Source organism: Sphingobacterium sp. JB170 (assembly GCF_900163865.1).
Classification (GTDB): Bacteria; Bacteroidota; Bacteroidia; order Sphingobacteriales; family Sphingobacteriaceae; genus Sphingobacterium.
On sequence record NZ_FUKU01000027.1, the window covers coordinates 1 to 57,671 of the forward strand.

The following is a 57,671-nucleotide window of genomic DNA, read 5'->3' on the forward strand; positions in this document are numbered from 1 at the left end:
TGTGGGGAATATGGAAAATAAAGGTGTAGAGCTAGCGATCAATGCAAAAGCTATAGACACCGACGACCTTGCATTAGATTTCGGATTTAATTTCACGTACAACAATAGTAAAGTTACGAATCTAACGGACGTTTCCGATCCTGATTATATGATTGAAACAGGCGGGATTTCTGGCAGTACAGGAAATAATATTCAGGCCCACATTATCAATCGGGCACCTAATAGTTTCCGTGTCCACAAACAGGTATACAACGAAGAAGGTCTACCTATTGAGGGTGTATACGAGGATTTGAATAAGGACGGTATAATCAACGACAACGACCGTTATTTTTACAAATCTCCTGTACCGGATTATATGCTGGGCTTCACAACACAGGTTCGCTATAAAAAATGGTCATTATCGACGGTGTTACGCGCGAACATTGGAAATTACATCTACGATAATATTTCATCCAACTTTGGTAGCCAATACAATGTGCTAGACCCCAACGGTCCGATTAACAATGCACCAGTATCCTTTTTAGATACTAAATTCTTACAAAAACAGTATACGAGTGACTATTACATTCATAATGCTTCATTTTTAAAGATGGATAACTTGTCGTTGAGTTATGCGGCTGGTAGCATATTCCCAAATGGAATCGGTCAGCTTACTGTATCAGCGAACGTTCAAAACGTGTTCACCGTATCCAAATACAAAGGAGTTGATCCGGAGATAAGTAACGGAATTGACAATCGCTTCTATCCAAGACCACGGACATTCGTTCTTGGACTAAATCTAGGTTTTTAATATTTAAAGAAAAAAGAAATGAAACGGAACATATTTGCAGCAATTATTTTAGCTATAGCTTGTAGTTGTAGCCAAGACCTGAATTTAACGCCAACTAATGATATTACAGCCGACGTGGCCTACAGCACGCCGGAAGGATATAAGAAGGCATTGGCGAAAGTGTATGGAAGTTTTGCAGTAACAAGTGGGAAAGGCCCTGGCGATAGTGATCTTGGTGGGATTGATGCGGGCACTTCGGACTTTTTACGTTTGTATTGGAACGCTCAGGAGCTCGCTAGTGATGAAGGTATTTGCACATGGCTGGGTGATCCAGGGGTAGCGGATCTGAATTACATGACATGGAATTCCAGTCACATTATGCTACGCGGGCTATATACGCGTAGTTTATACCATATAACCGTAATCAATGAGTTTCTGCGCGAGAGCACCGATGAGAAATTAGCGGCGCGGGGTATTACCGGAAACGATGCCGAGCAAGTTGCAGAATACCGTGCGGAAGCCCGGTTCTTACGCGCTTATCAATATTGGGTGCTGATGGATCTTTTTGGAAACCCTCCCTTTATTACCGAAGACAATGAGATTGGAAAAACGCCTCCTAATCAAATTATGAGGAAGGACTTATTTACTTTCGTAGAAAGTGAGTTAAAGGATGTAGAAAACGTACTTCCTGAGGCCCGACAAAATGAATACGCAAGAGCAGATAAAGGGGCTGCGTGGGCGCTTCTGTCCCGTCTGTATCTAAACGCAGAGGTTTATACTGGGGAGGCCAAATATACTGAAGCAATAGCTTACGCAAGCAAAGTTATCGATGCTGGATATAGCTTAAAGGCAAACTACGCACATTTATTTACTGCAGATAATAATATCAATAATCCTGAAATGATTATGCCCATTGCATATGACGGTCAACAAACACAAAATAACGGAGGTACTACTTTTCTTATAAACTCTTCTGTACATTCATCAATGACCCCTTCGGATTTTGGTATACCTAGTGGTGGTTGGGGAGGAAATAGAAGCCGCGCAACTCTTCCTGCTGTTTTTGATGACGCATCGGGAGCGACAGACAAAAGGGCGATGTTCTTTGGGAGTAATCCAAACATCGAAGATCCCTCTGTTTTTACGGAAGGGTTAGCCATCACAAAATTCACAAATTTAACTTCCACGGGCGAAAACGGGCGATCCGTAAACGGAACATTTTGCTCAACAGATTTTCCACTATTTCGCTTGGCAGAACAATACCTAAACTATGCAGAGGCGGTAGTAAGAGGCGGAACTGGAGGTTCAAATACACAAGCGTTAACTTATCTAAATTTGCTCCGAGAGAGAGCATACGGAAACAGTTCTGGAAACTTGTCATCCTTATCCCTCGATGGCGTTCTAGAAGAACGTAGCAAAGAATTGTATTGGGAAGCATTTCGTAGAACGGATCTTATTCGTTTTGGCAAATATACAAGTGGAAGTTATTTGTGGCCTTTCAAAGGAGGCATAGCTATGGGTAAAGCGGTAGAAGACTATAGAACGCTATTTCCTTTACCAGCAGCCGACCTGATTTCAAATCCTAATCTAGTACAAAACACTGGATACTAACACCAATTAAATTGAAAATTATGAAACTTATAGGTATTAATATTATGGCGGCCGTCCTGATTCTTATCATAGGGGGGTGCCAAAAGGACGAAACAAAGCTTATTGCTTCCCCTGTTAGCGCGGCAGTACTTAACGCATCTGAATCCTCCGTCGTCCTCGCCAAAGAACAAGAGGATGAACAGGCAATATCTTTTCATTGGACACCAGCAGATTTTGGATATTCTGCAGCGGTTACCAACGTGCTCCAAATAGCACCTAAAGGTGTCAATTTCCTGGGAGCCAAAGAAGTTACCCTCGCAGCGGGTGCTAGCGAAATTAATTATACGACCCTCGAACTTAATGGAGTATTACTCGCTCTTGAGCTTCCAGTGAACACCCAGAGCGAGCTTGAAGTACGCGTAAAATCCACTATTGCGCCCGCTGTGGCAGCACAATATTCGAATGTATTAGCTTTAAATGCCACTCCATATGCTGCCATAAGTTACTTATATGTACCCGGCGCATACCAAGGATGGATGCCAGAAACAGCCGAAAGCCTAATCTCGCCTACAAGCAATGGTATATATACAGGAATTATTCAGTTTCCTGAGGTAGGTTCTATGTTCAAAATTACTCTAGAAAGAAACTGGGATAATTCCTATGGTGAGACTCAAAACGGTGTTTTGGCTCTAAACGGTGGATCAGATATTAAAGCAGCCTTGGCGGGGAATGTCGAAGTAACAGTAAATACCAATGCACTTTCAATAACCTATAAGCTTCATACTTGGGGACTAATTGGTGATGCTACTGCGGGTGGCTGGGCGACAGATTCTCCGATGAAATACGATAATACTACGCAGACATGGAAGGCGACCGTTGACTTGAAGAAAGGAAACTTTAAATTTCGTAAGAATAATGATTGGGGAACTAGTTACGGGGTTACCGATGGTATTTTAACACTGGGGGGTGGCGATATAGCAATTGCCGAGGCAGGAACCTACAATATTACCCTTGACGTAACAAATGAAAAATATACGCTCGTTAAAAATTAATTACAAATGGAAATTAACAAGAAATTTATCGGTATAATTTTATCCCTATTTACATTCGTATGTACAGATTCTACTCAGGCACAGACCGTACAGCGCGTAGAACCCCTTAACTGGTGGGTCGATATGAAAAACCCGGAACTACAGGTGATCCTGTACGGTCAAAATATCGGTGGATGCCAGGTAAAGATTGATGCACAGGGTGTACAATTAAAGGGTAGTACAAGTGTTGAGAATCCGAATTACCTATTTTTAGATCTACAAATAGCTGCAAACCGCGAGGCAGGAAGCTTTCCTATAATCTTGTACCGTGGTAACCAGAAAGTGGCAACGATAAACTATGAGCTAAAAGCTAGAAATACAGGGATAAAAGCGCAAGGTGTTAATGCTTCGGATTTTATTTACCTACTAATGCCTGATCGATTTGCTAACGGCGATACGTCCAATGACATTATTCAGGGACTCTCAGAGACTGCATTAAACAGAGATTCTATGTATTACCGTCATGGTGGTGATCTCAAAGGAGTGATCAGTAAACTCAATTATTTGCAAGATTTAGGGGTTACAGCGTTATGGATGACACCAGTGTTAACCAATGATATGCCGCAAGCATCGTACCATGGATACGCTAATACAGAGAACTATCAGATCGACCCGCGCTTCGGAAATCTTGAAACCTATCAACAGCTGGCAAAAGAACTTCATAAAAGGGAAATGAAGCTCGTGCACGATGTCGTTCCGAATCATGTAGGGTTAAACCATTGGACTGTCCTGGACAAACCCTTCGCCGACTGGGTACATGTCTGGCCTGAATTTACGCAAACCACCTATAAGGATCAGACAATATTTGATCCTTACGGCACAAACCAAGATAAAGAATTGATGGAGAAGGGTTGGTTTGTATCCACTATGCCTGATATGAATCAGCAGAACGAATTGGTTGCAAAATATATCACCCAAAGTCATATCTGGTGGATCGAGCAAATTGGCATTGACGGTTTTCGAATTGATACGTATCCTTACAATGACCTTAAATTTATGGCCGCTTGGACCGATGCTATACGAACGGAATTTCCCAATTTTAGCTTCTTTGGTGAAACGTGGGTGCAATCTTCAGCCAGTCAAGCTTTTTACCTGGGTGGCCAAAAAGTAAATCAACAGGTCGATACAAAACTAGAGGGTGTGACCGATTTTCAACTAAATTATGCAATTGGAGATGCACTAAATAAAGAGAACGGTGGCGCAGACCGTTTATATTCAACTTTGGGATTTGATTTTCTATACCCAAAACCACTAGCAAATGTAATATTTTTAGACAATCATGATAAAGATCGGTTTTTCTCCGTGGTAGGCGAAGATATAGAAAAATATAAATCGGCAATGAGTTGGCTTCTTACATCCAGGGGTATACCCCAAATATACTACGGAGCAGAAATTTTAATGAAAAACTTTAGCGCTCCTGATGGTAAAGTTCGTGACGATTTCAAAGGAGGATTTCCCAATGATAAAATAAACAAGTTTGCCAGCCAGGGCCGCAGTACGCAAGAGAACGAGATGTTCAATCATATACGCAACCTAGCACAATATCGTAAATCCAATCCTGTTCTTCAAACGGGCAAAACGAAACATTATGTACCGCAACAAGATGTTTACGTCTATTTCCGATACACTGACGACGCGAAAGTGATGGTCCTGATGAACTGCAGTACTCAGGAAAGGGAGGTTCATCTTAATCGCTTTTCCAAAATGATTGGGCAATCAACCGGGATGCGTAATATTCAAGAGAAAAACACTCAAAAGATTCCAAATTCTATATCTATTAAACCTAAGCAAACATTGGTATTTGAGCTAAAATAACTATGAGTACTACATCTTTAATTAAACAGGCAGACGCAGTAATTTTTGATTTAGATGGTGTTCTTGTTGACACCGCAGTATTTCATTTTAAGGCATGGCAAAGACTAGCCAAAAGCTTTGGATTTAATTTTACTACCGCTGATAACGAACAGCTTAAAGGGATTAGCCGAATGGACTCTTTAGACCTCATTATTAATTGGGCGAAACTCCAGCCGACATCACTAGAGCGACTTGCATACGCAGAGCAAAAAAATATCTGGTATTTAGAACTCGTAGAACAAATGACAAAAGGAGAGGTGCTGCCCGGGTGTATCGAGCTATTGGATTATCTACGGCGATCCGGTAAGAAGGTCGCACTTGGTTCGGCCAGTAAAAATGCAAAACTAATCTTGAACAAAACAGGCATTATCGACTACTTCGATGCGATCGTTGATGGAAATGCAGTCACGCACTCCAAACCTGATCCCGAGGTTTTTCTACTTGGTGCAAGACAGCTTGGAGTCGTTCCAGAGAAATGTTTAGTTTTTGAAGATGCACAGGCAGGAATTCAAGCAGCAAAAAGTGCGGGTATGAATGTAATCGCGGTGGATAGAGAGCGAACGCTTACCTCGTATGACGCGCGGTTAGACGAGTTAACAGAAATAGAATACAGCTAGACGACAAATGAAAAACAATATAAAATTGGATCCTTGGCATATCATTGAAGAGGAATTTCCCGGCGCACATAACGAGTTATCGGAAAGTATATTTTCGATTGGAAATGGGAGGATGGGACAACGCGCTAATTTTGAAGAGGGGTTTTCCGGAAATACACTTCAAGGTTCCTACATTGCCGGTGTATATTACCCCGATAAAACGCGGGTCGGATGGTGGAAAAATGGATATCCAGAGTACTTTGCGAAAGTCATCAACTCTATTCACTGGATTGGGTTAGATATCGTTGTCAATGGACAGCAACTAGATCTAGAAAATTGTCATATAAAAAAATTCTCTCGTCGGTTAGATATGCAAAAAGGTGTATTACACCGCTCATTTGTTGCACAAATGCCGAATGGAATAGAGATTCAGGTTAATGCAATTCGTCTATTTCACATGTTTAAAACACAGACAGCGTCTTTGCAATATAACCTTACAGTCCTTAACAGCAATATTGATATACAAGTTTCTTCAATCCTTAACGGAGACGTAGCGAACAGAGACAGCAATTATGATGAAAAATTTTGGATAGAACTTGATCGATCTTTAGAACCCGATATGCGGCTTCGAATGGAGACCAAAAAGACAAATTTTCAAGTGGAGACACTATTACACACCAGCTTTTTCATCGATAATGAACCCCTGAGTAAAATTAAAAAGCAGGAAAGCCGCCATCTACTTCAGCATGTGTATGAGGGTGTCCTAAATAAGGACGCCACATTAACTATCGAAAAACGTGTAGCAATTTTAGCAACGACCAATAATCCACAGTCTATACTCCATGAAACTGCTTATCAAGAATTGGAGAGCATAAAAGCTCTCTCGTTTGAGATGCTACTAAGCCAACAGGCCGACGCGTGGCAAAAAATTTGGTCAGAAAGTGACATCCAGATAAAAGGAGACGTGGGGGCCCAACAGGCGATACGTTTTAACATCTTCCATTTGATGCAAACCTACACCGGAGAAGATCCGCGATTAAATATTGGTCCTAAAGGGTTTACTGGAGAAAAATACGGTGGCGTGACTTATTGGGATACAGAAGCATACTGTCTTCCTTTTTATATGGCAACACAAGATAGTGAAGTAGCGAAAAATTTGTTACTATACCGTTACCAACACCTTCAAAAGGCAATTGAGAATGGTAAGAAGTTAGGATTTAAGGGAGGTGCAGCATTATATCCGATGGTAACAATAAACGGAGAGGAGTGCCATAATGAATGGGAAATAACTTTCGAAGAGATTCATAGAAACGGCGCAATCGCTTTTGCGATCTACAACTATGTCCGTTATACTGGTGACACCAATTATTTAGCCTCGCACGGTTTAGAGGTTCTTATAGCTATCTCGCGTTTCTGGTCCCAGCGCGTAAACTGGAGTAGGGATAGGAATAACTACGTGATGCTTGGTGTGACTGGTCCGAACGAATACGAGAATAATGTCAACAACAATTGGTATACCAATACCATGGCTACCTGGTGCATGGAATATACGCTTGAGGTCCTTGCATTGCTACAGCGTGAATACAACGCGGAATATCTATCGGTATTGAGCAAAGTACAGTTTGAAAATCAAGAATCAAAACAATGGCGGCACATCATTGATAATATGTACTATCCTGAAGATACCGATCGAGGGATCTTCTTGCAACAGGACGGTTTTTTGGACAAAGATCTTTCGCCAGTATCGACCATTGATGAACAGCAACGACCTTTAAATCAGCATTGGAGCTGGGATCGTATTTTGCGTTCGTGTTATATTAAACAGGCCGATGTACTGCAGGGGCTTTATTTTTTGGAAGATAGATATACGACTGATACAATCCGTTCTAATTTTGAATTCTATGAACCACTAACGGTACATGAAAGCTCCTTATCTCCCTGCGTACATGCTATCTTAGCCGCTAGACTCGGAAAGCACGAAGAAGCCTATGCATTCTACCTACGTACCGCTAGACTGGACCTTGACAATTATAATAACGATACCGAAGACGGGTTACATATTACCTCAATGGCTGGAACCTGGCTTTCTATCGTGGAAGGTTTCGCAGGTATGCGTGTCAAAGATGGTATTTTACATTTCAATACTTTTATTCCTAAGCAATGGGAAAGCTATAGCTTCAATGTTCAATTTAGAGGCTCGAAACTTAGGATCCGCATCACGCAGTATGATTTTCAGGTAACTAGTAATTCAGATCAGCGAATTAATCTTATATTTAATGGTAAGCCTCTTGTAGTTGAACCATTGTTAACACGATAAATTATCCATGTTAAAAAACATCGAAAAGCCGATATTAACGACGTCCCAAATCATAAATATGAGTATGGGATTCTTAGGAATTCAAATGGGGTTTGCATTGCAAAATAGTAATGCCTCACGCATATTACAGATATTTGGCGCAGACGTAGAGCATCTTTCTCTATTCTGGCTGGCTGCGCCGATAACAGGGATGCTCGTGCAGCCGATTGTTGGTCACTATAGTGATAGAACATGGACGAGATTGGGGCGGCGGCGGCCATTTTTTTTAGTCGGAGCAGTTCTAACGGCTATCGCTTTGACGTTTATGCCCAATATCGCTTTATTTACGACATTATTACCCCCCTTGCTAGTAGGAGCGGGCATGTTAATGATTATGGATGCCTCCATAAATATCACCATGGAACCATTCCGTGCGCTGATAGGTGATAATTTGCCCAGTTCGCAACGCAGTTTAGGATTTTCAGTTCAAACGGTGCTTATCGGTATCGGAGCAGTTATAGGGTCTGCATTGCCTTATTTATTCGGGAAATATTTTGAGATCTCGACCCACAGCGGAACAGGAATCGTTCCCCAAAATGTCTTGTACTCGTTCTATTTCGGAGCAATTATACTTTTAATTTCTGTTCTATGGACCGTCTTCACCACGAAGGAATATAAGCCCAGCGAATTAGAAGCTTTCGAGCGAGCGAGTACAGAGCAGGCATCCGTAGAAAAGAAAAGTGGATTACTTACTATTATAGAGGATTTTAAAAAGATGCCTGCTACCATGCGTAAGCTGGGGTGGGTACAATTCTTTTCTTGGTTCGCTTTGTTTATGATGTGGGTATATATGACGCCGGCTGTTGCAGACCACGTTTTTTATAAACAACAGGGCGACAGGGATCAATTGTATTCACAAGCTGCCGACTGGGTAGGGATACTGTTTGGTGTCTACAATGGGATATCTGCTGTTTACGCTATTTTTCTTCCCCGTTTGGTTCACCAATGGGGAAGGGTCAAATGCCATAGTTTTGCACTTTTGGTTGGGGGCATTTCTTTGTTATCCCTGTTTCTTATTGATTCTCCAACACTATTGATTTTACCTATGATCGGTATCGGTATTGCTTGGGGAAGCATATTGACAATGCCTTATGCTATTCTCAGCGATAGTCTTCCTGGGTCAAAAATGGGGGTTTATATGGGGATATTTAATTTCTTTATAACCTTCCCACAAATTGTATGCGGTTTTTTTGGCGGGCTTATTATTAAAACATTTTTCAATAATGTAGCCATTTACGGGATAATGCTTGGCGGATTATTTATGTTATTAGGGGCGATCGCTATGCGCCGGATTCCAGAGAAGTAGAGGTCAGTACAAAGGAACGAGCGCTGAAATAGAATATCTCTTCAGCGCTCGATTTTATTAAAGCTTGTCGCCTTTATTCAGAAAGACAAACTGTCCATCAAAAACATCGAGCTCAATTATAGAATCGCCGGATATCTTTCCGGAAAGTATCTCTTTAGAAAGTTCGTTGAGAATTCTTTTTTGTATAACTCGTTTTAGAGGTCTAGCTCCATATATAGGATCGTAGCCCAATTGACTCAACCAGTCCAGGGCTTCATCAGATGCTGTAATGATAATGTCCTGTTCTGCAAGCTGCGCTTGTACCTTTGAAAACTGCATACGTACGATGTCGCCGATCTCAGAACGACTTAATGGTGTAAACATAATCACCTCATCAATTCGATTTAAGAACTCTGGGCGAATCGATTTCTGCAATAAAGAAAACACTTCGTCTTTAGTTTTTGCTACAATCCCCTCGCGATTATCTTCATTTAATTCTGAAAAATTCTCCTGTATCAGATGAGAACCAGTATTTGAAGTCATGATAATGATCGTATTTTTGAAATTGACGACTCGTCCTTTATTATCTGTTAAATGCCCGTCATCTAATACCTGTAAGAGAATATTAAATACGTCAGGATGTGCTTTCTCTATCTCATCAAGTAAAACAACTGTGTAAGGCCGACGCCGTACGGCTTCGGTAAGTTGCCCACCTTCGTCATAACCAACATATCCCGGAGGCGCACCGATCAGGCGAGAAACCGCATGACGCTCTTGATACTCTGACATATCAATACGAACCATCGCTTGTTCATCATCAAAAAGGTATTCTGCAAGCGCTTTAGCAAGTTCGGTCTTACCAACTCCAGTGGTTCCTAAAAAGATGAACGATCCGATGGGGCGTTTAGCATCACTAAGTCCAGCACGTGATCTACGTATTGCATCTGATATTGCCTCGATAGCCTCGTCTTGTCCTGCCACACGTTTGTGTAATTCTGTTTCTAGGGAAAGTAATTTATCACGCTCGGACTGAATCATTTTGTTTACCGGAATCCCCGTCCAGCGCGAAACAACATCTGCGATGTCCTCGGAGGTGACTTCTTCTTTCAACATACGACTCGTCTGTTGTTTCTGAGCAAGCTCCGATTTGAGCGTTTCGACTTTTTCTTGTGCCTCTTTGATCTTCCCATACCGTAATTCAGCGACTTTACCATAATCGCCGGACCGCTCCGCTTGATCGGCCTCGAGCTTATAATCTTCAATGTTTTGTATCTCTTGGTTGACTTGATCGACTAATTCTTTCTCGGACTGCCAAGCAGCTTTTAACGAATCTCGTTCGTTGGATAAATTCGCAATCGTCTCTGATAGTTCAGATACTTTTCTATGGTCATTTTCTCGCTTGATAGCTTCACGTTCAATTTCAAGCTGCATAATACGCCTGTCAAGTTCGTCGACCGCTTGCGGAACGGAGTCCATCTCTAAACGCAGTTTCGATGCTGCCTCGTCAATTAAGTCGATTGCTTTATCGGGCAAGAATCTATCGGTAATGTATCGTTCCGAAAGCTCGACCGCCGCAATGATTGATTCATCTAGAATACGTACTTTATGATGTGTTTCGTACCGTTCTTTTAATCCGCGGAGAATCGAAATAGCATCTTGGGTATTAGGCTCATCGACCATTACTTTTTGAAAACGGCGCTCCAACGCTTTATCTTTCTCAAAATACTTCTGGTATTCGTTCAGCGTTGTTGCACCGATAGCACGAAGCTCACCTCGAGCTAGTGCTGGTTTAAGGATATTAGCAGCATCCATTGCTCCTTCGCCACCGCCTGCACCAACAAGCGTATGTATCTCGTCAATAAAAAGGATGATCTCCCCGTCACTGTCGGAAACCTCTTTTACAACTGCCTTCAAACGTTCCTCGAACTCGCCTTTGTATTTCGCTCCGGCAATAAGAGCCCCCATATCTAACGAGAATACCGTTTTGTTTTTTAAATTTTCCGGCGCATCACCTTTTATTATTCGATGCGCGATACCCTCGGCAATGGCTGTCTTACCAACCCCTGGTTCGCCTACAAGTATAGGATTGTTTTTGGTACGTCTAGAGAGAATCTGCATCACGCGTCGTATTTCCTCGTCACGACCAATCACCGGATCCAGTTTACCCGAAGCAGCATAATCGTTCAAGTTACGCGCATACTTAGCTAATGCATTAAAAGTAGCCTCGGCATTTTGATCCGTTACACGATTATTACCACGAAGCTCTTTTATTGCTAATTTAAGGTCTTTCTCGTTTACTCCTTGGTTCTTTAATAACGTGGCCGTCTTATCTCCAGAGGCTAACAGCCCTAACAATATATGCTCTATCGAAACAAACTCATCGTTGAATTCTTTTAGATAACTCTGTGCTTTTTGCAATACCGTGGACGAAGCATTTGCAAAGTATAATTGACTTCCTGTAACTTTCGGTAGGGATTCAACAGTTTGTTCGACCTCGGTGGTTAACTGGGGTATGTTGACGTTTAGTTTTTTTAATAGATGCCCGATAACGTTTTCATCGACTGTTAACAAGGCTTTTAATATATGCGCAGGTTCAATCGCCTGCTGTTGATTGCCGGTAGCAATCTCTGAAGCCTTCTGTATAGCTTCTTGTGCTTTGATTGTATAATTATTGAAATTCATATTTGATTTTTTTAATTCTGTTTACCCTTCAGCTCTGTTAAAACAAATTGAATGCCTTTTTGATTTACCTAAAATCAATAAGTCGTTTTGACAGAAAGTTTTGAATTATTCTGCCATTATGTCTTGATAGTTTATTTTTTTAATTTGATTTTCAGCATTTTGGCGTTGAATAGTCTGTTTTTAAACAAAACTATTTGCAAAATACGACCAGACTTTAGATATTTGCATCATCGAAAATGTAAACATTTTTGAAAAAAGCCTCCTTAGCTCAGCTGGTAGAGCAACTGACTTGTAATCAGTAGGTCATTGGTTCGATCCCGATAGGAGGCTCAAAAAAGGAAAAGCAGTTGTTGATTATCAAGCTGCTTTTCTTTATCCCGAATCAATTCCAGTCAATAATTAGTTCAGATTTTCCGGTCTAGTATTTTTTATGCTTCTAATTGTCTTTGAAGCGAATACCAGCGCTTGGATGATAATTGCGATGATAATTAGAATCGCTAGTTCTAAATAGGAGAACAAGTTTGAGAAATAGGTCATATTCAGCACTTCGTCTAATTTATTTTTCCCTTCTTTTACTTGGATTGAAGATAAGCTTTGCAACGTGTCTCCAGCTGCACGTGCCGTTACCAAAAGGGTGGTTCGGTCACCACTCATACTGTTTTCTGCTATGTTCTGACACAGTTTTTTGAAACGCTCAAAATTAACTCGTTCCATTTCCGTAAGCCTCGTTTTTTCATATAATGCGTTTAACCGTTGCACTTCGGAAAGATAATCGTCTATTGCAGCAGGGACATCTGGATTTCCCTGCTCTATATCGGAAATCATACGGTCAAGTTGCGTGGACAATTGGAGAATATATTGCGCAACCACAAGTCTATCTTCATAGAGAGAAGTGACAGCCGTACTTATTCGTGCTGCTGCGCGCTGCTCACGCATATTGGTTAACATGACTAGAACAATTACAGCGAATAATAGTGCCGCAGCTGTCATCTTTTGTTTAATAGCAAATGTCCACATATCCCTCAATTTATCGGTTTATAATCTAGACAATTTAAAGAAAAAAATCATATAATTTGTGTATCGGCGAAAAATGAAGCATTATCAGATGGACTTGGTATAAATATTTAGGCGAGCCTTAAAAATTCACTTCTAAACAAATCTTACACTTGGAGATCCACTTGTTGAATTGGAGCATCACGTTTTGAAGAAACACAAAAAATGATGCTTACCACTTATTTATCATTCTTTTGAAATTACATGCAGCAGTAGCAAGCATAATATTAATATTGTCACCAGCAATCTCCTTATAGAAGTTTCTTCCCAATTGAATATACCGGAGCATGTTGACCCCTCTCTGCTATGTTTTTTGTTTATTAGCGATCATCCATTAAAACGATCCCATTGTTCGACCGCGCTCTCATCGGAAACATTGCGAATATGCTTCATAATCAATAAACTCACCATCAATCGGATCGGTTTGACAGGACATCCATTATCCAAACAATACATGGGGCTGACTGCAATCTCAAAGAGCCTCCAGTCAACACGGTTATTCAAAATATATAGAGAATACCTAGCGCTCAAGGTATCTTCTAAGGAGAAGAAGAAACTGGATTGATTTGATATCTTTTTCTTCGCTTGCATACGGTTCAATTTACAAGGTTTATACCCTATAAAGTACAGAATCTGGTAGATGAAAATAGAAAAATAAGGAATAATTTTCTGATTAATAGATTTTTAGTGCTCGACTATTTAGTGACATTAAAACCAGTGTTGGAATTAGCCTACCCTGTAAGGGAGTAGATTTTAGGCTGTGGAACACAGGAACGGAGTCAAAATAGTACGTAGCTATTCCGAAGTGCATAGGTCCCAAAAAGTAATGTTTAAAGCAAAAAAGATCTATTCATGATGAATAGATCCTTTTTTACAATATTACTTTTTAATAATTCCTCCTTTTTAGTCCAACAATTCTTTATACCGTATCAATGCTTCAACATAATAGTAATCGGCATAGGTCAGGGGAACATCCACCTCGGAATTAGCTGTTAAATGACCAACCGAGTGTTCGAGGATGAATCCTCCATTTGCACCGGGTTTAGCTTTGTAGCTTGATGAACTGAGACTCTTTATCATTTGTTCAGCGGCAACAAGGTACCGTTTTTTTTGCGCGGGATCGCCGTATGCCTGCAATTCTAACAGAGCCGAAGCGATTATTGCGCCGGCCGATGCGTCGCGTTTCGCATTTGGAATAGTAGAGGCATCAAAGTCCCAGTATGGAATCTTGTCGTCAGGTAGGTTTGGATGATTCAGTATGAAATCCGCAATATGGATCGCCTGCCTTAAATAGGCCGAATCTTTCGTGTCTCGGAACATCATCGTAAAGCCGTATAGACCCCATGCCTGACCTCGTGCCCAAGCTGTTTCATCACCCTCACCTTGAGCAGTTTGCTTATGACGCACTGCGCCCGAGACGGTATCATAGTCAATAACGTGATACGAGCTGTAATCATCTCTGAAATGGTTTTTCATAGTCGTGTTCGCATGTTTTTTTGCGACCTCGCCGAACTTGTTGTCACCACTTTCCCGGGTAGCCCAATTTAAAAACTCCAAGTTCATCATATTATCAATTATCACGGGAAATTGCCATTTTTCACCATTATGGTCCCATGAACGAATTGATTGTACTGTTGGATTGTATCGTGTTAGTAAAGACTCAGCACCCGTAAGCATTATTTCTTTATAATGTGGATTTTCCGATAACCTATTCGCATTTCCAAAGCTACAATACAACATAAAGCCCAGATCATGTGTATGTGTATTGTCTTTTTCTTTCTCGAGTAATACCAATTTTTCTTGTGCCTCTGTTAGTAACTCCTTGTCTGACGAATACGAATAGAGGTAGAGTAATGTACCTGGATAGAATCCTGAGGTCCACCAACTCGTCTTACTTGTCTCTAACGAGTCACTGTCTTTATAATACGATTTGGGCACTAACGAGTCATTTAAGTTTTCTGCAAGTAACTTGTATTGACTAACCGCGTCGTGAAGCTGTGAATCTATAAATTCACTTTTTAAAGTTAAATGCTCAGCATACTTGGTCGTCATGTTATTACAAGCGACCGCAGTCAGTAGTATAACAATATTAAAGACGTATATTTCAATTTTTTTCATAATCAAATGTATTAAAATCCGGGGTTTTGTGGTAAAAGATTTGCGTTGCGTCCGATTTCCTCTTGTGGAATGGGCAACAAAGTGTGATATTCTTGTACATTCGGATGACTTTCATAGCCATCTGATTGTTTAAATGCGTCCGATACTATCTTCCAACGTTTCAAATCATACCATCGCTTCCATTCAAAAGCAAGTTCTAGCCGACGTTCCTCCCGAACCGCATCTCTAAAATCTTGTTGCGAGATTCCCGTTTGAAGATCGGTGGGGTACGTTTGGGGACCTTGCGGAGTTTTTCGGGCACGCCCACGCACTTCATTGATGTACTTGTACGCGTCCGCGGTGGGGCCTCCATTGGCTTCGTTGATAGCCTCGGCGGCAATCAACAACACTTCGGCATAGCGGAAGATGACGTGTTTAATATCTGAATTGGAGCCCTCAGAAGAAGCATTGGATCCTGGGTATAAACACCACTTAGCTGTATGAATTCTAGGCCACCGCCATTGTTGATATGGAGTCATAATCCCTTTGATCGGTGTTTCGGTCAAGAAACTAACTTTCTTTCGATAATCTAGGTCAGAGAAACTCGTATACATCCCCTCCGAAGGAACCAGCACACTCCATCCGAGCATATCTGCATCACGTACACCGGTCATCGGCGCGGTATAGTCAACATTGGAACTATTTTCACCGGAAATTGTTCCAGCAAAATCAACCACCCATACATGCTCGGCCTGGTATCCTAAATCCGCGTTCCAAAGCTTTTGATAATCGTCTACCAATGCATAATTGTACTTGGAGGATTGATTGATAACTGTCTGCGCTTGTGTCGCAGCATCTGTCCATCGTTCGAGAATCATATATACGGAGGCTAATAATGTATGCGCTGAGCCTTTTGTAGGTCGGGCTCGAACGTCATTAGGTTGCATCTCTGGAAGTTTTTCAATAGCGAAATTACAGTCGTCAATTATGTGTTCATAGACTTCCGCCGCCGGTGTTTTGCTAATATCAGTCACCGTCGATGGATCCGCGACATATTTGCCAATGTAGGGGATGTCGCCGAAGAGCTGAACGAGATGGTAATAATTCAACGCACGGAGTAGCCGCGCTTCGGCAATCAATGCCGATTTATTCTGCTCATCCATCTCCACGTTTGGGATACCATCGATTGCCGCATTTGCAGCACCGATGCCTAGATAAGCCGTTTTCCAAATGGCCAGCACATCTTGATTACTCGCATCATGCGTGAACCCATTGATTTGAATTCTGCTGGACTGCGTGCCGATGTCCGCGATGTCGATATCATCTCCAAGCAATTGTAAAACCATCGTTAACCGGCGACCGTAGTAATCTGCATTGGCCAGCAAGCTATAAATCCCCATAACGGCCGCTTCAGCGTCGGCGGCAGTTTTAAAATACTGGTCCGGAACTAGGATGCTCACTGGGCTTTCATCCAGATCTGTACAAGATACACCCGAAAAAAGAAACGTATAAAGGAGCAAATATTTGTATAATTTTTTAGTCTTCATTTGATTTGATTTAAAATTTGGCATTAAAACCTATAGTGACCGACTTAATATTAGGATACCCCATGTAATCGAGGCCTATATTACGGTTGGAATCACTGAAACTAACTTCTGGATCAAAACCAGTATAGTTTGTCCACGTCCATATATTCTGGACGCTCGCAAAAAAGCGGAGATTATTGATGCCGATTCGTTCCATAGATTCCGTGGGAACGGAAAAGCCTATAGCGATATTTTTCAATCGCAAATAGGAACCGTCCTCCACCCAGCGTGAGGATACTTCCGGATTATGCGAGGCACTCGCACGGGGTACATCGGTATTCGTGTTTCTTGGTGTCCAACGATTTAAAGCGTCTTTGGTTGCGTTGCCTTTGCCTGCCATCCAATCGAGCTCCATCCGAGTAATATTGAGCATATCATTCCCATAGGAACCCGTCATGAAGATATTCAAATCAAAATTTTTGTATCTAAAATCATTGTTAAATCCAAATGTGAAGTCAGGGTTTGGATTTCCAATTACAGTTCGATCATCTGCGTTGACAGTACCATCAGGACCTGATACTAAATTATTTTCGTCGTTACGACCGTAAATATCGGCATACTTTACATCGCCCAGAACCTTTTTAGGCTGTGCGCTAAAATCGTCGTCCTTCTGATAAATCCCATCAAATTTCCAACCGAAGAATGCTCCTACAACATCGCCTTCGCGGAGAATCTGGGATTCGGTCGAAAGCATATGTCCTGGAATCGAGTTATACCGTATCTCACCCCCGGGAAGTTGTAATATCTTATTCCTATTGAATGTGATATTAAAAGCGGAATTCCATTTAAATTCTTTATCGAAATTAACCGTTTGCAAAGCAAATTCCCAGCCCTTATTCTCCACGCTACCGATATTTTGTAGCGAGCTTGTAAAACCCGAATACAATGGCAACGGAACAGAGTAGAGCAGATCGACGGTTTTCTTATAATAATAATCGATGGTCAGGTTGATACGGTTTTCTAACACACCAACGTCAATCCCCGCGTCAGTCTGTTTCGTGGTTTCCCAAGTCAAATTAGGGTTGGCGACGTTCGTTGGACGTACCGCATTGACCGGATTTCCTTCAATAGTTGAAAGAGTAGGTGAGTAGCGTGCTAGTGATTGATACGAACCAATTTCGGAGTTCCCTGTTTCTCCATAGCTGGTTCTGAATTTTAAGTTACTAATTGTCGTGAGATCTTCCATAAACGGTTCTTGCGATATATTCCATGCAAAAGCACCCGAGGGAAAGAAGGCCCATTTGTTGTTTTCTCCGAATCGTGAGGATCCGTCATACCGCCCTGTAACGGTGAACAAATAGCGGCTTTTGAAATTATAGTTTATCCGTCCGTAAAAGGACGACATTACCCAGTCTTCCATGTTCGATGCGGCATTTTGGTAATTCGAGCCGGCGCCTAAATTCCAATACGAGAATCCATCCGATATGAAATTTCTGTTGTTTGACTGCCAAGTTTCATTCCGCGAACTCTGGTAAGAATATCCGACCATCAGGTTTAGGTTATGCTTTTCATTGAATTCTTTTTCATAGGTGAAAAAGTTTTCACTAATTAAGTTTGTGTTCTTGTGCGCCCCAATTGAACCCACACCGTTATTATTTCGTCCTTCCACCAGTTTCTGTGACACGTAGTTTCCAATCCGTTGATTACTAATTTGAACACCGAGGGTACTACGGAATTTAAGTTCCGGTAATAATCCCAATTCCAGATAGCCGTTTCCCTGAAACAAGTCGGTTACAACCTGATTATCGCGTTCCCGTGCAGCCGCAACCGGATTATCATGCGGATCTCCAACAGCTTTAAGCGTATAATTTCCATCTTCATCGAATATCCCTTGGATCGGATCAAATCTCAATGCTCCGGAAATAACACCAGCACCGGATGTCCCACTGCTAGTTTCCTGAGTCCGTACACCATCTAATATATTGCGGTTGAACATTAACCGGGTCCCAATTTTAAGCCTATCGGATACATCCATATCAATATTGGATGTTCCGGAGAACCGCCTATAATTTGATTCAATGACGGTTCCTTTTTGTCCGTAATGATTTAGGGATGTATAATAACGGACATTCTCACTGCCACCCGAAATAGAGAGCTGGTTGCTCAGTAAGTTGCCCGTGCGGAATATTTCCTCTTGCCAATCGGTACCTTCACCATAACTTTCGGGGTTCGGATAGGGCACGCTCGAATTACCACTATTCACATAGGTATCATTGATATACGCCGCAAACTCCGATGCATTTAATAAGTTCAGACGTTTTCCAACTTTTTGGGTACCATAAGAGTTCGTAAACTCAATGGTCGGTTTTCCAATTTTACCCTTTTTTGTGGTGATCATGATAACCCCATTCGCGCCACGTGAACCGTATATGGCGGTCGCGGACGCATCTTTTAGCACTTCTACGGATTGTACATCCTCAGGAGCAGGAGGGGTGCTGCCCGGAAATCCGTCCACTACGTATAACGGATCGGAGCTCGCATTAATGGATGTACCGCCGCGTATACGGACGCGTGGTGCCTTTCCCGGCTCACCGTTGATACTCGAAACGGCCACTCCCGGAGCTCGTCCTTGCAGCGCTTGCTGTGTGCCAGCAAGCGGAAAGGCATTAATTTCACTAGTATTCACCGATGCCACCGATCCGGTTAAATCGCTTTTACGCTGGGTACCATAACCGACGACAACTATCTCGTCAATATCGGCATTGGCTCGCGCGAGTTTAATGTCTATAGTTCTTCGCCCTCGCAATGGAACAGACTGTGAACGATAGCCGACCATGGAAATAAGTAGTGTTGCGTTTGCGTTGGTAACAGGCAACGAAAAACGTCCATTTTGATCTGTTGTAGTTCCTTTACCTGGTTCACCTTTGATCACGACAGTTACACCCTGCATTAATCCGGATGTATCCGCGACTGTTCCGACAACAGTAATCTGGATTTCTTGTACCGTCGCTGCTCTTATGGTTTCACTCGCAGCCATGTTCGGTTTATCTTTTACGATGATTGTCTTTTTCGCTATTGTATATTCCACGGGCTGATCAGCGAAGCATCGTTGCAACACTTCCTCGAAGGGGGCGTCATGTACAGTTAACGAAACCGGCTTTGTCTGTTTTAGCATGGTCGGGCTGTATAGTACATGGAGCCCACCTTTCGTGGCGATCTTGTTCAGGGCCACTTCGAAAGAAGTATTTTGTAGCGAGAGTGAGATCCGCTGCGCATACGTTTTACCTTGCGCGCCAATGGTCCCAATTAGCATAAGAAATACGGTTAGCTTCATGATTTTTGAGGTTGCTAGGTGCACGACAAGGCACAATATCCTTGAAGACACATCATAATTTTTGTACATTTGCTGTGTTAAGTTGAATGTTATTAACTCATTTATTTAATTGATTTTAGCTTGATTTCCGAGAGCGCTGCAATCGCTCTCGGTTCATTCTATTAGGTTTACTTAATTTAAAACATAAATCCTCCTTCCTTTGGTTTCAAATGACACCATGCCGGTTAGGGCAAGCATATTCAAAACTTCATCGACTTGTTCTAACCGAGATATGTTGCCAGAAAAAACTTGGTCCGATACCTCTCCTTTGTATATAACCTCGACGTCATACCAGCGTTCGATTTTTCGTAAGATGCTTTGAAGATTTTCTGCATCGAAGACAAACTGGTCACGTTGCCAGGCCAGCACGTTTCCATCGACAAACTTATCCGTTACCATCCGAGAATTCTGTTTGTTATACGTTGCCCGTTGCCCGGGGACTAAAAGGAACTCTTCTTGGCCCGATTTTATCGTCACCTTTCCTTCCAGCAGCGATGTTTGAATAGACTGCTCGTTATCGTATGCATTCACGTTAAATTTAGTTCCAAGGACAGTAATTTGTTGATCGCCTGCATCGACGATAAACGGTTTGTTTTTATCTTTTGCAACTTGAAAATAGACCTCACCTGTGATTTTCACTGTTCTATTATCTTGGGAAAATGTAGTAGGAAAACGGATGGAGGAAGCGGCGTTTAACCACACTTTACTCCCGTCTGGCAGGTCGATCTGGTATTCTCCTCCTCGGGGTGTTTCAATCGTATGGTATTTCACAATGGCATCTCTCCTAGTCCCTTGATAGGCTAGTTGACCACGTTTAGTTTTTGAGCCGACCACTTGACCATTGACAACTAGTTCACCTACATTTAGTTCTTCTAAATCCATTTGCGTCCCATCTTCGAGCGTTAAAGTGGCCCGGAAGCCACCAGCTTGAATCTGCTCGGACGTGGAATCTATGTACGAATCGTTTTTGATGAAAGGATCGCTCGTTCGAAAACGAATGAGTAAACCCAAGGTAATGCATACGATGGCGGCTGCGGCAATTTTGTAAATCATTTGTTGCCGCTGAATTCCCCCTTTACGTGTTCGTATATGATTCTGAATTGTAGATTTAAGGGTATTCTTAACGGTCTCTTGGGGGCCCATCAAACCCTTATCCCAATCTCCATCACGGAGCAGGAAATCGTCGGGATAAGACTCGAGCAATTCAATTTCTTGTTTCGAACAAAGCCCTTGCTCGTATTTTTCGTACAATTCAATATACGCCTGTTTGGTTAACATAAAATGTTTATTAGGTCTACATTGATATAGAGACATTTTTTGTACACGACACACATACTTAATTGTATTTTTTTTAACTTGCATATGTTATCTTGATATTTCCTAGATAGATTGAGGTGTTAACCAGTTGTAAATCAATGTATACCGACTAGAAACTGTTATGTTTTCAAACAAAAGACACTTGCACACCGCATCGTCCGAAGCTGACGAACAGTTATGGGTGGCTATAGCTATCGAGAGTTGTTCAACGTCTTTTGGAATTTTGTTTGATCGGTATTGGTCGATGATATTCACAACTGCATTCTCCTATACGAAGGACAGGCAGCTAAGCGAAACAATTACGCACGATATATTTGTGAATCTATGGGACAAACGGTGTAAACTTCAAATCAACTCATTCCCCACATACCTGCGTATGGCAGCGCGCTATCACGTTTATAAGGATTTGAAATCAAGGAAAAAAAGATCAATACAATTCGTGGACCAATGGGAAATAGGTTCCGAACCGCACGCAGCGGAAACTGCGGATGCCAATCTAGGATATCAGGATACTATATTGTCGATTCATAGTGCATTGTCCATTTTACCAGCGCGATGTCAGCAGATATTTCGCATGAGCCGTTTTGAACAGCTTAGTAATGATGAAATTGCCCACGAGCTTGGCATATCCAAGCGATCGGTAGAAAATCAAATAACAAGAGCACTACACTTCTTACGTGAAAAGATGAAACCGATAATTAGCATCCTACTATTACTTAGTCTTTTAAGCTAATTCCTTGCGGGAGTATAGCAGTCCGACTCACGTTAAATAACGGGGTTCTTCGTGGATAAGAAGGAATTAAGTGCTTTGTTTCGCTTATTTAAGCAGCATTGCTTCTTGATGATAAACAATTTGTTTAGCTGTTGGAAGACCATTTTTAATTAAGGCTATATGGTGCGGGTGGGGTACAGTCAACTTATAATTACGCTTGCCTACTTCTATAAAAAACAGTGCGCCATGCTCCTTGCCCTGCTCGTCGATTAATAATATAAATTTGCTAATCGGTTGATTTAGCATTTTATTTTCGACTAAAGATTTTAATAGCTTTTCCATATTTTAGAATGTCCCCGGGTCGTTACCCTCTTGAAGAACTAAGGTTGCTGTATTAGTGTGAGTACGTAATTTATTGCTCATACTGGTCGAAAAAATACGTTCGAGAAAATTCCTATTTCGTTTTACAACACACAATAGATCCACTCGGTTTTCCTCAATATATTTATTTAACGTGAATTCCACGGATTGATCCATTTCCAAAAACACAAACTCAAGATTGCTTTGTGGATACAATTTTGTCCATTTTTCTGCCAAACCGATCGTATCTAAATTCGATTGTTTGTGTACATGAATACATTTTACGCGTACTCGGAACTTTTCAGCCATTATTACAATTTGTTTAAGGGCCGCTTCATCTTCGTCACGAAATAACGTCGTAAAAAGTATTTCTTCAATACCGCGATATTTTGCTTCCAATGGAACGGACAATACAGGTATCTTCACCCCACGGATTACACCGAGCGTGTTGGATCCAAAGATCTTGTTCATGATTCCGCTGGCACGATTCGTACCAAGTACGATTAATTGGATGTTTTCCTTATTTATCACCGTAAGTACGTTGGACACAACGGTACCTTCTTCAAACAAGTAACGTATCGGCACCCCGTTCAGTCCATTGTCGTCCGCTAGGCGGTTTAAGATTATCGAATATTTCTTGAAATTTTCAAATTGATGCAGTTCATGGGTTTGGTATATTTCTGGAACCATCTCCGGTTGACCTGCGTGCGATGAGGATAGGACGGGCTGCATGTACGTATTGAGTACATATAGCTCGGCCTCGAGTTCTTTCGCTAGATTTAAAGCGTACAAAAAAGCATTGTTCGCCGCATCGGAAAAATCCGTTGGAAATAAAATCTTTCTCATATTGCTGTCAATTAATATAAGCAAATTACGATTTTTTTTTGGTCCAGACAATGCGTTAGAATAGTTTGAATTATTTTTCATCCCTCTGTAGCGAAAATAGGATTAACTCCGTTTCAACCTGCAAAAAGACAATGGTTATGGTTGGAATATAATTGGTGGTTCAGGTAACATAAATTATTTTGCTAAATTGGCGTATCAGAACAGACGATTATAGGTGAATATTGTTCAGCAACATTGGAGGAAAAAGAAACCATTGGCTTTACGTGAGGCATTGGCTGACTGTGTTTTGAATAAAACAGAACGCTCGAAGTCTTTTCTCTATAAAAAGTATTATGGTTATGTCATGGCAGTAGTCGGGCGTTACGTGGCGATGGAGATGGAGGCACAAGAAGCAGCCAATGAAAGCTTTGTGAAAGCATTTCGGAAGCTTGAAACTTTCCAAATGCACGAAGACGATGATATTTTAGACCGTACGTTTCGTTCCTGGCTTGCGCGGATCGCCGTAAATACATCAATAGATTTGTTACGCGCAAAAAAAACAACATATACTTATGACGAGGTCTCGGAAGAGAATTTACTTTCACATTCGGTGATGATAAATGATCAATTAGCAGTCGATGATATTATGAAACTATTGCAACGACTGCCGGATATTCAGCGAGCGATATTCAATTTGTTTGAAATTGAAGGATTCACTCATGAAGAAATTGGTAAAAAGCTTGATATCCCGGAGAGTACCTCTAGAACGTACCTGACTAGAGCGAAGCATAAGTTGCGCAAATTATACGTAGAAGAATTTAGTGTTTCACATAACATGCATTCTTAATTGCAGTTAAAAATGAAAGACAACAAGAATAAAGAATTAATAGAGGTTATTAAGCAGCAGTTAAAAAACGGCCCACAACTTCCGTATAAAGAGGGTGCATGGGAGTCGTTTAAAGAAAAATACGAAACTGCTCCGACACGCAAGGCACTAGTGCCACTTTGGGTTGCCGCGGCAGCTTCGGTGGTTGTGTTGGCATTTGGCGCTCTATTTGTTTTTCAAAATAGCAATGACGCCACGAGCATGCAGCTAACACGTTCATCTATCGATATGCCTGACTCAACGGAGAATCGCGGTGACCAAGTGCCGCACAACAATTCGACGGATATGGTTAGCGGTATTCCTTCCGGCCCGGCAAAGAGTGATCAAGGAACCGCGGGTAGTGAAGAAGAGCTAGCAATCCTAAGCTACGAGCAGCAGCACATTCTCAGTGGACGAACCCGGAGTGAAGACACGCATGACGAATTCATTAAAGAAACGCTACACGTAGCTTCGATAGCACCGATACATGTGGCAATTACACCCCAACTCGAAACTGTTAATCCTTCCGTGCGGAATAACCTTCCTATTGCACTTTTCCCGGACCGCACGATAGGCGTCACGCCTTACGAACAAAACGATCTTGTGAGCGGCAGTGAGGTGGATGAATCATACGCATATACTGCTCAGGCGGGTCGGAACATATCACCTAAAAAAGTAAGGCTGGCTAAAAATGTAAGGCTCGGCGCATTTGTAAGCCCATCGGCAACCGAACAAAGCTTTGATTTGGGAGGAGGATTAGTATTAGCCTACCAAATCTCCGATAAACTAGCTGTTCGAACTGGAGCATCATTTAATCAGTACGAGGTTGGTATATTGGGCGGATCGGCGCGCCCTGAGAATGGAACTCAGGACGCACCACCAACAGCTGCTAGTGGTGCGGCTCTCGTTTCTGAGAATGTTCCCTACCGGAAAAACAATGTCATGATGCCGAGCTTAAATTCCGTTTCGAGTAAAATGCAAACATTAGATGTTCCTTTGGAAATCAAATATAACCTTTCCAAAGATTACTACATTGTAGGGGGCGCCTCGTATGCGTTTGTTCTTTCTCAAGAGCGCTATAACTATTATTCTGAATACACCGACGCGATTACTTATTCGAGTGCATCTGATTCCGATAAACCGACAAGCACACCGCAAAAAACGGTAGAGCGAAAAATAAAAAGCGGAACGGATAACGTCGATGATGACGGTTTTGGTGGTTTTGTAAACTTTTCAATTGGGAAGAAAACCGGACTTACTAAAAACTTGAACATATCAATAGAGCCATTTGTAAAAATTCCCGTTGGTTCGTTCAAACAAACTGACATGAACTATACTAATGGCGGAATTCGTATAATTACGAATTTCTAAATTTGATCGACACGTATCCACCCCATGCCGGCGGATATTGCTCCGCGTACACCAGGGTCTCCATCTTCGAACACGAGGCAATTTTGTGGGTCGACTCCTAAATTTTCGGCCGCAAGCAAGAATGGTTGCGGAGAGGGCTTGCCTTCGGGCGTATCCCCCGCGCATACGAGCGTTTCATATTTACCTGTTAACCCGATAACTTCAAGTGTAATATTCAACGTAGACCGTGATCCTCCCGATACGATGCCAATTCTTTTTTTACCGATATTCGCTAGAAGGTGCTGTAAAACGAAATCGACTGGCTTGGTCGCACGAATGAATTGTTCGATGAAAATGGTAGATTTTCGTTTCGAAAATTCATTGATATCAAACTCCTTTTGGTAGCGCGCATTGATTTCTGTTGCTACATCGACCGTTGGCCAGCCTGCGAGTTCCTCCACAATTGCATCATCAAGGTCCACTTCATATTCCTTCGCTGCGGCAACATACGCTGCTTTGTGTGCGTGCATATTATCGGCAAGAGTGCCATCCACATCATATAATAACGCCTCAAATGGTCCCGATTTTTCTTGTAAAATATTAAATTTCAATTTTGATTCAGCATTCATAGGAGCGAAAGTATGAAATCCCGCGCAATTGCACGGGATAATGAAGCTAGATTTGCTTTCTTCTTTTCTGTTCCGTAATAATCAAGGCTAGTTCTCGGCCGGTCTGCCCACCAACCGATGTGTTTTCCTGTGCCCTACGGAAAAGATAAGGCATTACTGATTTAACGGGGCCATAAGGCACATATTTGGCGACATTGTATCCGGCGGCGGCCAGATTAAATGATAGATTATCGGACATCCCCAATAATTGCGCAAAGAAAACATGTCTATTTTTGGGAGAGATATCACGGTGGATAATCTGCTGGGCGAGTAACCTGCTACTGTCTTCATTATGCGTGCCTGCCATTAAACCGACACGATTGACGCGATCGAGGCAAAACTCGATTGCATCGTTGTAATCGCGATCCGAAGCTGCTTTGTCAACATGGATAGGTGAGGGGTACCCTTTTTCAAGCGCTCGTTCTCGTTCAATTTCCATATACGCGCCCCGAACGAGTTTCGCACCGAGATAGAAGTCTTGTGTTTGCGCATAAGAAAAATCAGCCATCAATGAAGCTAATTTATCATGGCGGTAGAGCTGGTAGGTATTATAAACAATTGCTTCTTCCTTGTTGTATCGCTCCATCATCTCCCGTGCCAAATCATCAATAGTGTCTTGCACCCATGAGTGTTCCGCATCAATAAGAATTTTTATATTCGCTTCAAATGATGCTTTACAAATACGATCAATTCGGTGATGCACACGTGAAAACTCGTCTTTCTCCAATGGTGTTAACGTGTCTCTTGCATCTAGCTTAGCAAATAAATCAAACCTCCCCAGACCAGTGGGTTTAAACACACAAAAAGAAATTAGCGGATTAGCCTTGGCATAGGCAATCGTTTGCAGAATTTCCTTACAGGTCAACTCGAAGCCCTCTTCGGTTTCTTCACCTTCTACCGAATAATCTAAAATGGTCGTGACCTGACCCTGACCGAGTTCATCGATCGTAGGTTGACAGCCATGAATTGTTTCGCCCCCGCAGAATTGTCGATAGATTGTATTTTTTATTATTCCTTGAATAGGTAATCCTATTTTTAACGCCAAATTGGTTAGTGGTGTCCCCACTTTGATCAAGGCACTACTTGACACCATTTTAAAAAGCCAATACGCTTTTTCTAGATCATTATTACTTTTGTTACGAAATGCTACTTCCGTATTATCAAAATCTAGTTTCGCCTGATTACCTCCAACGATCATATATGTAAAAATTAATGGCCAAAATTAATTATTTATTTTGATTAGCGTTATATTTACAAACGATAAATATGTCTTCAAATAAATATTATGCAAACATTTTCGTTAAAAGGAGATTACATTCAACTCATACAGTTATTAAAGGCGCTTAATTGGGTTGAACACGGTGCGATGGCCCAAATGGTTGTCCAAGAGGGTATGGTAAAATACAACGGCGAAGTGGATTTAAGAAAACGCCTCAAAGTACGCGTGGGTGATATAGTTGAGTTTGACGGGCAAAAAATAAAAATTACTTAAAAGAAATCGCAAATGGCAAAACAAATATCCAGCCTTGGTTACTCGGTTTATTTTGAAGAAGATTTAACATCACTAGAGCAGCTTATATCTTCCAGAGGATATTCACAGGTCCTTGTACTAGTAGACAGAAATACGAATGATCATTGTCTGCCTCTTTTACAAGTTATGCTTCCGAACCTAACAGATTACGATATTATCGAAGTCGACCCGGGCGAGGAGAACAAGAATATTGATTTCTGTATCGGCGTGTGGAAGACAATGTTAGACTTCGGCGTGGACAGAAAGGCATTAATGATAAATCTAGGTGGCGGCGTGGTAACTGATATGGGAGGCTTTGCCGCATCGACCTATAAGCGTGGCATCGATTTTATTCAAGTGCCAACGACGCTATTATCACAAGTCGATGCATCTGTTGGTGGAAAGACTGGGATCGATCTAGACAATGTCAAAAATATTATCGGCACCTTCACCCAGCCGCAAGCGGTTTTTATCAGCGGAAAGTTTCTTAGAACACTAGATGATAGACAATTGCGATCTGGATTTTCGGAGGTCATTAAGCATGGTTTAATATACGACAAAGACTTGTTTAACCGATGTAAGGATATTGATCCTACGAAAGACAATCTAGAGGACATCGTCTTTCGATCCGTAGAAATTAAAAATGAAGTGATTACACAGGACCCGACAGAAAAGGGGGTGCGTAAAATTTTAAATTTCGGGCATACCATTGGACATGCGATTGAAAGTCACTCTATGCTTCATGACGAAAATCCGTTACTTCATGGTGAAGCAATTGCAATAGGAATGGTTTGTGAAGCCTATTTATCATTTAAAACAAACGGACTCTCCGAAGACCAACTGAACGAAATAGTTGCTATCTTCGGCGCACGCTTTTCACATTATGCATTATCGGAAAGTAGCTACCAGGAACTATTAACACTCATGAATAATGACAAGAAAAATGAGGCAAACAAACTAGGTTTTGCTTTGTTATCACATATTGGTGCGTGTGAATATAACTTGTACGTCGACCGGGACCTAATAATTGACAGTCTTGATTTTTATAAATCTTTAAAATAACAATGAAATATATATCGAGTATTTTAACCGCATTAGTCATGCTAAGCTCTTTGAGCACAAATGCCCAAGATAAGGTTCTTATTTTTAGTAAAACGGCTGCATTCCGCCATGAAAGTATTCCAAAAGGCGTCGCTACAGTGCGTGAGATTTTGAAAACGGCACAAATAAAATCTGTACACACCGAAGACGCAGCATATTTTAACACTGATAGCTTACAACAATTTGGTGCAATTATCTTTTTAAGTACCACTGGAGATATCTTGGATAAAGATCAAAAGGCAGCCTTCCAGGCCTATATCCGCTCCGGCAAAGGGTTTGTCGGAATACATGCTGCGTCCGACACGGAACACAACTGGCCATGGTATGGTGGTTTAGTCGGTGGATATTTTTCAAGCCATCCTGCCGTCCAAGAGGGGAAAATCGACGTGGTGGATTCCGAACATGTCTCCACATCCCATTTATCAAAAATATGGTGGCATAAAGATGAATGGTACGACTATAAGGATGTACAACCGGGATTGAACATTTTAATGAAACTCGACGAGGAAAGCTATCAAGGTGGTAAAATGGGTAAATTTCATCCAGTAGCATGGTTCCATTCCTACGACGGTGGCCGTGCTTTTTATACCGGACTCGGGCATACGAACGAATCTTTTGACGTCTTGAATTTTCAAAAACATATCCTAGGCGGAGTTAAATACGCGCTAGGTCAAAAATAAGTTAATGTACCCCTACTAACCGGGGCACATTAACTTATATCCTGAACCTCAACAAATGAAGCAAATTTATCTATTTTTTGCGCTAATCTGCATTTGTCGTAGCTATAGCTCGGCCCAATCCTTAAACCCAGACCCGATACGGGTAGAATTTGAGAACGCGAAAAAGCTTCGTGATTATTTTTATGGTTTTAGCCTATATGACTTAGATAGCAACCGCTTCATAATGGGCATAAATGAAGATAAACATTTTGCGCCAGCATCTAATACAAAAGTTTTTACGTTATTTACTGTACTCAAAACTTTAGGTGATTCGATCCCAGGTATTCATTACGTAGAAAAGGGCGACTCACTCATATTTTGGGGTACTGGTGATCCTACTTTTCTACACAACCGATTAGACACAAAAAAAGTATTCGATTTTTTAAAAGGCACTCCTAAAAAGCTTTATTTTATCGAACCTGCACCCACCCAGGAGCCGTTCTATCGCAACGGTTGGTCCATCGAGGACTACAACGAATACTATCAGCCAGAAATTAGTACGTTCCCCATCTATGGCAATGTAGTTACGTTTAGAGCTTCGGCAGATCGGCTCCTCGCAACTCCCGCAGAATTCCAGCAAAACCTATCGCTTGTTTCCGATACGACCGCGAAATTTTCCATAATGCGAAACTTTGAAAACAACCTATTCACTTACAATCATACTTACATACCGCGTAACTACGTAAATGAAAAGCCTTTTCGTTATTCAAACGAACTAATGGTAAAGTTACTAAGTGACTCCTTGCATCGAGAAGTTACCATTATCGGCCAGCCGGCTTCTATTAAAGACGTTAAAACGATATATTCCGCACGTACAGTCGATATTCTGCGTCAAATGATGTTACCTAGTGATAACTTTCTGGCAGAGCAATTTCAAATGCTCGCCGCGAGGGAAAAATTTGGGTCCTTTCAAACACAGAGGCTCCGTACGTATTTCCAAGACGAATATTTCGATCTTTTTAGCGATAAAATTCAGCTATATGATGGTAGTGGTTTGTCCACGTACAACAAGGTCACCCCACGCAGCATGATCGAGGTGTTACTACTTATTAACGAGATGGTTAGCAATAGAAATGAGCTGGAATACCTTTTCCCCGTCGGGGGGGTAAGCGGCACGCTAAAAACAGCGTATAAACTAGACCAAGGACAGCCGTTCGTTTGGGCCAAAACCGGAACGATAAACGGTGTACACAATCAAAGTGGTTTTATACGTACGCGTACTGGTAGAAACCTCGTATTTTCATTTATGAATACGAATTATTTGGGATCTTCGACTCCTGTACGCCGAGAGATAGTTAAGATAGTCACCTTTATACGAGAAAATTATTAAAAGCAATGAAGGCATATTCGACAGTTTCTACTTACATTTCGCTCGATTGTTTCCTAATTATCGCGATCATTACTTTTTTCATCAAAACATATGCGCGTATTTCATAAAAACGACAAGCGTCTGATTCGTTCCTGGTCGATGTATGACTGGGCAAACTCAGCATATAACCTCGTTATCACCTCCACGATCTTCCCGGCATACTACACTGCGGTAACCCAAACTTCCGAACATGGCGACGTTGTAAACTTTTTTGGTGTGCAGGTGATCAATACAGTGCTGTCGAACTACACTCTGGCAATCGCATATCTGGTTATGGCACTCACGTTGCCATTCATCTCCTGTTATGCGGATATTCAGGGGCGCAAGAAGCAAATCATGATGTTTTTCACCTATTTTGGCGCACTGTCTTGCATGGGATTATACTTCTTTAAGCTCGAAACTTTAGAGATTTCGGTAATCTTATTCGGATTGGCGGCGATGGGATATATTGGCGGCGTATTGTTTAACAACTCTTACCTTCCAGAAATCGCCACGGTCGATCAACAAGACCGAGTAAGCGCGCAAGGGTTTGCCTACGGATATGTCGGCTGTGTTACCCTACAACTCATTTGTTTGGTCTTTATTTTGAAGCCTGACTGGTTCGGTATTACAGACCCGAGTTTCGGACCTCGATTATCTTTTCTTCTAGTTGGGCTGTGGTGGATGGGGTTTTCAACGATCCCGTTCCGCGCACTCCCAAATAACAAACCGTCAACCGTACGGCAGGCGAGGAGCTTATTTCAAACCGTTATTTTAGATTTCCGCATTGTTCTTCGTCGCATTGGGAAGAGCGATCGTATCCGTCGATTTTTACCGGCTTATTTCTTTTATTCTGCCGGGGTGCAAACGGTTATGATCGTTGCAGCCGCTTTTGGTTCCAAAGAGCTGAAACTAGAAAGTTCGAAATTAATTATTACCATTTTACTCATTCAAATCGTAGCAATTGTGGGCGCAATTGCCATGTCGAGGTTATCTGCCAAGATGGGGAATATCAAGGTTTTGTTAGCTGTTATCGTTGTTTGGATAGGGGTTTGCGTTTCAGCATTTTACGTCGAAACTGAGATGCAGTTTTATTTCTTAGCCTGTGTTGTTGGACTGGTGATGGGTGGCATACAATCGTTATCGAGATCGACGTATTCAAAATTTTTACCCAATAACATCAAAGACACGGCTTCATTTTTTAGTTTTTACGACGTTACAGAGAAGCTAGCAATCGTTATGGGACTTGTTTCTTTTGGATTAATTGAGCAGATTACCCGAAATATTCGTTATTCCGCCGTTTTTTTGACTATATTTTTTATTATCGGTGCTTTGTTGTTACTTCGCTTAAGGGGCTATAACAGGTTTTTGACGGGTAGAAAGGAAGATTAGTGCAGATTATAATAGGGGTTTTCAACGGGAATTCTTAGCTTAGCTCACAACAAATAGTGTAGGAATTCGTTTAAAATGTTAAACTTTAGCGAAATCACCTAAATAAATGGTCAGTGATATAGAAGGCGAACGCAGGCGTACTTCTTTTTAGAATCCAACCACGTAGAATGAAAACCTGCTCAAGAAATATGAAAGTAGAGATATTTATACCTTGCTTTATCGATCAACTTTTTCCTGATACAGCTTTTAACACTGTAAAGCTGCTTCAAAAAGCCGATTGCCAGGTCACCTATAACCCAAATCAGACATGCTGTGGCCAGCCGGCATACAACGCTGGCTTTTGGGATGAAGCGAAAGCAATAGGACAGAAATTTTTAAACGACTTTTCAGAAAACACCTATATTGTATCGCCTTCGGCATCATGTACCGGGATGGTCAAGACAGGATACAACCACCTTTTCACCAATTCAATCGAACATAACCGTTGCCGTAATATTCAATCGAATATATATGAGCTCAGTGACTTTTTAGTAAACGTGCTCAAAAAAGACTATTTCGGAGCCGAACTTGTTGGAACAGCTGTTTATCATGATTCCTGTTCTGGATTGCGCGAATGCAAAATTAAAGAGGAACCTCGGCAGCTTTTAAGTCATGTTGGTGGACTCGAGGTGGTCACTATGCGTGACCAGGAAACATGTTGCGGGTTTGGTGGAACGTTTGCCGTTAAATTTGAAGGGATTTCTACCGCAATGGCTGAGCAAAAGGTTCAAAATGCATTAGCTGTTAAAGCAGACTATATTATCTCTACCGATAGCTCCTGTCTTTTACAGCTCCAAAGTTACATCGATAAGCATCAACTCGCTATAAAAACTAAACATCTAGCCGATGTGCTGACATCTGGCTGGGCAAATATTTAACACAAAAACTAGAAAAAAATGAACTCAAGAAGAAGCTTTTTGAAAAACGTCGGGCTCGCAACAGCCGGACTAGCTTTAGCGCCAACCTTAGATCTTTTTGCTGCTAAAAAATCATTCTTTGATATCTCATTAGCAGAATGGTCGTTGCACCAAACGTTATTTAAGGGCGATTTAAAGAATATTGATTTCCCAGAATTATCTGCAAAAAAATTCGGAATCTATGGCGTAGAATATGTCAACCAATTTTTTAAGGATAAAGCGAAAGATATGACGTACCTAAAAGATCTTAATAACCGCGCGAAAGATAACGGCGTGACCAATGTTCAAATAATGATCGACGGTGAAGGCAACTTAGGTGATGAAACGGAGGCAAAGCGCTTAGAGGCTGTTGAAAATCATTACAAATGGATCGATGCAGCAGCTTTTCTGGGTTGTAAGTCAATTCGCGTTAACGCAGCCGGCAAAGGCACACCGGAGGAGGTAAAGAAACACGCTGTAGAGAGCCTTAGTACCCTGGCTGATTACGGTAAGAAAGCAAAAATTAATGTAATCGTCGAGAATCATGGGGGAATCTCATCACATGGCGACTGGCTTTCTGACGTGTTAAAAACAGTGAACAAGAAAAACTGTGGAAGCTTGCCTGATTTTGGAAACTTCTATGAATATGATCGCTACCAAGGGGTGACTGATTTAATGCCTTATGCAAAGGGTGTGAGTGCAAAAACACATGATTTCGACGCTCAGGGTAATGAAACACAAATTGATTATATGCGTATGATGAAGATTGTTAAAGATGCAGGTTTCAAGGGGTGGGTCGGAATCGAGTATGAAGGATCCAACTTGCCAGAGGTCGAAGGTATTATTAAAACAAAAGAACTTCTAGAGCGCCTAAAAACAATTTAGTCGCAAAACAAGCATAAAGCTTTTCTTTAACTACAAAATATTAGATCTCCAAATTACAGGATTTTCGCGTGTTAAAGAAAAGCTTTGTAATTTACCAACTATGTAGCAAAAGTATATCGATCACGTTATTTCAAAGCATGCGGTACATAGTCAATCGGTAATCGAAATTTTACAAAATAATATGTGCGATTGCTTGACGATATTAGTGAAGAAAGTTTATGGTATTCGCAAAACCAATTATGATTATTTTATAAAAATATACACCCGTTTTTAATTGTGGTATTGATACAGTATTTTAGCGTATGTTGAGAAACGTGCGCACACACTTATAAGTGGTTCAGCAATTTACAGTAAGAGGATATTATTGATCGAAAATTAGCATTCAATTGTTTGACGTATTTTGAATTATTTTACTGGCGCTTTTACAATCCATATTTGCGTTAAATCAAAGCTCTAAGCAGAGCCCATAGGGTACATTTTACACTATCCATTGCAGATTATAATATATCGAATCTTTGACAAAATTTAGATTTTTTGTTTTCTTTGTACCGTTAAATCCAAATCATTCATCAGAAATGTACAACGAATGTTTTGTAAATTTAAGTCTTAACTAAAAAATATGATTCAAGATAAAGATGATGCTCTAGTAAGCCATCTTGCCAAGCAAGGTATAGATGACACAATGGTAATGGGCCATCCAGCCAGTTTGTTTGTATTGTTCTTCACCGAGATGTGGGAACGATTCAGTTATTACGGCATGCGTGCGCTACTAACTGTTTTTTTAATTACAGAGATCGCTAAAGACGGTTGGGGTTGGTCGAACGAGAGTGCGATGCAGCTCTACGGTTGGTATACGGGGCTCGTGTACCTAACTCCTTTGATCGGCGGAATTATCGCCGATAAATTGACAGGCTATCGGCAAGCAATCGCAATCGGGGCGCTAGTGATGACATTAGGACATTTGTCGATGGCATTCGAAGGTATTAATGAGAATTTTTTCTATCTTGGTTTAGTCCTCATGATATTAGGAAACGGTTTATTTAAACCAAATATTTCCTCTATGGTAGGGCAGTTGTATCCCGACACAAGTGTGAAAAAAGATGCCGGATACACCATATTCTACATGGGGATTAATGCAGGTGCTTTTCTAGGAATGCTACTTTGTGGTTATATCGGAGAGAAAGTTGGCTGGCATTTTGGCTTCGGTTTAGCCGGTGTATTTATGTTCTTCGGAATGTTGCAATTCTATTTCGGACGTAAAATTTTTGGTGTGATCGGTGAGAAGCCTAATACGGTTCATAACGAGAACGAACACATCGAGAAAGTGGATGAAGAGGAATTGCCTAAAAAGGTTATTAACGATCGTTTAGTTGTGGCCGGTGTGTTGATGGTAGCTAGTTTATTTTTCTTCTTTGCTTTCGAACAAGCAGGTGGATCGATGACGATCTTTGCAAAAGATTACACCCAGCGCGTCTTAGACGGTGATTCCGGCACCATTTTTAAATGGATCGATGCAGCTTTGACAATTTTTCCGATATTGATTGTGACCTGGGTTTTATATGGTCTAGGAAAGAAAATTGCGAAGCAATATCCACTAACGATCTTGTTTACCTCTATTTCATTTGTATTCATCTGGGCTTTAGGATTATGGAAAGTATATAATGAATATACGCTTGAAGCGACGGAAGTAACGGTTTCGTGGTTCCAAATTTTAAATTCGTTCTTTATTATTACACTCGCTTCCTCTTTTAGTAAAGTTTGGGAAAAAGTATGGAACCCCTCAGGACCAGTAAAATTTGCGATGGGACTCGCCCTGGTGGGCGTCGGATTTATTGTCTTAGCCTTTGGTGCTAGCTCCATCCCTCAGGGAGCGAAAACGGCATCGGTCAGCATGATATGGCTAATATTAGCGTACTTTTTTCACACCAGCGGTGAACTATGCCTATCTCCTGTGGGACTATCTTATGTATCGAAGTTATCGCCTAAAAAATTAGCAGGTTTACTGTTTGGTCTTTGGTTCACAGCCTCGGCAATTGCAAACTTCATTGCCGGAATGACCGGCTCATATATTGATAAGATTTCTCAAACGTACTCCATGTCTACTTTTTTTTATATCATCGCTGCAATACCTATCGCAGCCGCATTACTTCTTCTATTGTTCAATCCGAAATTGAAGAAAATGATGCATGGTATAAATTAATAGTAGCTGTCAATCAAAAAAGTTGCTCGTAATCTTATGGCGAGCAATTTTTTTTATTATGCCTTAGTTTTCGCCCTTTTGATTAAATTTGGATTCTGCTCCCGTATTTTTTAATTTAACAGAAACACACCGTGGCCGACAGTTTAGTCATCATCCCAACATATAACGAAAAAGAGAACATCGAAAAGATTATACATAAGGTTTTTTCGCTCGGGACACCCTATGATATCTTGGTCGTTGACGATGGATCGCCTGACGGAACGGCGGCAATTGTCAAGGGACTCCAATCGGATTATCCAGAACAGTTATTTATCGAAGAAAGAAAAGGAAAACTGGGGTTAGGGACGGCGTATATTCATGGTTTCAAGTGGGCTTTGGCACGAGCGTATCAGTACATATTTGAGATGGATGCGGATTTTAGCCATAACCCCGAAGATTTACTCCGCCTGCGTAATGAATGTAGCCAGGGTGGTGCGGACATGGCAATAGGTTCGCGATATATTAAGGGCGTCAATGTTGTAAACTGGCCGATGAATAGGGTACTGATGTCTTACTTTGCATCTGTATACGTCCGTTTTATCACCGGAATTAACATTCAAGATGCGACAGCCGGCTTTGTATGTTTTACCCGGCCGGTGTTGGAGAAAATCCCTTTAGATAAAATTCAATTCGTCGGTTATGCTTTCCAAATTGAGATGAAATTTAAGGCCATCCAGTATGGTTTTAATGTGACAGAAGTTCCCATAATATTTACCGACCGCACAGACGGCGTATCAAAAATGAATACCGGAATTTTCCGCGAAGCATTTTTCGGAGTCATCCAACTCAAACTCGAGAGTTTATTTAGAAAGGATAATTGATTAACTTAGTTGCGACAATAATACCCGCTATGAACGAAAATCTTGATCCCAGCCCGGAACGCTTAAACCCCATTGACAAGGATATCGAAAGAGCCTTACGTCCGCAGGCTTTTGAAGATTTTACTGGACAGCAAAAGATCTTAGAGAATCTCTCCATATTTGTAAAGGCAGCAAAGCTGCGTGCTGAAGCCCTAGATCATGTATTATTACATGGCCCTCCGGGTTTAGGAAAAACTACTTTATCGCATATTATTGCAAATGAGATGGGCGTTAATATCAAGATCACTTCTGGTCCCGTGTTGGATAAACCAGGCGATTTGGCCGGTCTCCTAACGAATTTGGAGGAAGGTGACGTTTTGTTTATTGACGAAATTCATCGACTGAGTCCAGTTGTCGAGGAATACTTGTATTCAGCGATGGAGGACTTTAAGATTGACATTATGCTTGAAACGGGCCCTAACGCACGCTCTGTTCAAATTTCGCTTAACTCTTTTACGCTTATTGGTGCCACCACGCGCTCGGGCTTATTAACAGCGCCGTTGCGCGCCCGGTTCGGTATAAATTCCCGTCTACAATATTACGATGCGAAACTATTGACGTCTATCGTACTTCGTTCCTCATCAATATTAAACACACCAATAAGTGATGAAGGGGCCTATGAAATTGCGAGGCGTAGCCGTGGTACACCACGTATTGCCAATGCACTTCTTCGCAGAACACGCGACTTTGCCCAGGTAAAAGGCACAGGCGAAATTGACCAGGCTATCGCTAAGTACGCACTTAACGCTTTAAATGTCGATGAATATGGATTGGACGAAATGGATAACCGTATTCTTTCGACCATTATAGAAAAATTTAAAGGTGGGCCAGTGGGCCTGAAAACAATTGCTACGGCCGTAGGGGAGGATGAAGGAACTATTGAAGAAGTTTACGAACCGTTCCTTATTCAAGAGGGATATTTGATGCGCACTTCGCGCGGACGAGAGTGTACCGATCTTGCCTATCAGCATCTTGGAAAGGCAAACTTACGTAATGGAAATACGTTATTTTAGAGACTTCGACCTTACGAGATATTTCGAGGCTAACAACCTCAAATGCACCTTTTCTAATTGTTAAAATAACTACTGAATTCGTTTCCGTATTTGTTTTGAGCGGGCAACAAGAGCAGCACTTGCATCGATTAAAAGGTAGTCTATCTGCGCCTGAAGTTCGGTCTTGATCCAAGGAGCATGCGTATTAAAATTTGCAATAATATCTAAACAGTTAACTTTGGCAGCCACAGGGCATTGCGGATCGATCACCCAATTAAAACACACTCCAACCAATCGATCAATCTGTTGACTGGTATGTGTAATCCTATTTTTTCCGTTGCTTGCAAGCATGGCTAATTTTGTCAGGCAGCGTATTGCACTCCAGTTTTTTTGATTCTCCAGCGTGTTGATATATTGATCATATATATTTGTAATAATCGAAGGGTGCTTTAAAACCACGTGTTCCAAAAGCCAGGCCGAACGGAAAGAAACAACTGAATCATTAAACAAGCTATAATCCAGTAGAATACTAGGGGTGAGGTTGTTGTCTTCTAACAGTTGAAGGTCGAAATCCTTTACTTTTACCAGGCGAATCCCGTGGTTGAGAAAATTGACAACATCCTTTTCACTCCTCCTCATAAAACTTCGGGCTAAAGTTGACCAAAAATAACTCTTCACGTGCACGCGTTATTGCCGTATAGAGCCACCTCAAGAATTCCGTATTGAGCATCTCATCATTCATATACCCTTGATCTACGAACACACAGGGCCACTGTCCACCTTGCGCTTTGTGACAGGTAATGGCGTAAGCAAACTTTATTTGAAGCGCATTATAATAGGGGTCTTTTTTTATAGCCTCTAACCGATCTATTTTCAATGGTATATCACTGTAATCTCGTACAATAGACTCATATAGCTGTTTCGATTGTTCACGAGGAAAGTTCGGGGCATCGACGTAGATGCTATCCAGTAACACGCGGCAAACAATGGGTTCTAGTTCGTCATCATCAATAAATTCGAGCGAAATATCTGCAAAGCGAAAACCATGCTGCTCATGTACATTACTTACTTTTCGAACTTTTGCCTGATCGCCATTCGCAATAAACCCAGTGTTTTTTTCATCATGTTGCTGCAACCAGTAGTAGTTATTACGGACGACCATAATTAAATCTCCACCAGTAATTTCCTCCTCGCGGAATAATATCTGATTACGAATGTGCTGATTATACAAATTAGCAGACTTATTCGATCGGCAGATAACAATGCTATTTTCGATATTAAACTTATCATAACTGTAATGCAATCCTTCAATCAAACGGTCTCCATTCATTCGAAAGATATCTTTAAAACCGTTAGTTCGAAAATGAGGAAAAGGCAAAGACGATTCAGGGTTCTCCAAGCGGATATCGTTACGAACCTGTGTTGCGTTAAATAATATCCCAGAATCGAATTGCTGACGAACCACTTCCTTTAATTCATAATGCATGATATGCAAATGGTAATTGGTAGTTAAATAACTCGGATCTAACGCAGGACTTTCTACCATGCCCACCGGCGGAAGCTGCGCAGTATCCCCAACGAACATTAAACAGCAATTTTTCCCCGACCGTACGTAACTAATTAAATCACTTAATAGACTACGTGAAAAGAAGTGAACACCTTCGTCGGCTATCATCGATGCCTCATCAATAATAAACAAAGTGTCTTCATGTAGATTTTCCGCCAGCACAAAGTCAAGATCCATCGTGGCAGCCGTTTTCTTGCGATAGATCTTTTTGTGAATAGTAAAAGCCTTTCTGCCTGAATAATAGCGCATAACTTTAGCAGCCCTGCCCGTAGGAGCAAGTAGTACCGATCGTTTGCGGAGTGATGGGAGTACACGTACGAGTGCGCTTATTAATGTCGTTTTTCCGGTTCCAGCATAACCTTTAAGCACAAAGCAAGTATCCTGACGAAAGGTCATAATGAATTCCTCTAGTAACGCAATAGCCTGGCTCTGCTGGCCGGTTGGAGGCCAGGGCAATTGTTGTTTAAGAAGGTTCTGGATGTGCATAGCCAAAGTTATTCAAAAGGTTGATCAATTCAATTGGAAATCTTATTTTTGTTAATTAAGAATGGAGTTTCTTCGTTTATTGGTTACCTTGTCGTTTGGCAGCCAATTTCTATATTAGAGGAAGGCAATAAGATGGCGATACTGGATGGGCAGCAGTAAAGTCCTTATCTAGAATTTGATTCGTTAAAAGCACAGGATTCAAAACATACATGAAATATACATCTAAGAATTTTCATTTACATTATATACCGCAATACAAATTGCTCATAAAAACCGGTTTTATAGAAGAAACGCTAGTTGTGATCGATGAAAGTAATGAAGTTCAAGTCCTTCATTCCTACCCATCCAACCAGCCCGATAGCGCGGCAACAAAACTATTAGGGCTCCCGTTCCAGCAAGTCTTCATCACATTAGCGCTACAGGGCCTCGTGTTTATTCCGAGCGAAGTTTACAATGAAAATGACCGGTCCTTGTATCAACAATTTCTGCCTGATGATAATCTCTCTCGGACACACAAGGTAGATATTGATAGTATCGATGTCTCGGGATGTTATCAATTTGATTTGCTAACGCATAATAAATGGAAATCAATCTTCCCGAAAGCAATTTTTGTCGCGAATTTCAGTATCGTATTGCAGCAAGCACAAGCTCATATCCCACTGCAAGGCGAGGTTTTTGGCATACATATGAACGACAATCAAGCAGAGCTTTTCGCTTTTAAAAATGGTAAATTTCAGTTCTATCAAATATTTGATGTTCACAGTAAGAATGACTTGAACTACTTCATTTTAAATACGTGTAATTCAATAGGTATATCACCTAAGATGAACAAGATTCTTGTTTCGGGATTAGCGATGGATCATGAATATACGATGCTCCTTGAAGGTTTTTCGACGAACCTTGTATTTATAAAACCGACAACAAATGTTCATAGCGAAGAGGAAAAAGTGAACGAGAAATTAGACCCATTAAATACACTTATAGATAGTCAATTATGCGCATAATCGGTGGAAAACTTGGTGGAATACGTTTGACGCCTCCGACGAAGTTACCGGTAAGACCAACGACTGATATCGCGAAAGAAGCACTTTTTAATATTCTGGAAAATAGAATTGAACTACCGGAGTCGGTCTGTTTGGATCTTTACACCGGTACCGGAAACATAGCCTTCGAACTCGCTTCACGAGGCGCGAGATCGGTCCAGAGTGTTGACAGACACTTTAAGTGCTTGCAATATATCGCCGAAACCGCCAGAAAGTTAAAAGTGGAGGATATCATAAAAACGAAGAAAGCTGATGTGATGAAATTTATTGCAAGCAGTAAACGACAATACGATCTTATTTTTGCTGATCCACCATACGATATTGATGAACTACCCGCGCTAGCAAATCGCATTCTCGATCAGGGAATGCTCCGTGACGATGGATTGCTCATTGTGGAACACCCTTCACTGCGTAAAATGGAAAAATCAACTTTGTTACTTGAAACACGCAAGTATGGGAATTCGTCATTTAGCTTTTATCAAAAATCGCCACAATAAAAACCACTATCAATTATGAAAACTGCCGTTTTTGCAGGGTCATTTGACCCTTTTACTTTCGCTCATAAAGATTTAGTTGAACGAGGTTTAGAACTTTTCGATAAAGTAATTATTGCGATTGGTGTAAATAGTGCCAAAAAAGGGTTGATGAGTTCCGACCAAAGGGTAGAAAGTATTAACGAGTTATTTCACGGTAAGTTGGGCATCGAGGTTACGCAATTCACTGGTCTTACGGTTGATTTTTGCCGTAAGAGCGGCGCACGGTATTTACTTCGCGGATTGCGCAATACCAATGACTTCAATTTTGAAAACGCCATCGCACAGAACAATCTACTATTAGCACCCGAGATAGACACGTGCTTTTTGATGGCCCGATCCGGACTGGGGCATATTTCCTCGACTATTGTCCGTGATATTATTCAAAATTCGGGCGATGTGACGGCACTTGTCCCAAAAGAAATAATAAAGCACATTACCGTTTAATTCCCAATATAATTCAGCGTCTGGATAACGAATAATTGACCAATTAACTCTTTTTCAATGTAGGCTTGTAAGCTAGCTTAGCAGTGTCGGTGTATCCATTTGGATTAGATATTACGTTCGAACCTACGTGCGGCCTACTTTAACCTTTTTGCCTTTTATCTTATTATTCACCGACTGCTTGATAATAGAAGCTGCTACATTCCGATCTACGGACACGAACGATTCTTTTTCTTTCACCTCAATCAATCCGACATCTTCTTTAACGACGCCGTCTAAATTTAACAGGTAACCTACAATATCAACTTTGTTTATCTTATCTTTCTTACCACCAGTTACATAAAGGGTAGCAAATGGAGAATTAGGTGGTAAATCATACTCTAGTCCGTCAAGGTCTACTGTAGGCGCATCTGCCGGCACATACGGATAATCTTCTTCGGGTTTTAAAATCACGTAAACCTCGCCACTCGCTTGCATACGAGCAGTACGACCGTTACGATGCGTAAAGGCATCTTCTTTATACGGTAACTGATAATGAATAATCGTTTCCACTTCAGGAATATCTAGTCCGCGCGCGGCCAAATCTGTGGCTATCAGTATCCGGTTGGAGTTGTTACGAAATTTCAGTAGGGCGAGTTCACGATCAGATTGCTCCAAACCACCATGGAAAAGATCATGAATAACTCCTCGGTCTTCTAGAAGCTCACTGACGTGATCAACCGCCTCACGGTGGTTACAAAATATAATAGTCTTCTTCGAACCGTTACGACAAAGGAGTTTAAATAATGCTTTTAGTTTGTTTTGTGGGGGAGCAATGACCTTCTGAATCAACAGTTTGGGTGCAGATGAAGCATCAGCTGAAAAATCTACCGTTACAAATGCGCCAATTCCTGTAAATTCGGGAATATCGCTCATTTTGGTTGCCGAGGTGAGAATGCGATGCCTTAAACCATGTAAGCGTTCGACGATCGAGGTCATCTGACCGACAAAACCGAACTCCAACGATTTATCAAACTCATCAAGAACAAGGGTATGAATTGCACGAGGATCAACGTGATTCCGTTCAAAGTGATACATCACTCTACCTGGAGTACCTATTAGTATGTCTGGTGCTTCGCGCAGTTTATTACGCTCAACTTTGGTATCGTTTCCTCCATAGACACATGTAACTTTTTGTCCCTGATGAACTTTGCGCATTACCTCTTCAATCTGTAGTGCGAGTTCGCGTGTAGGTACTAAAACCAACACCTGAGTCCCCTCGTAGTTCTCAATAATGTGTTTTTCTAATAGAAGCGCGAATGCAAGCGTTTTACCCGTTCCCGTAGGAGAGTGTAAAACGAAGTCCTTTTTATCATCGTATTTCTCGAGAACCGCTTGCTGCATCTCATTGAGTTGAGAAATCTGCAGACGTCGTAAAATTTGCTGTAGCTCCATATGCGCAAAAGTACAACTAATAATTCGAAAAGATTCGGCTTAGTTTACAGGCGGGGAAATATTCGCTGCTTCTGCTTTATATGATAAAGGCTATCCCGCGCTGCGGGATAGCCTTTATCAAATCGTTAATATTGTCCGTATTAAAAGTGGAACTGTACTCCCAGAGATGGTGATAAAGAGTTCGCATCTAAACCAAATTCATTAGAAGAATCGTAGGAATCTTTACCATCGAAATGATTGTAGTACAATCCGCGAACTTTCAATTCTATACCAATTTTCGGTGTTGGGAAAAAGGCAATACCCGGAGCAAGCTCAACACCGTAAGAAGCAAATTTATCAGTACGGTTGGTCGAAGGATCTTCGAATTCCACTTCACCCCATTGCATCGGAACGGATAATTGTGCAAAAAACTTAAACTGACCATCGCCGATATAATTTCTTACGAAAGGAGCTAGATTAAAAGAATTTGATTTGTTCACATCGATTGAATTATCGACTTTACTCCAATTATATCCGACAGCAGTTCCTACAGCCCAATTGTCGCTAACGAAATAGCCGACGGTAGGGTTAATAGAGAAACTTGAAGTTTCAGCCTCACTATCATCTACGTTATTCGTATGAAAGCCGACTTGTCCACCTACAATAAATTTCCCCTGTTCAGTTTGTGCTTGTGATGCCATTGTCAATCCAGCAACGGCTGTCAGAGTTAGTAATAATTTTTTCATTTTGTGTGTTATTTAATTTATTTAATTTGTTTGACTATTTATCTATATGATTCAGTAAGTTCAATACTTGTGCCAACTGATTTATCGATTGTCATCAAATTGTTTAATTGCATAAATGATTGATTAGTATAACTCTTAGTTGAAAAATCATCGGTTAATATTGTCAAGGGGAACTGTCAATTAGGTAATCCCGGTGACAAAATAGCATATAGGTCGGTCCTTATGTCACTAACTAAGGGCCATAGAACAACGAAGGAGCATTAATATTACGCAGCCGATGCCCAAAAAAAACGCCCGGCATAAGAAGCATATGTCGGGCGGGTAAACAAAATTTAATTATTTTATTCGAAATACTCTTTGATACGTTCAAAGAAAGATTTCTCACTTTTGCCGGGTTGCGGCTTAAAATTAGCCGATCCTTTAAGTTTCTCTAATAAAGTACGCTCTTCAGCAGACACCGCCTTTGGCGTCCATACGTTCACGTACACAAGTTGATCTCCTTTATGATAAGAATTTACCTCAGGTACGCCTTTTCCTTTTAAACGTAAAATTTTACCGCCTTGTGTTCCAGCATCGATTTTAATCTTCGCTTTACCATCAATTGTTGGTATTTCCACAGTGGTACCTAATGCAGCATCAGCGAAATTAATATACAAATCATATATAACATTGACACCATCACGCTTTAAGCTCTCGTGTGGAATTTCTTCAACTAAAATAATAAGATCTCCAGGGATTCCGCCTCGCGCAGCGCTATTCCCCTTACCACTCATGGATAGCTGCATGCCTTCACTAACGCCTGCCGGAATATTTATAGAAATTGTCTCTTCCCCGCGGACGAGTCCATCACCATGACAGGTATTACATTTACTGGTGATTTCAACGCCTTCGCCATTACAAGTAGGACAGGTGCTCGACGTCTGCATCTGACCTAGGATCGTATTGGTTACCCGGCGAACAGTCCCCGAACCACCACAAGTCCCACAGGTTTTAGAAGATGATTTATCTTTAGCTCCCGTACCATCACAAGTGTGACAATGGATTTGCTTGTTTACTTTAACTTTCTTTTCAACGCCTTTCGCTACTTCTTCAAGTGTCAATTTTACTTTAATGCGTAGATTCGTTCCGCGTTGTACGCGACGCCCCCCACGTGAGCCGCCTCCGAAGAAGCTATCAAATGGACTTCCTCCACCACCAAAAATATCCCCAAACTGGCTGAAGATGTCGTCCATATTCATACCGCCACTGCCGCCAAAGCCTGAGGCGGAGTTAGCGGAATGGCCAAACTGATCGTAACGTTGACGTTTCTCGGAATTACTCAGAATCTCATATGCCTCTGCTGCTTCCTTGAATTTGTCTTCTGCTTCTTTATCATCGGGGTTTTTATCCGGGTGATATTTTATCGCTAGTTTGCGATATGCCGATTTAATCTCCGATGCCTCTGCAGATCTGGAAATACCTAATATATCGTAATAATCTCTCTTAGCCATCTTTCTATTGCCCTATAACTACCTTAGCGAAACGAACGACTTTATCATTTAAAAAGTATCCCTTCTCAACTACATCTATAATTTTGTTTTTCATTTTATCCGACGGTGCAGGGATTGCCGTAATTGCCTCCTGATATTCTGCATCGAATGGCTGGCCCACTAAATCTTCCATTTCTTTTAAACCCTCTAAAGCCAACGTTTTACGGAATTTTTGATCGACTAGATCAATACCGACTTTTACAGATTCGATATCTGCCGCCGTCTGCATAGCCGCAAGTGCACGATCGAAGTCATCTAACACAGGTAATAGTTTGTGAAGAACATCTTTGCTAGCCGATTGAATAAGTTCAACACGCTCTTTTGCTGTTCTTTTTTTATAATTATCAAATTCGGCAAATAAGCGTGTGTATCTATCCTGCGCAGTTGCCAATTCTAGTTGTAATTTTTCTTCTGGAGACAGTTCTTCCTCCGACTCCTGGTTTTCAGGTGGTTCCTGTTGATTTAGTTCCTCTAAGTTTTCGTCCTGAATATTGTTTTCCTGTTCGTTCATCATATCTATAAATAGCAATAAATTGTATTCGTCAAAAGCGGGTTCAATAATTTTGCCAACATAAGTAAAACCGACACCCTGTCAGTTTGCTTCAAAACAAACGTTCAAAATGTCGGTTTTTTGATTATATGTCAGTATATCTCCTAGATTGTCGCATTATCATACAGCGCGGTATCCGCGGTTTTGATAATGCGTGCAGGCAAATTCTTAATGATTTGGTAATCATGTGTTGCCATTAAAACGGACGTTCCCGCCCCTGCAATATCACGTAGAAGTAATACAATCTCCTCCGAGGTGTCTGGGTCAAGGTTACCCGTAGGTTCATCGGCAAGGATAATTTCGGGATTATTTAGCAAAGCTCGCGCAATAACGACACGCTGCTGCTCCCCACCAGATAATTCGTGCGGCATTTTACGCAATTTCGATCGAAGACCGACCTTCTCCAGCACATCTAACATCCTGTTTTCGATCAACCCTCGTTCCGTCCAGCCTGTCGCTTTTAAGGCAAATTCTAAATTCTTTTCCACGGTGCGATCATTAAGAAGATGGAAATCTTGAAATACAATACCTAATTTTCGTCGCAAAAAGGGGACGTCGTTTTCATGTAACTTACGAAGATCAAAACCTGCAATCATTCCTTCACCGTTGCCTATATATAAATCACCGTATATAATTTTCAATAAGCTACTCTTACCTGTACCAGACTGGCCAATAAGATATATAAACTCACCTTGCTTTATATCCAGATTTACATGAGAAAGCACCAAATGTTTCTGCTGATAAATATCGACGTTTTTTAATTTTATGACTGTATTTTCTACCATAATACGTTATATCTCAATTTTTTTTATCTGCCCAAAAGGCATTTCCTTGACCATATCCATAATCAGCTGCGTTTTATCTGCTAAACCTATCTTCTGTAAGGATTTATCCGGCCGGTCTACACGAAAGTATGCAAGCAATGTAAAAGCCTCATCACGCAATTGCACATAGTCTGGAATCTTAGCGACACCTTTCACTTTTATTACATACATAATAACAAAGTTAAAATTTTTTATCAAACATCGCTCTAGCTACATCGCTAATTCTAATACGTATGCTCCTTTAAGAATGCTAAAGTATCTATATCATCGGCATAATCTGTCAAACTTGGACATTGCGCCTGTCCTAATGGAAACGTCGGAATAAGGGTTTCTATTGCAATTTGGGTAGTTATACATTGAATTTTATCCGACTGAGCATTAAGTTGCTCAGCTAATTCTTGCTGCGAGTCATATTCTTGATAAAAAATGACGGCAAGGGGTGAAGCGTTTCGCTCATCAGATTTGAGCAGTAGAAATCCGTTATCGTAATGTGTCTCTCCGTTAATGAGGTAGATCGATTTATTATAGTCGTAATTATTCGCATATTTAAAATGATTCGAAACCTCTTTGAAAGATTCTATCGCCTCAAAAAAAATATTTATCGGATAATTTTTTGGTATAAATAATTTCGAGACCGAACGGCATCCCAACCCGAAGTAGTCGAAAATATCATTTCCGAGCCCTTGCAACTGTTCGCGCGTCTCGGTGCCGTTTAATATGGCGACAGAGTTCCGATTACGGCGGATGATATGGGGTTTTGATCCAAAATAATAGTCGAAGTAGCGCGAGCTATTATCACTGCCCGTTGCGATGATTAGATCGAAATTAGATAAACGATCCACAATATTTATTTGCTCATAAAATTGAGGTTCAATTTCGATCAACTTGTGAAGGAGGTAAGCAGTTAATCCCGCGTCGTCCGAGGATACTTTTACTTGTGCACGAAATCCGGCTAGTAGAACGCTCAGCACGTCATGGAATCCCACAAGTGGGATATTCCCAGCAAGAATAAGCCCTACCGTCTTCGGATACTGGGAAAAGTCAAAAGGCGCTATCCATTCGCGCAACTTGTATTGAGTTAAGTTTTGTGTAATGGCGACAATTTGTTTTGAGGTATTTTCAACCGTGTACCACCGGTTCAACTGGGACGCCCGTTCCAGCGTAAGGGTCAACTCTGGTTCCGCCTGTGATAAAAATTCGCCTAATGATACAAAGGCCTTTATTCTTTGTTCGACTGTCAAAATGATGTAATTTAGAAATATCAGATGATTTTTTTATACTATTTTTGCGTGTCTTAAGAAATAACTACTAACTTTGTATAGTATTACTTGAAGATCAAGTGCAAAATTAGTTTATTTATTATAATTGTAAGGTTATAAATGGCAATTAAAATTACTGACGAATGTATCAATTGCGGAGCATGTGAACCCGAATGCCCCAACAACGCAATATATGACGCGGGTGTGAGCTGGAAGTTTTCTGAAGGAACCTCGTTGGATGGGATTATTGATTTCGGTGAAGGCGTAACACTAGATGCTAGCGCGTCACAAGATGCGATCTCCGACGAAGTCTATTATATCGTATCGGATAAATGTACAGAATGTGTAGGGTTTCACGACGAGCCGCAGTGTGCTGCAGTATGTCCGGTGGACTGTTGTGTTGAGGACGAGGAGGTTGTTGAGAGTGAAGATGAATTATTAGCGAAGAAAGCTTGGCTTCACGCAGAATAAGCAAAAATATTAAGTCCCGTATAAAAGCACGACCTTTTTTATGGTCGTGTTTTTTTTGATTTTCCTTATAATTGGCCAAAATAGTAAGCAGTTTTTTCGTCTGCGCGATTATAAAGCGCCCAAAAACCAATTTGCATCCGGTCTGAGAGCTTCATTTCCCTCTTACGGCCCTGACTGCAGGGTAATACGAGTTTTAAGGTTAATGATAACCCAATAACTTCATTACTTGCTTGGAATTTTGTTCTTCGCCAAACACTTCATAGTTAAATGTTTCATCACGATTCCTGCGGATCAATACATGTTTTGGTGAGGGGAGTAGACAGTGGTGAATACCACCATAACCGCTCAATACATCTTGGTAGGCGCCTGTATGGAAGAAACCTAAGTATTGTACTTTTCTCGTTTTAGGCATGAATACCGAGTTCATATGTGCCTCTTGATTATAATAATCTTGCCCGTCGCAGGTGATGCCTCCTAAGTTGATACGCTCGTATTCCGAGTCCCAGTTATTTACCGGCAGTAAAATATATTTTTGATTTAAGGCCCAAACATCAGGCAGATTTGTAATAAACGAACCGTCGATCATGAACCATTTTTCGCGATCATTCTGCAACTTGCGGCCTAAAACTTTGTACAAAATACCGGACGCTTCTGCAACGGTATATTTTCCAAATTCGGTAATAATATCCGGTTCCATTACCTCATGATGCGCACAGATCTGTTTGATTCGGTTAATAATTTCGTTAACCATGTATTCGTAATCGAAATCATGTACTAACGAATCTTTAAACGGCATACCACCACCAATATCCAGCGTATCGAGGTCGGGATTGATCTTTTTGAACTTACAATATAGCGTGACGTATTTTTCTAGCTCATTCCAATAATATGGTGTGTCCGATATTCCTGAGTTGATGAAGAAATGAAGCAGTGTAACCTTGAAATTCGGGTTACCGACGATTTTGTTATTATAAAAATCGATAACCTCTTCCATTCGTATACCTAGACGCGAAGTGTAGAACTGCGAATCAGGTTGCTCCTCGGCGGCAACACGCATCCCTAGTGCACAAGGCTCGTCAAGTTCAATTTCATCGTCATAGAGATTGAATTCTTCTTTGTTATCCAGCACAGGGATAATATTGGTATACCCATCATGGATCATATCAATAATATACTGTTTATATTGGTAGGTCTTAAAGCCATTACAGATAACCGTAATATCTTTGGTCACCGTTCCAGCACGTTCGAGCGAATCGATCATTGGCATATCAAAAGCTGACGAAGTTTCTAAATGGATATCATTTTTTAAGGCTTCTTCAACAATATGCTTAAAATGCGAGGACTTCGTACAATAACAGTACTTGTATGAACCTCGATAATCGTATTTTAATATCGCCGTTTGAAACAAAATCTTGGCTTGCTGAATTTTTTTGCTAACGATAGGTAAATAGGTAAAACGCAATGGCGTGCCATACGTCTCTATCATCTCCATTAAGTTTAAATCATGGAAATACAATTCGTCGTCAATAATTTCGAATCCGTCTTGCGGAAAACCAACACTTAAGTCTAGAAATTCCTGATAGGTCTGCATTTTTTGTTATTTTTGGCAAAGTTATACTTTAGGGATGAATACCGTACTATCTACGGTGATAATTTTTCAACTCATACCCAGTAAGTTATAAAAATTACGAAATAATTACATGGCTCAATCTATTCAAAATACGCTTATCGCGCAAACCGTTAAGGCGGTTCAAGAACTTTATCAGGCGGAATTACCCCCCGACCAAGTCTCTTTACAAGAAACTCGTAAAGAGTTCGACGGGCATATTACCATTGTCGTTTTTCCGGTAACTCGATTTTCTAAGCGCTCACCGGAACAGACGGCCAAAGCAATCGGCGAATGGTTGCAACAAAAAGTAGGACAGATCGCCGGATTTAACGTCATAAAAGGATTTCTAAATATCAGCTTATCGGACAACTATTGGATAAGTTTACTTAATGAAGAGCTCCTCGCACCTTCCTTTGGACAATTTCCGGCAAACGGTAAGAAATTGATGGTTGAGTATAGCTCACCGAACACCAATAAACCATTACACCTTGGACATATCCGAAACAATCTGTTAGGATATTCGGTAGCCGAGATTTTAAAAACATACGGCTACCAGGTTATAAAAGCGAACCTGGTGAACGATCGTGGTATCCATATTTGTAAATCGATGCTCGCCTGGCAAATTTTTGGAAACGGTGAGACACCCGCGTCATCCGGATTAAAGGGGGACCACCTGGTGGGTAAATACTATGTTATATTTGATAAAGAGTATAAAAAACAGATAACAGAACTTATATCGCAAGGTTTATCCGAGCAGGACGCGAAAAAGGAAGCTCCTTTTATCAAACAAGCGCAAGCCATGCTGCAAAAATGGGAGGCTGCCGACCCCGAAGTAATTGCTCTTTGGGAAGAAATGAATAGCTGGGTTTACGCAGGTTTCGACAAGACCTATAAGCAACTAGGCGTCGATTTTGATAAGTTCTATTATGAGTCCAATACGTACTTATTGGGTAAAGATATCATTCAGGAAGGTTTAGAAAAAGGGGTGTTCTTTAAAAAAGAAGACAACTCCGTTTGGATTGATTTGACAGACGAAGGACTGGATGAAAAACTCGTTCTGCGTGGCGACGGTACATCGGTATATATTACCCAAGATTTAGGAACTGCGCAATTGAAGCACGATGACTTTAAAATGGACGAGTCGATTTATGTCGTTGGAAACGAGCAAGACTATCATTTTAAAGTACTCTTTTTAATATTAAAGAAATTGGGTAAGCAGTGGGCAGATGGCTTATCTCATCTGTCCTACGGAATGGTCGATCTACCTTCGGGTAAAATGAAATCGCGCGAAGGTACGGTCGTGGATGCCGATGATCTTATGAACGAAATGATGGAGACGGCGAAAACACGTACCGAAGATCTTGGAAAAACCGAAGGGTTGACTGAAGAAGAAAAAGCTATTTTATACCGCACCATTGGGATGGGGGCGCTAAAATACTTCTTACTAAAAGTAGATCCAAAAAAACGGTTATTATTCGATCCAATCGAGTCGGTAGATTTCCAAGGTAACACCGGTCCGTTTATCCAGTATACCCATGCCCGCATAAAATCTATTTTGCGAAAAGCCGATTACAATAAAGATCTTCCTTTAAGCAATCCCGATAAACTATCTGTATACGAGCAAGAGCTTATTCAAGTATTAGGAAACTATCCGATGGTACTCGAAGCCGCTGCAAACGAATTTTCGCCCGCACAGCTAGCAAACTATGCCTACGAATTAGCGAAAGTGTACAATAAATTCTATCACGAAGAATCGATACTTAAAGCGGAAGATATCCTCATAAAAAACTTTCGTTTACATTTATCGGCAGTAGCTTCGCGAATAATTTCCGAGAGCATGCGTTTATTGGGTATTACCGTACCTGAAAGAATGTAAAAACAAGGATAGCGCGCACGATTACGTATTAATAATACGACGTTCGCTCCAAGTGTCTTCGTGTAAGTAAAAAATGGCGAGGACACTTTTTATTACGGAATATGCGGAAAGAGAACGGCACATTTCAATGTTATTATAAACAAAATAAAAATAAATTAGGAAATAGCGAAACGGCAGGCGCTTTCCTCGCAACCACGGCGAAGCCGCCCAATGCGTATCCTGCTTTATCTTATGAAAGTATATAAAATTGGACTTATTGGGTTTTCTATTGGCGGGCAAGTGTTTCACGCGCCTTTTATCGCCGGAAACCCGGCGTTAGAATTGTATAAAGTCACGGCACGCAAACAAGAACAAAAAGATTTACTTGCACGACGTTTTCCACAGGCCATTGCCGTTGAATCTGCTGACGACATAATAAATGATCCGGAGGTAAACATCGTAGTGGTTGCTACGTCCAACGATGTGCACTACTCATTAACCAAACAGGCGATTTTGGCTAATAAGCATGTAGTAGTTGAAAAACCCTTTACCAACACGACGCGCGAAGCCGACGAATTAATAGCGCTCGCCGAGCGGCACGGTGTATTGCTAACTGTACACCATAACGCGCGATTCCATTCCGATTTTAAAACGGTTCGTAACGTGATTGAAACTCGGGGAATATATCCAGTTGTAAATTACGAGGCGCGGTATGACCGTTTCCGTAATTTCTTACGCGAGGGCGCTTGGCGCGAACAAGCAGGTCCTGGTTCAGGTATACATTTTGATCTTGGCGCCCACTTAATTGACCAGGCTTTACAGCTGTTTGGATGTCCGGAATGGGTTTTTGCCGATTTGAGAACACAACGGGAGGACGCTCAAGCGATCGACGACTTTGAATTGATTTTAAGTTATCCTAAATTAAAAGTTTCCCTAAAAGGACAAATGCTCGCAAAAGAAGCAACCAATCGTTACGCATTATACGGGTGGAATGGCTCTTTCGTGAAACCGGGAATAGATCCGCAAGAAGAACAGCTGCGTGCCGGTGTATTACCACACGAAGTTAAGGATTGGGGACAAGAATATGAAAGCACGTTCGGTCGATTATCTGTAATCGAAGATGGGGCTGACAAACAGAAACGTATCACGAGCGAGAGGGGGTCAGGACAAGATTTTTACAATAACTTGGTAGATACCCTCCAGGGAAATTCATCGCTCTTGATCACCGCTTCCCAGGCGCGGGACGTAATTCGAATATTGGAGGCGAGTGAGCAGTCCTGGCGTGAACAACGTGCAATAAAAATCAAAGGCGAGCTAATCGCGTATTAATGGAGTACGACGCTATAATTATTGGAGGCGGAGCATGCGGACTGATGTGTGCAGCGCAAGCAGGTTTAGTGGGAAAGAAAACGTTATTGCTTGAGAAAAATGACAAATTAGGTGCTAAAATATTGATATCCGGGGGCGGGCGGTGCAATTATACGAATCTGCACACTTCGATAGAAAATTTTGTCACCCACAATCCGCAATTTTTGCATTCCGCATTTTCGGCATGGTCCGTCCAAGATACAATTGATTTCTTCGCAACATATGGTGCGATTCATGGTGAAGAAAAAACACTTGGACAACTTTTTCCTGCTTCCAATAAAGCGAAAGATATCGTGGCTGTTTTCACCAAACTGATGTATCAGACTAGCCAAGACGTATGGTTAAATACGGACGTAAAATCGGTACAAAAGTCTGCAAGTGGCTACCTTGTTTCTGTGGAAAAAGGAGGGGAGCGCCAGCAGCTCACAAGCCAGAGTGTGGTCATCGCCTCAGGAGGGCTGCCTGTGGCGAAGCTTGGCGCATCCGATTTCGCCCTTCGCATCGCGCGTAAATTTGATTTATCAGTTATAGAGACAGCACCTGCACTCGTGCCGCTAACCATTACAGGCAAAGATGCTGCATGGTATGCAGCCCTAGCCGGCAACACCATCTATTGCAAAGTGTATAATGATAAAATATCCTTCACGGAAAATATTTTATTTACTCATTGGGGCTTAAGCGGACCCGCTATTTTACAAATATCATCGTATTGGAGTCCTGGTGAAACTTTTACAATCGATCTTTTACCCGATGCGTCGATGGACAGTATAATCAAAGTTGAGCGCAATCAAGGAGGGAAGCGCACCGTGGGGCAACTTTTACAGACTTTTTTCACACGAAAGATGACGGACGCCTTCGCAAAATACCTACCCGTGGACGTCAAAATTGCTTCATTAGGAAAGAACGACGCAAGACTTATTTGTGATACAATTCATAAGTTCAAAGTAAAACCGGCGGGCGACAAAGGCTACGACAAAGCCGAGGTTATGCGTGGAGGGATAAGTACAACCGAGCTGCAGCCCAAGACGTTGGAATCGAAAAAACATGCAGGATTATATTTTGGGGGTGAAGCCGTGGACGTAACTGGTTGGCTTGGTGGTTATAATTTCCAATGGGCGTGGGCATCGGCCTATTTAATAGCACAGTCGATTCCCCGCGAAGATAGGCAAGGGACGTGCTACACCGGATAATTTTGCTCACGGACTCCATTTTTTAAAAATAATCCATATCTTTCGAAAGTGAAATACCAGAGTAGATAATTTCGAAATAGTATGATATGCTATCTCGAATTTTCGGGTTCGTTTGCGAAATAATTCTAATATTAACCGAGCAAAAGCGGAGACGGTAATATGTTGAAAAGCTCCAGCTACACCTTGTTGTGAATTGAAGTTATATATCGAATAGTTCTATGAAAAAAAAGAAGCTAGCATTACATTGGAAAATAATTTTAGGGATTGTATTGGGTATCCTCCTAGGGATTGCGCTGATACAATTTGATTGGGGTAAACAGCTAGTTGTGGACTGGATCAAGCCCTTTGGGACGATCTTTGTGAACATGCTCAAGCTAATAGCTATTCCCTTGATCATCGTGTCTTTAGTTAAAGGGGTGGCGGATTTGAAAGATATTAGCCAGCTTTCCAAAATGGGATTGAGAACCTTTATGCTCTATATCGTCACCACCGTACTAGCGATTTCCACCGGTTTAGTGCTTGTTAATATTATCAAACCAGGTACATTCATCTCCGAAGATACACGCGTGGAAATGCTCGGTTCTTTCGGCGGCGACGTTGAGAACAGATTGAGTGACGCTCAGCAGACAGTAACGCAATCTGGGCCATTACAACCACTCGTCGACGTCGTTCCAGAAAATATATTTGGTGCTGCGAGTTCTAATGCAAATATGCTTCAAGTCATATTTTTTGCCATACTCGTTGGCGTAGGTTTAGTCATGCTCCCGGAAGAAAAAAGTGCACCAATTATCAAGCTATTTGATTCGGGTAACGAACTCATGTTAAAGATCGTCGATATAATTATGATGATTGCCCCCTATGGTGTTTTTGCTCTTATGACAAGCTTAATAGCCGAATCTCCTTCCGCCGACATCTTCGTCGCCTTAGGGGCTTACGGAATGACCGTGCTACTAGGACTTATCGTAATGACCTACGGAATGTACGGTTTACTGCTTAAATTCTTCGGTGGTATTAACCCTTTCGATTTTCAAAAGAAGATGGCTCCAGCACAGCTTGTTGCCTTTTCAACGAGCTCGAGCGCAGCAACGCTGCCTGTAACAATGGAGCGCGTTGAAGAACATATCGGGGTCGATAAAGAAGTTAGTAGCTTTGTGCTTCCAATCGGCGCTACCATGAATATGGATGGCACGAGTGTGTACCAGGGAATTGCTGCTGTTTTTATTGCGCAGGTTTTCGGACAGGACTTAACATTAACCCAACAACTTACTATATTATTAACAGCGACGCTCGCTTCCATAGGTACGGCAGCAGTACCGGGTGCAGGTCTACTAATGCTCGTTATTGTATTAGAATCGATTGGTGTGAACCCCGCGGGTATAGCACTTATTCTAGCGGTTGATCGGCCATTGGATATGTGTAGAACGGTAACGAACGTAACAGGAGACGCTACCGTAGCGGTAATTATAAATAAATTGACTGGACGACGATTGAAACCGACGGCAACGGATGATTGATCATAGCAATATTGCTATTAAAATTTCATACTTTTGCTAACGAAGCAAACCTGTTCTATCGCTGTTCCTTCGGGAAGAGAGGAAAGTCCGGGCAACATAGAGCGACACGCTTCCTAACGGGAAGGCGTCCTACACGTTGGATGACAGAAAGTGCCACAGAAAATATACCGTCCGCCTTTTGGGCAGATAAGGGTGAAAACGTGAGGTAAGAGCTCACGGTATTGCATGGTGACATGTATTACGGTAAACCTCGTGTGTTGAAAGATCAAATAGGTTGCGAAATCAGAAGGCTGCTCGCCTTCTACTACTTCTCTAGTAGTATTCGCGATGGGTAGATTGATTGAGCTTGCGTGTGAATGCAAGCCTAGATAAATGATAGAAATCCCTCAAGGGATACAGAACCCGGCTTATAAGGTTTGCTTCTTTTTTCAATTTGATTTAATAATGACTATTTTGTTGGCTTAACACGAAGTTAAAATATATATGACTACAATCTTAATAATTGACGACGAACGTCCGATTAGAAGTTCACTTCGAGATATCTTGGAATACGAAGATTATAAAGTATTTGATGCGGATAACGGACCACAGGGATTGGACATCTTAAAAAAGGAAAAAGTAGATCTTGTGCTTTGTGACATCAAAATGAATAAGATGGACGGAATGGAAGTTCTTACTGCCGCGCAAGAGATTTCCGAAACACCGTTTATTATGATATCTGGTCATGGCACAATTGAAACTGCTGTCGAAGCAGCACGTCGAGGTGCCTACGATTTCTTAGAAAAACCACTCGATCTAAATAGGCTATTAATTACAGTGCGCAATGCGCTTGAAAAAGGAGTTCTTGTAAAAGAAACGAAGGTTCTAAAGAAGAAAGTACTCGGAACAAAAGAGATTCTAGGTGAATCAACCGGGATTTC

At 41.3% G+C, this 57,671-nt stretch carries 49 protein-coding genes, 1 tRNA gene, 1 other RNA gene and 1 pseudogene (1 of these 52 running past the window's edge); 31 read left to right on the forward strand and 21 right to left on the reverse strand.

From position 1 onward, the window contains the following. The 7 genes and pseudogenes from FM107_RS19505 to FM107_RS07985 form a co-directional block, all read left to right on the forward strand. Positions 1-790 (forward strand): annotated as a pseudogene (locus tag FM107_RS19505) (SusC/RagA family protein); the annotation flags it as partial. 18 nt (positions 791-808) lie between these two features. Continuing rightward, positions 809-2,380 carry a RagB/SusD family nutrient uptake outer membrane protein gene (locus FM107_RS07960; protein ID WP_086947994.1) on the forward strand — a complete coding sequence of 524 codons (1,572 nt, stop codon included), beginning with the start codon at positions 809-811 and terminating at the stop codon, positions 2,378-2,380. Between the two features lie 20 nt (positions 2,381-2,400). Beyond that, complete coding sequence (locus tag FM107_RS07965) at positions 2,401-3,411, forward strand: SusE domain-containing protein (RefSeq protein WP_086947995.1); 1,011 nt, start codon at positions 2,401-2,403, stop codon at positions 3,409-3,411. A gap of 6 nt (positions 3,412-3,417) precedes the next feature. Next, the gene (locus tag FM107_RS07970) at positions 3,418-5,265 is read left to right on the forward strand and encodes a glycoside hydrolase family 13 protein (protein ID WP_086947996.1); all 1,848 of its coding nucleotides are present in this window, start codon (positions 3,418-3,420) and stop codon (positions 5,263-5,265) included. Between the two features lie 2 nt (positions 5,266-5,267). After that, entirely contained in the window at positions 5,268-5,921 is a 654-nt protein-coding gene (gene pgmB / locus FM107_RS07975; RefSeq protein ID WP_218778937.1) for a beta-phosphoglucomutase, read from the forward strand. 7 nt (positions 5,922-5,928) lie between these two features. Next, positions 5,929-8,217 (forward strand): family 65 glycosyl hydrolase domain-containing protein, encoded by a 2,289-nt coding sequence (locus FM107_RS07980; RefSeq protein WP_086947997.1) that lies wholly within the window; start codon positions 5,929-5,931, stop codon positions 8,215-8,217. Between the two features lie 7 nt (positions 8,218-8,224). Beyond that, on the forward strand, positions 8,225-9,562 hold the full coding sequence (locus tag FM107_RS07985) for an MFS transporter (protein ID WP_218778938.1): 1,338 nt from the start codon (positions 8,225-8,227) through the stop codon (positions 9,560-9,562). Positions 9,563-9,619: 57 nt separating this feature from the next. Here the strand turns inward: FM107_RS07985 and clpB are convergent, their stop codons facing one another. Next, a complete protein-coding gene (gene clpB / locus FM107_RS07990; RefSeq protein ID WP_086947998.1) occupies positions 9,620-12,223 on the reverse strand; it encodes an ATP-dependent chaperone ClpB in 2,604 nt (867 codons plus the stop codon). Positions 12,224-12,480: 257 nt separating this feature from the next. Between clpB and FM107_RS07995 the strand changes: the two genes are divergently transcribed. Further along, a tRNA-Thr gene (locus FM107_RS07995) sits at positions 12,481-12,553 on the forward strand. Between the two features lie 69 nt (positions 12,554-12,622). On the opposite strand, the gene FM107_RS08000 is transcribed toward FM107_RS07995, so the two are convergent. The 6 genes from FM107_RS08000 to FM107_RS08025 form a co-directional block, all read right to left on the reverse strand. Beyond that, positions 12,623-13,240 carry an MCP four helix bundle domain-containing protein gene (locus FM107_RS08000; RefSeq protein WP_086947999.1) on the reverse strand — a complete coding sequence of 206 codons (618 nt, stop codon included), beginning with the start codon at positions 13,238-13,240 and terminating at the stop codon, positions 12,623-12,625. Between the two features lie 363 nt (positions 13,241-13,603). Beyond that, a complete protein-coding gene (locus FM107_RS08005; protein WP_179204432.1) occupies positions 13,604-13,867 on the reverse strand; it encodes a hypothetical protein in 264 nt (87 codons plus the stop codon). 312 nt (positions 13,868-14,179) lie between these two features. After that, positions 14,180-15,394, reverse strand: a complete 1,215-nt coding sequence (locus FM107_RS08010; RefSeq protein WP_086948000.1) for a glycoside hydrolase family 88 protein — start codon at positions 15,392-15,394, stop codon at positions 14,180-14,182. A gap of 11 nt (positions 15,395-15,405) precedes the next feature. After that, the gene (locus FM107_RS08015) at positions 15,406-16,920 is read right to left on the reverse strand and encodes a RagB/SusD family nutrient uptake outer membrane protein (protein WP_086948170.1); all 1,515 of its coding nucleotides are present in this window, start codon (positions 16,918-16,920) and stop codon (positions 15,406-15,408) included. 10 nt (positions 16,921-16,930) lie between these two features. Then, on the reverse strand, positions 16,931-20,233 hold the full coding sequence (locus FM107_RS08020) for a TonB-dependent receptor (protein ID WP_256959421.1): 3,303 nt from the start codon (positions 20,231-20,233) through the stop codon (positions 16,931-16,933). Between the two features lie 171 nt (positions 20,234-20,404). Further along, a complete protein-coding gene (locus tag FM107_RS08025) occupies positions 20,405-21,550 on the reverse strand; it encodes a FecR family protein (protein WP_179204433.1) in 1,146 nt (381 codons plus the stop codon). A 160-nt stretch (positions 21,551-21,710) separates the two neighbouring features. Between FM107_RS08025 and FM107_RS08030 the strand changes: the two genes are divergently transcribed. Then, positions 21,711-22,322, forward strand: a complete 612-nt coding sequence (locus tag FM107_RS08030) for an RNA polymerase sigma factor (protein ID WP_086948003.1) — start codon at positions 21,711-21,713, stop codon at positions 22,320-22,322. A gap of 84 nt (positions 22,323-22,406) precedes the next feature. Here the strand turns inward: FM107_RS08030 and FM107_RS08035 are convergent, their stop codons facing one another. Beyond that, positions 22,407-22,643: a hypothetical protein gene (locus FM107_RS08035; protein ID WP_086948004.1), complete on the reverse strand. Its 237-nt coding sequence runs from the start codon at positions 22,641-22,643 to the stop codon at positions 22,407-22,409. Between the two features lie 3 nt (positions 22,644-22,646). Beyond that, positions 22,647-23,507 (reverse strand): universal stress protein, encoded by an 861-nt coding sequence (locus tag FM107_RS08040; protein ID WP_179204434.1) that lies wholly within the window; start codon positions 23,505-23,507, stop codon positions 22,647-22,649. Between the two features lie 286 nt (positions 23,508-23,793). Here FM107_RS08040 and FM107_RS08045 point away from each other — a divergent pair, with 286 nt between their 5' ends. Together FM107_RS08045 and FM107_RS08050 are read left to right on the forward strand one after the other, a co-directional pair. Continuing rightward, positions 23,794-24,333, forward strand: a complete 540-nt coding sequence (locus FM107_RS08045; protein WP_256959422.1) for an RNA polymerase sigma factor — start codon at positions 23,794-23,796, stop codon at positions 24,331-24,333. 12 nt (positions 24,334-24,345) lie between these two features. Then, positions 24,346-25,722 carry an outer membrane beta-barrel protein gene (locus FM107_RS08050; protein WP_086948007.1) on the forward strand — a complete coding sequence of 459 codons (1,377 nt, stop codon included), beginning with the start codon at positions 24,346-24,348 and terminating at the stop codon, positions 25,720-25,722. On the opposite strand, the gene FM107_RS08055 is transcribed toward FM107_RS08050, so the two are convergent. Both FM107_RS08055 and FM107_RS08060 read right to left on the reverse strand, forming a co-directional pair. Then, the gene (locus FM107_RS08055) at positions 25,719-26,330 is read right to left on the reverse strand and encodes an HAD family phosphatase (protein WP_086948008.1); all 612 of its coding nucleotides are present in this window, start codon (positions 26,328-26,330) and stop codon (positions 25,719-25,721) included. The genes FM107_RS08050 and FM107_RS08055 overlap by 4 nt on opposite strands. 46 nt (positions 26,331-26,376) lie before the next feature. Then, positions 26,377-27,567 carry a proline dehydrogenase family protein gene (locus tag FM107_RS08060; protein ID WP_086948009.1) on the reverse strand — a complete coding sequence of 397 codons (1,191 nt, stop codon included), beginning with the start codon at positions 27,565-27,567 and terminating at the stop codon, positions 26,377-26,379. An 87-nt stretch (positions 27,568-27,654) separates the two neighbouring features. On the opposite strand from FM107_RS08060, the gene FM107_RS08065 reads away from it, so the two are divergent. The 10 genes from FM107_RS08065 (at position 27,655) to ruvB (ending at position 38,371) form a co-directional block, all read left to right on the forward strand. Then, a complete protein-coding gene (locus tag FM107_RS08065; RefSeq protein WP_086948010.1) occupies positions 27,655-27,861 on the forward strand; it encodes an RNA-binding S4 domain-containing protein in 207 nt (68 codons plus the stop codon). 12 nt (positions 27,862-27,873) lie between these two features. Continuing rightward, positions 27,874-28,941, forward strand: coding sequence for a 3-dehydroquinate synthase (aroB, locus tag FM107_RS08070; RefSeq protein ID WP_086948011.1), 1,068 nt, complete (start codon positions 27,874-27,876; stop codon positions 28,939-28,941). Positions 28,942-28,943: 2 nt separating this feature from the next. Further along, the gene (locus FM107_RS08075; protein ID WP_086948012.1) at positions 28,944-29,660 is read left to right on the forward strand and encodes a ThuA domain-containing protein; all 717 of its coding nucleotides are present in this window, start codon (positions 28,944-28,946) and stop codon (positions 29,658-29,660) included. 55 nt (positions 29,661-29,715) lie between these two features. Then, positions 29,716-31,029 (forward strand): D-alanyl-D-alanine carboxypeptidase/D-alanyl-D-alanine-endopeptidase, encoded by a 1,314-nt coding sequence (locus FM107_RS08080; RefSeq protein WP_086948013.1) that lies wholly within the window; start codon positions 29,716-29,718, stop codon positions 31,027-31,029. A 90-nt stretch (positions 31,030-31,119) separates the two neighbouring features. Beyond that, entirely contained in the window at positions 31,120-32,439 is a 1,320-nt protein-coding gene (locus FM107_RS08085; protein ID WP_086948014.1) for an MFS transporter, read from the forward strand. A 188-nt stretch (positions 32,440-32,627) separates the two neighbouring features. Then, positions 32,628-33,356: a (Fe-S)-binding protein gene (locus FM107_RS08090; RefSeq protein ID WP_086948171.1), complete on the forward strand. Its 729-nt coding sequence runs from the start codon at positions 32,628-32,630 to the stop codon at positions 33,354-33,356. Positions 33,357-33,374: 18 nt separating this feature from the next. Continuing rightward, a complete protein-coding gene (locus FM107_RS08095) occupies positions 33,375-34,259 on the forward strand; it encodes a sugar phosphate isomerase/epimerase family protein (RefSeq protein WP_086948015.1) in 885 nt (294 codons plus the stop codon). Between the two features lie 619 nt (positions 34,260-34,878). Then, positions 34,879-36,459: a peptide MFS transporter gene (locus tag FM107_RS08100; RefSeq protein ID WP_086948016.1), complete on the forward strand. Its 1,581-nt coding sequence runs from the start codon at positions 34,879-34,881 to the stop codon at positions 36,457-36,459. A gap of 131 nt (positions 36,460-36,590) precedes the next feature. Continuing rightward, positions 36,591-37,319 carry a polyprenol monophosphomannose synthase gene (locus FM107_RS08105; RefSeq protein WP_086948017.1) on the forward strand — a complete coding sequence of 243 codons (729 nt, stop codon included), beginning with the start codon at positions 36,591-36,593 and terminating at the stop codon, positions 37,317-37,319. 29 nt (positions 37,320-37,348) lie between these two features. Then, positions 37,349-38,371, forward strand: coding sequence for a Holliday junction branch migration DNA helicase RuvB (gene ruvB / locus FM107_RS08110; protein WP_086948018.1), 1,023 nt, complete (start codon positions 37,349-37,351; stop codon positions 38,369-38,371). Between the two features lie 69 nt (positions 38,372-38,440). Here ruvB and FM107_RS08115 read toward each other — a convergent pair whose 3' ends face one another. Both FM107_RS08115 and FM107_RS08120 read right to left on the reverse strand, forming a co-directional pair. Continuing rightward, positions 38,441-38,989 (reverse strand): hypothetical protein, encoded by a 549-nt coding sequence (locus FM107_RS08115; RefSeq protein WP_086948019.1) that lies wholly within the window; start codon positions 38,987-38,989, stop codon positions 38,441-38,443. Further along, positions 38,976-40,403: an ATP-dependent RecD-like DNA helicase gene (locus FM107_RS08120; protein ID WP_086948020.1), complete on the reverse strand. Its 1,428-nt coding sequence runs from the start codon at positions 40,401-40,403 to the stop codon at positions 38,976-38,978. The genes FM107_RS08115 and FM107_RS08120 overlap by 14 nt, the downstream gene beginning before the upstream one ends. A 209-nt stretch (positions 40,404-40,612) precedes the next feature. Here FM107_RS08120 and FM107_RS08125 point away from each other — a divergent pair, with 209 nt between their 5' ends. The 3 genes from FM107_RS08125 to coaD are packed head-to-tail and all read left to right on the forward strand — an operon-like array spanning position 40,613 to position 42,426. Next, positions 40,613-41,407 (forward strand): DUF3822 family protein, encoded by a 795-nt coding sequence (locus FM107_RS08125; RefSeq protein ID WP_086948021.1) that lies wholly within the window; start codon positions 40,613-40,615, stop codon positions 41,405-41,407. After that, a complete protein-coding gene (rsmD, locus tag FM107_RS08130; RefSeq protein WP_086948022.1) occupies positions 41,398-41,943 on the forward strand; it encodes a 16S rRNA (guanine(966)-N(2))-methyltransferase RsmD in 546 nt (181 codons plus the stop codon). Before FM107_RS08125 ends, rsmD begins: the two co-directional genes overlap by 10 nt. Before the next feature lie 15 nt (positions 41,944-41,958). Continuing rightward, entirely contained in the window at positions 41,959-42,426 is a 468-nt protein-coding gene (gene coaD / locus FM107_RS08135) for a pantetheine-phosphate adenylyltransferase (RefSeq protein ID WP_086948023.1), read from the forward strand. Between the two features lie 123 nt (positions 42,427-42,549). Here the strand turns inward: coaD and FM107_RS08140 are convergent, their stop codons facing one another. From FM107_RS08140 to FM107_RS08170, 7 genes are all read right to left on the reverse strand, one after another. Beyond that, positions 42,550-43,857, reverse strand: coding sequence for a DEAD/DEAH box helicase (locus tag FM107_RS08140; protein WP_086948024.1), 1,308 nt, complete (start codon positions 43,855-43,857; stop codon positions 42,550-42,552). Positions 43,858-43,997: 140 nt separating this feature from the next. Continuing rightward, the gene (locus FM107_RS08145) at positions 43,998-44,582 is read right to left on the reverse strand and encodes an outer membrane beta-barrel protein (RefSeq protein ID WP_086948025.1); all 585 of its coding nucleotides are present in this window, start codon (positions 44,580-44,582) and stop codon (positions 43,998-44,000) included. A gap of 341 nt (positions 44,583-44,923) precedes the next feature. Continuing rightward, a complete protein-coding gene (gene dnaJ / locus FM107_RS08150) occupies positions 44,924-46,072 on the reverse strand; it encodes a molecular chaperone DnaJ (RefSeq protein ID WP_086948026.1) in 1,149 nt (382 codons plus the stop codon). Positions 46,073-46,076: 4 nt separating this feature from the next. Next, the gene (locus tag FM107_RS08155) at positions 46,077-46,625 is read right to left on the reverse strand and encodes a nucleotide exchange factor GrpE (RefSeq protein WP_306298640.1); all 549 of its coding nucleotides are present in this window, start codon (positions 46,623-46,625) and stop codon (positions 46,077-46,079) included. Between the two features lie 140 nt (positions 46,626-46,765). After that, positions 46,766-47,446 (reverse strand): cell division ATP-binding protein FtsE, encoded by a 681-nt coding sequence (locus tag FM107_RS08160; RefSeq protein WP_086948027.1) that lies wholly within the window; start codon positions 47,444-47,446, stop codon positions 46,766-46,768. Positions 47,447-47,452: 6 nt separating this feature from the next. After that, entirely contained in the window at positions 47,453-47,656 is a 204-nt protein-coding gene (locus FM107_RS08165; protein WP_086948028.1) for a fructose-6-phosphate aldolase, read from the reverse strand. Between the two features lie 53 nt (positions 47,657-47,709). Beyond that, positions 47,710-48,726: an acyl-CoA reductase gene (locus FM107_RS08170; RefSeq protein WP_086948029.1), complete on the reverse strand. Its 1,017-nt coding sequence runs from the start codon at positions 48,724-48,726 to the stop codon at positions 47,710-47,712. A gap of 138 nt (positions 48,727-48,864) precedes the next feature. On the opposite strand from FM107_RS08170, the gene FM107_RS08175 reads away from it, so the two are divergent. Further along, positions 48,865-49,215 carry a 4Fe-4S dicluster domain-containing protein gene (locus FM107_RS08175; protein WP_086948030.1) on the forward strand — a complete coding sequence of 117 codons (351 nt, stop codon included), beginning with the start codon at positions 48,865-48,867 and terminating at the stop codon, positions 49,213-49,215. A 199-nt stretch (positions 49,216-49,414) separates the two neighbouring features. On the opposite strand, the gene FM107_RS08180 is transcribed toward FM107_RS08175, so the two are convergent. Then, positions 49,415-50,806, reverse strand: a complete 1,392-nt coding sequence (locus FM107_RS08180; protein ID WP_086948031.1) for an arginine decarboxylase — start codon at positions 50,804-50,806, stop codon at positions 49,415-49,417. A gap of 109 nt (positions 50,807-50,915) precedes the next feature. Between FM107_RS08180 and argS the strand changes: the two genes are divergently transcribed. From argS to FM107_RS08210, 6 genes are all read left to right on the forward strand, one after another. Beyond that, entirely contained in the window at positions 50,916-52,700 is a 1,785-nt protein-coding gene (gene argS, locus FM107_RS08185; protein ID WP_086948032.1) for an arginine--tRNA ligase, read from the forward strand. 231 nt (positions 52,701-52,931) lie between these two features. Then, a complete protein-coding gene (locus tag FM107_RS08190; RefSeq protein ID WP_086948033.1) occupies positions 52,932-54,008 on the forward strand; it encodes a Gfo/Idh/MocA family oxidoreductase in 1,077 nt (358 codons plus the stop codon). Next, positions 54,008-55,237, forward strand: a complete 1,230-nt coding sequence (locus tag FM107_RS08195; RefSeq protein ID WP_086948034.1) for an aminoacetone oxidase family FAD-binding enzyme — start codon at positions 54,008-54,010, stop codon at positions 55,235-55,237. Before FM107_RS08190 ends, FM107_RS08195 begins: the two co-directional genes overlap by 1 nt. A 218-nt stretch (positions 55,238-55,455) precedes the next feature. Beyond that, positions 55,456-56,751 carry a dicarboxylate/amino acid:cation symporter gene (locus tag FM107_RS08200; RefSeq protein ID WP_086948035.1) on the forward strand — a complete coding sequence of 432 codons (1,296 nt, stop codon included), beginning with the start codon at positions 55,456-55,458 and terminating at the stop codon, positions 56,749-56,751. A 42-nt stretch (positions 56,752-56,793) separates the two neighbouring features. Next, an RNA gene (rnpB, locus tag FM107_RS08205) (RNase P RNA component class A) lies at positions 56,794-57,177 on the forward strand. 57 nt (positions 57,178-57,234) lie between these two features. Then, positions 57,235-57,671 carry the beginning of a sigma-54 dependent transcriptional regulator gene (locus FM107_RS08210; RefSeq protein WP_086948036.1) on the forward strand. The gene runs 940 nt beyond the window's last position, so 437 of the gene's 1,377 nt are visible here — the first part of the coding sequence; the start codon lies at positions 57,235-57,237; its stop codon lies off the right edge, out of view.

Coding starts and splice junctions, on each gene's coding strand:
- FM107_RS08190 (WP_086948033.1), top strand. CDS start 52,932: ATGAAAGTATATAAAATTGGACTTATTGGGTTTTCTATTGGCGGGCAA.
- FM107_RS08115 (WP_086948019.1), bottom strand. CDS start 38,989: ATGAGGAGGAGTGAAAAGGATGTTGTCAATTTTCTCAACCACGGGATT.
- FM107_RS08175 (WP_086948030.1), top strand. CDS start 48,865: ATGGCAATTAAAATTACTGACGAATGTATCAATTGCGGAGCATGTGAA.
- FM107_RS08055 (WP_086948008.1), bottom strand. CDS start 26,330: ATGAATGCTGAATCAAAATTGAAATTTAATATTTTACAAGAAAAATCG.
- FM107_RS08040 (WP_179204434.1), bottom strand. CDS start 23,507: ATGAGAAAGATTTTATTTCCAACGGATTTTTCCGATGCGGCGAACAAT.
- FM107_RS08100 (WP_086948016.1), top strand. CDS start 34,879: ATGATTCAAGATAAAGATGATGCTCTAGTAAGCCATCTTGCCAAGCAA.
- FM107_RS08180 (WP_086948031.1), bottom strand. CDS start 50,806: ATGCAGACCTATCAGGAATTTCTAGACTTAAGTGTTGGTTTTCCGCAA.
- dnaJ (WP_086948026.1), bottom strand. CDS start 46,072: ATGGCTAAGAGAGATTATTACGATATATTAGGTATTTCCAGATCTGCA.
- FM107_RS08140 (WP_086948024.1), bottom strand. CDS start 43,857: ATGGAGCTACAGCAAATTTTACGACGTCTGCAGATTTCTCAACTCAAT.
- FM107_RS07980 (WP_086947997.1), top strand. CDS start 5,929: ATGAAAAACAATATAAAATTGGATCCTTGGCATATCATTGAAGAGGAA.
- FM107_RS08085 (WP_086948014.1), top strand. CDS start 31,120: ATGCGCGTATTTCATAAAAACGACAAGCGTCTGATTCGTTCCTGGTCG.
- FM107_RS08145 (WP_086948025.1), bottom strand. CDS start 44,582: ATGAAAAAATTATTACTAACTCTGACAGCCGTTGCTGGATTGACAATG.
- FM107_RS08095 (WP_086948015.1), top strand. CDS start 33,375: ATGAACTCAAGAAGAAGCTTTTTGAAAAACGTCGGGCTCGCAACAGCC.
- FM107_RS08200 (WP_086948035.1), top strand. CDS start 55,456: ATGAAAAAAAAGAAGCTAGCATTACATTGGAAAATAATTTTAGGGATT.
- FM107_RS08005 (WP_179204432.1), bottom strand. CDS start 13,867: ATGCAAGCGAAGAAAAAGATATCAAATCAATCCAGTTTCTTCTTCTCC.
- FM107_RS08195 (WP_086948034.1), top strand. CDS start 54,008: ATGGAGTACGACGCTATAATTATTGGAGGCGGAGCATGCGGACTGATG.
- FM107_RS08120 (WP_086948020.1), bottom strand. CDS start 40,403: ATGCACATCCAGAACCTTCTTAAACAACAATTGCCCTGGCCTCCAACC.
- FM107_RS07960 (WP_086947994.1), top strand. CDS start 809: ATGAAACGGAACATATTTGCAGCAATTATTTTAGCTATAGCTTGTAGT.
- FM107_RS08025 (WP_179204433.1), bottom strand. CDS start 21,550: ATGTTAACCAAACAGGCGTATATTGAATTGTACGAAAAATACGAGCAA.
- FM107_RS08075 (WP_086948012.1), top strand. CDS start 28,944: ATGAAATATATATCGAGTATTTTAACCGCATTAGTCATGCTAAGCTCT.
- FM107_RS08015 (WP_086948170.1), bottom strand. CDS start 16,920: ATGAAGACTAAAAAATTATACAAATATTTGCTCCTTTATACGTTTCTT.
- FM107_RS08155 (WP_306298640.1), bottom strand. CDS start 46,625: ATGATGAACGAACAGGAAAACAATATTCAGGACGAAAACTTAGAGGAA.
- ruvB (WP_086948018.1), top strand. CDS start 37,349: ATGAACGAAAATCTTGATCCCAGCCCGGAACGCTTAAACCCCATTGAC.
- FM107_RS08080 (WP_086948013.1), top strand. CDS start 29,716: ATGAAGCAAATTTATCTATTTTTTGCGCTAATCTGCATTTGTCGTAGC.
- rsmD (WP_086948022.1), top strand. CDS start 41,398: ATGCGCATAATCGGTGGAAAACTTGGTGGAATACGTTTGACGCCTCCG.
- FM107_RS08125 (WP_086948021.1), top strand. CDS start 40,613: ATGAAATATACATCTAAGAATTTTCATTTACATTATATACCGCAATAC.
- FM107_RS08165 (WP_086948028.1), bottom strand. CDS start 47,656: ATGTATGTAATAAAAGTGAAAGGTGTCGCTAAGATTCCAGACTATGTG.
- FM107_RS08060 (WP_086948009.1), bottom strand. CDS start 27,567: ATGATCGTTGGAGGTAATCAGGCGAAACTAGATTTTGATAATACGGAA.
- argS (WP_086948032.1), top strand. CDS start 50,916: ATGGCTCAATCTATTCAAAATACGCTTATCGCGCAAACCGTTAAGGCG.
- FM107_RS08010 (WP_086948000.1), bottom strand. CDS start 15,394: ATGAAAAAAATTGAAATATACGTCTTTAATATTGTTATACTACTGACT.
- FM107_RS07970 (WP_086947996.1), top strand. CDS start 3,418: ATGGAAATTAACAAGAAATTTATCGGTATAATTTTATCCCTATTTACA.
- FM107_RS08000 (WP_086947999.1), bottom strand. CDS start 13,240: ATGTGGACATTTGCTATTAAACAAAAGATGACAGCTGCGGCACTATTA.
- clpB (WP_086947998.1), bottom strand. CDS start 12,223: ATGAATTTCAATAATTATACAATCAAAGCACAAGAAGCTATACAGAAG.
- FM107_RS07985 (WP_218778938.1), top strand. CDS start 8,225: ATGTTAAAAAACATCGAAAAGCCGATATTAACGACGTCCCAAATCATA.
- coaD (WP_086948023.1), top strand. CDS start 41,959: ATGAAAACTGCCGTTTTTGCAGGGTCATTTGACCCTTTTACTTTCGCT.
- FM107_RS08035 (WP_086948004.1), bottom strand. CDS start 22,643: ATGGAAAAGCTATTAAAATCTTTAGTCGAAAATAAAATGCTAAATCAA.
- FM107_RS07965 (WP_086947995.1), top strand. CDS start 2,401: ATGAAACTTATAGGTATTAATATTATGGCGGCCGTCCTGATTCTTATC.
- FM107_RS08030 (WP_086948003.1), top strand. CDS start 21,711: ATGTTTTCAAACAAAAGACACTTGCACACCGCATCGTCCGAAGCTGAC.
- FM107_RS08050 (WP_086948007.1), top strand. CDS start 24,346: ATGAAAGACAACAAGAATAAAGAATTAATAGAGGTTATTAAGCAGCAG.
- FM107_RS08065 (WP_086948010.1), top strand. CDS start 27,655: ATGCAAACATTTTCGTTAAAAGGAGATTACATTCAACTCATACAGTTA.
- FM107_RS08160 (WP_086948027.1), bottom strand. CDS start 47,446: ATGGTAGAAAATACAGTCATAAAATTAAAAAACGTCGATATTTATCAG.
- FM107_RS08090 (WP_086948171.1), top strand. CDS start 32,628: ATGAAAGTAGAGATATTTATACCTTGCTTTATCGATCAACTTTTTCCT.
- pgmB (WP_218778937.1), top strand. CDS start 5,268: ATGAGTACTACATCTTTAATTAAACAGGCAGACGCAGTAATTTTTGAT.
- aroB (WP_086948011.1), top strand. CDS start 27,874: ATGGCAAAACAAATATCCAGCCTTGGTTACTCGGTTTATTTTGAAGAA.
- FM107_RS08020 (WP_256959421.1), bottom strand. CDS start 20,233: ATGAAGCTAACCGTATTTCTTATGCTAATTGGGACCATTGGCGCGCAA.